Origin of the sequence: Prosthecobacter sp. (assembly GCF_020439865.1) — a bacterium.
In the GTDB taxonomy this organism is placed as follows: domain Bacteria; phylum Verrucomicrobiota; class Verrucomicrobiia; order Verrucomicrobiales; family Verrucomicrobiaceae; genus Prosthecobacter.
Window position 1 is genome coordinate 1 of the sequence record NZ_JAGRPF010000146.1, and the last position, 52100, is coordinate 52100.

The following is a 52100-nucleotide window of genomic DNA, read 5'->3' on the forward strand; positions in this document are numbered from 1 at the left end:
AAGGACATCAGCCCGATCCTCGACGATCCGAAGGCCAAGGTGCACGATTTTGCCTTCAGCGTGGCCGGCACGAGCAAAGGTCTCATGCTCCGTGACGACCGCTGGGTTTACATTCAATACGGCGAGGACGCGAAAGGCGGCATCGAGCTCTTCGACATGCACAAGGACCCAAAGCAGTACACCAATCTTGCCAACTCGCCCGAACACGCGCCAGTAGTGATCAAATGGAAGGAACGTCTCGCCGCGAAGCTCAAGGAAGTGCGTGCGAACGATTTGAATCCGTGATCTTGACCTTATGAAACCAACCATAGTCCTTCTCTTTCTCAGCCTCGCGCTATCTGCCTTTGCACAAACATCACCACAGACATCGATCTGCACGCCGGACACGCTGATTGTCTCGACACCGTTCAACGAGCCCGCGCCACCGACGCGCAAGGGTACGATCAACGGCTGGCAGGCGGGCATTGGCGAATGGAGTGTGAAGGACGGTGCGCTGCATGGCGATGAACTCGCTGAGAACAATCATCCTTCCTCCTGCACGTATCGTTTTGAGGCCGCCGACATCGTCATCACGGCGCAGTTCCGGCTCGGCACGGCGACGCAGATCGCCTTCGCGTGTCGCGACACGGTGCCGCCGAACAACCATCTCGGCCGCACCTTCATCAGCAAAGACGCCATCTGGGTGACGCGCATGTCGGGCATCTCGAAGACCACCAAATCGGAGAAGCTCGCCGAACTCAAGACACCCATCGATCCCGAGGCCTGGCATACGATCACGATCGAGATCTGCGGCGATCATTATCGCGCCAAAGTGGACGATCACGTCGTCGAAGCGCAGCACGAACGCTACAAGGACGCCAAGGGCATCGTTGCGCTCGTCAACAAAGGCCAGGGCGCGCAGTTCAAGAACGTCTCCATCTGGCACGCCAAGCCGAAGAAGTGAATCCAATCATCGCACGATGTCTCTTCCACTCGTCATTCAGGAGCGGATCGAACGGTCCTTCGGACTCTTTCGTGATCTCGTGGAGTGCATCGATCCGGACGCGTTGAGTTCCAAACTGCCCGGGCTGCCGTCGAACGCGGTCGGGCTGCAGTTGTGGTGTGTCGTGGGCGCCCGCGAAAGCTACGCACAGGCGATTAAGGCCGGGCAATGGGCGGGCTTCACCTGCTCGCTGGATGTCACCACGCAAAAGAACGCGGTCGCCGAGGCGCTGCGCCGTTCGGCGGAAGGCGTGCTCGCGGAACTCGGCGGCATGGATGCCTTCACGGACGTGCAACACCGGCTGGTCGTCGATCTCCTCGAGCACGAAGCGGCGCATCAGGGCCAGCTCATTCGCTATCTTTACGGCCTGCGGCTTCCCATTCCCGAAAGCTGGAAGGCACGTTTCGCTCTGGAGGACCATTCGCCGCGACTTGGCTGAAATCGCCGCGCTGTCTGCTCGTTACGTTGTTTCACCGACCTTGATCATGATACGCCTCGCTCTGCTCCTGCTCTCCGTCCTCGGCACCTCGCTCTTTGCCGCGAAGCCGAACATTCTATTCATCTACACGGACGATCATTCGTATCGCACGATGTCATGTTACGAAGGCGCGGAGTCGTGGGCGCGCACGCCGAACATGGACAAACTGGCATCACGTGGCGTGCGCTTCACGCATGCCTACATCGGCACGTGGTGCATGCCTTCGCGCGTGACGATGCTCACCGGCCATCATCAGTACGGCGCGAAGACGATGCGCATGGAAGGCCCGTATCCCGGCAGCGAGTATGATCCCGCGCAGTGCCCGTTCTGGCCGGCGGTCTTCCGCAAAAACGGCTACCACACGGCGCAGATCGGCAAATGGCACTCCGGCACGGATGCGGGCTTCGGTCGCGATTGGGATCATCAGATCGTGTGGAATCGTCCGAAGCATCCCGCGAACGCGCCGAACTACTACTACGACCAGCTGCTTTCCATCGACGGCGGCGAGCCCCACGTGGTGAAGGGCTACTCCACCGACAACTACACGCGCTGGGCCATCGATTACATCAAAGGCGAAAAGCGCGACACCACGAAGCCCTGGTATCTCTGGCTGTGCTACGGCGGCGTGCATGCGCCATATCAACCGGCGGAACGTCATCTCAACGACTACCCCGGCGCGACCGTCGCCACACCGGCGGACATTTATCCGCCGCGTCCCGGCAAGCCCGGTTACATGCAAAAGATCGCCGCCTGGGAAAAAGGGCCGACAGGCGAACCGGTGCTGAGCGACAAGGCGATCGGCAGCGAAGTCGGCGATGAGTTTGAGCGCGACCGCGGTCGCACGCTCTCGACATGGTCGCGTCAATATCATCAGGCCGTGCGCGCGCTGGATGAAGGCATCGGCCAGGTCCTCGCCGCGCTCGAAGAGTCCGGTCAGCTTCAGAACACGCTCGTCGTTCTCACCGCGGATCAAGGCTACGCCTGGGGCCAGCACGGCTTCCGCGCCAAGCTCGCACCCTACGATGCGAACATCCGCTCGCCGCTCATCATTTCCATGCCCGGCACGCTGCCAGAGGGCAAGGTCTGCCGCACGCCCGTCGGCGGCGCTGATCTGCCACCCACCTTCTTCAGCTTCGCCGGACTCGAGCTTCCGTGGAAGATGCACGGCCACGATCTCACGCCGCTGCTAAAAAATCCCGACACGAAATGGCCGCACACGACGATCATACCCTTCACCGCCGACAAATTCGGCGCCGACTGCGACGTGGTGCCCGCGCCGCCCGGCAATCATCACAAGACCGGCATCCCTTGGTATGTGATGCTCGCCAAAGGCCATCACAAATACATCCGCACGCTCGAAGCGAACGAACCCGAGGAGCTCTACGACTTGCAATCCGATCCTGACGAGCTCACGAACATTGCCGGACGACCTGAGAACGCGGAGCTGCTCCAAAAACTCCGCGCCGCCGCCGTCGCCGAACTCAAACGCACCGACGCAAAGATGGTGGATTCGTTGCCGCCGGTGAAGGAGTAACGGCGCTTGCCGGATCCGACACCTCATTTGCTGAGATGGCCGGATGACGGGCGTCGTTTGAAATCGCGCCCATGAAGTTCCTCGCCGCCATCGTCTCATCTGCCATCCTGCTGCATTCGTCATTCGCAGCGGAGTCGCGGCCGAACATCTTGTTCATCCTCACCGAGGATCAGGGTGCGCACATGAGCGCGCTGGGCACAGCGGGCATCCAAACACCTCACATAGATGCGCTGGCGAAGTCAGGCGTGCTGTTTCGTCAGGCGTATGTCGCATATCCGGTCTGCTCAGCTTCAAAGGCGGCCATCTACACGTCTCTGCACAATCACACCAACGGCCTGCTCAACAACACGGCGAACTACCACAAACCCGCCGACCAACTGACCGCCGCGGAGAAGAAGCGTTCGGTGTATGTCGAGAACCGCATCCACAGTGACACCCAAACGCTGGTCGAGCGACTCAAGAACGCCGGTTACTATCAAGGCGTGACGCACAAGCTGCACGTCGCCCCGGTGGAACGCTTTCCGTATGATGAGTTCATTCCACACAGCGACGGCAAGGCGGCTGCCGGCTTTTTCCAACGGGCGAAACAGACGGGAAAGCCGTGGCATCTGTTCTTCAACATCTCAGTCTCGCATCGGCCCTTTCCAAACAGCGACAAGGTCAAAATTCGCGTGAATCCCGCCGAGGTGAAGCTGCCCGCGTTCCTTCCTGACACGCCGGTCATTCGCCAGGACTGGGCGGAATACCTCGCCGCCATCGAAAAGGCGGATCAATACGTCGGCGAGGTGCTCGCCGCGCTGCGCGCATCCGGCGCGGAACCCAACACCATCGTCGTCTTCCTTGGCGATCACGGACCGTGCTATGCACATGGCAAGATGACGCTGCATGACCTCGGATTGCAGGTGCCGCTGGTCATTCGCATGCCGGGCGGATCGCAAGGCATCGTCAGCGACGCGCTTGCAAGCGAACTCGATCTCGCGCCAACCTTGCTCGATCTTATCGGACTCAAGCCGTTCGCCAAATCGCACGGCGTGAGTTTGCGGCCTATTCTCGAAGGAAATGCATACGCCAACCCTCGCGAATTCGTCTTCGCCGAAGTGTCAGACCGCGGGCCGTTGCCGAACGACGGCATGCAGGAGCGCTCGGTCCAAGATCGGCGTTGGAAGCTCATTTACCGCGAAAAGACCGAAACGAACTGGCGACAGGTGAACGCCGACTCCATCGAACCGAAGCCCTGGGGCAATCGCGCCTACAACGAGACCCTCCGCGTCAAAGACCAGTTCCCCGAGGCCTATCGCATCCTCGCCGAAATGCATCCGCAGGCGCTCAGTGGCCGCGTTCCCGCGCTCGAGTTCTACGATCTCCAGTCCGACCCCGACGAAATGCACAATCTCGCCAACGATCCCGCCCACCACGCTCAACGCGACCGCCTTTACGCTGCGCTGCTCAAGTGGACCCGCGACACGGCCGACACCTCCATCCACCCGCCCGCCAAGTTGCCTGATTGACCCGGCGCCGCCGTCGTGCCGGAGTCTGCCACATCCGACACAACCTTTGCTGAGATGTTCGGACAGCTTGGTTCGTTTACGCGCACCACCATGCGCCGCCTCTTCTTCGCCATCCTTTTCGTTCCGGCATTGTGTGCCGCCGCAGCGGCTGCTCAAAAGCCTAACATTCTCTACCTGCTGACCGATCAATGGCGCGGCATGGCCACCGGCTACGCGGGTGATCCGAACGTGAAGACGCCGAATCTGGACCGACTCGCGAAGGAGGGGGTGAACTTCAGCAATGCGGTTTCGGTTTGTCCCGTCTGCACGCCGCATCGTTCCGCTTTGATGACCGGGCGCTTTCCGACATCCACCGGCATGTTTTTGAACGATGCCTATCTTCCGTCGGAGGAACTGTGCATGGCGGAGATTCTCCAAGAAGCGGGCTACGATCGCGGATTCATCGGCAAGTGGCACATCGACGGCCACGGGCGCGAAAACTTCATTCCGGCGGAGCGCCGTCAGGGATTCGACTATTGGAAGGGAAACGAATGCACGCACACCTACAACCATTCGCCGTATTACAGCGGGAACGATCCCGAGAAGAAGTTCTGGGACGACTATGATGCCTTCGCGCAGACGAAGGATGCGCAGGGTTACATCAAGACGCAGGCTGGAAGCGGAAAACCCTTCGCGCTGGTGATCGCCTACGGACCGCCGCACTTCCCGCACGCAACCGCGCCGGATGAATACAAGAAGCTTTATCCGCCGGATCAGCTCAAGCTCGCGCCGAGCGTGCCGGAGTCGCAGCAGGCCGCAGCGCGCAAGGAGTTGCAGGGCTACTACGCGCACTGCACCGCGCTCGACCGTTGCATCGGCGATCTGCTTGCCACGTTGGATGAAACTGGAGCGACGGAGAACACCATCGTGGTCTTCTCCGCCGATCATGGTGAAACGATGGGCTCGCACGGCAATCGTCCGGCGCAGAAGCAGGTGCCGTGGGTGGAGGCTGCGTGTGTGCCGTTTCTGCTGCGCTATCCCGCAGCACAAGGTGCAAAGGGTGTCACCGTGAAAACACCGCTCACCACGCCGGACATTTTGCCGACGCTGCTCGGCCTCGCCGGAGTGCCGATCCCCGCCAGCATTGAAGGCGACGACTTGTCCGCCGCCGTGCGTGATCCCGCAAACGCCGGAGACCGTGCCGCCTTGTATGAAGGCATTTCGCCCTTCGCCAACCTCGGCCCCGAAGGCAAAGGCAACGACCGCAACTACCGCGCCATCCGCACCAGTCGCTACACCTACGTTCGCGATCTGAACGGCCCCTGGCTGCTCTACGATGACGAAACCGATCCCTTCCAGATGAACAATCTCGTCGGCAAACCCGAGGCCGCCGAACTGCAGAAGGATCTCGACGCCCGACTTCAGGCCGAGCTCAAAAAGCGCGGCGATGAGTTCCGAGAAGGCCAGTATTACATCGACCTCTGGGGCTACAATGCCCGTGCTGGCAGCAGCATTTCCTACCGCTTCAATGCCGAAGTGCAGTCGCCGAAGAAACGTGCGTCCGTAAAATAGAACAACCACTTCATGAAGATCATCGCCGTTCTTGCTTCCTCATTCATCGTTCTGGTTTCGTCATTCGCGGCGGACACGCGCCCCAACATCATCGTCATCTATACGGACGACCACGGCCACGCGGACCTCGGCATTCGCGGCATCGAAAAGGATCTCAAGACGCCGAATCTCGATGCGCTGGCGCGCAGCGGTGTGATCGCCAAACACGGTTACAGCAGCGCGCCGCAGTGCGTGCCGTCGCGAGGCGGACTGATGACCGGCAAGTTTCAGGGGCGCTTCAATCTCGACAACAACCAGTCCTCGCTCGACGGCTTCAACAAGGAGACGACCATCGCCACTCGACTGCAAAACGCGGGTTACGTGACGGCGCAGTTTGGCAAATGGCACCTCGGGCCGTTGCCGGAGATCACGCGACATGGCTTCCGGCATGTGTATGCGCAGCACGGGCAACAGAAGTTCTCCGCGAACATTACGGCCGATGGCAAAGACCGACCGATGGGCGATCTCGCGCCCGAGTATTATCATCTCGATGGCTGCTCGAAGGCCGCCGCATCCATCATCGAGCGCTACAAGGACGATCCGTTCTTCCTGTACATCGCGTTTCGTGCACCGCACACGCCGCTCGATGCACCGCAGAGCTACAAGGACCGCTTTCCCGGCGAGATGCCGGAACGCCGCCGCGCCGCGCTCGGCATGCTGGCGGCCGTTGATGAAGGCGTCGGACTCATTACGAGCACCTTGAAAAAACTCGGCCTTACCGAGAAGACGCTGATCTTTTTGATCGGCGACAACGGTGCGCCGTTGAAGATTCACAAGACAGACTCCCCGCTCAATGGCGATGCCGGCGGCTGGGACGGCAGCCTGAACACGCCGCTCAACGGCGAAAAAGGCATGCTCTCCGAAGGCGGCATGCATGTGCCGTTTCTCATCGCGTGGCCCGGCACCATTCCCAGCGGTCAGATCTACGAGCATCCCGTCAGCGCGCTCGATGTCGCCGCCACCGCAGCGGCTTTGGCTGATGTGAAGGTGAATCCCGGTGATCTCGACGGCGTGAATCTCATCCCACATCTCACCGGCGAAAACAAAGCTCCTCCGCATGACGCATTGATGTGGCGTTGGGTGGCGCAGAGTGCGATTCGCGAAGGTAAATGGAAACTCCTGCGTGGCGGCGACCGCGAATACCTCTACGACCTCGGCGCCGACATCGAGGAGAAACACAACCTCGCCTCACAGGAGCCTGAGATCGCCACGCGTCTCCGTTCGAAGCTCAAAGCCTGGGCCGATGAACTCAATCCGCCCGGCATGGCGCTTGGCCCCATGGCGCCCGTCTGGAACGATTACTTCGACTTCTACCTCGAAGGCAAACCCGCCCAGAAGCCCGTGGCCAAAACCGAGCCCGACACCAGCGCCACCCACGGCTGGATCGCCCGTAATGGCACGCTCACGATGAAGGGCGGAGTCTTTGTCCTGACACCCGAGAACGCAAAGAAGCCCGCCTTCATCACCCGCAGCCAGCTCAAGCTCGCCGGTCCCGTCACCGCAAAGATCACTCTCAAAACCACCGCAACAGGCGCGGGCGCCATCGCGTGGCGCATGAGCGATGACAAAGACTTCCTCCCCGCCAACCGCGTCACCTTTGACCTCAAAGCCACCGACGACTGGCAGACGCATGAAATCACCCTGCCCGCCAACGGTCGCGTCATTCACCTGCGTGTGCACGTGCCTCCGGGTCCCGCATCCATTCGTGAGATCGGTGTCAAGTCTGCCGACGGGAGGTTTGTTTCACTCCTGAAATAGAAGTCTATCGTCAAGCAACCGGCGTGTCCGCACGTAACAGAGAACACTTTCATTCCCAACCATGATCAAACACCTCATCACGCTCCTCAGTCTCGCGCTCACTTCACTCAGCGTTGCGGAAACTCCTGAAACGCTCAACGGCCTGCCGCTCATCTTCAGCGAGGACTTTGAAAAAGGCTTCGATCGCTGGAAAATCATGGACCCAGCGAGCTGGACGCATCGTGTCGTGGACGGGAATGCCGTGTTTGGCATCAACCAGCGCGAGAGCGCCTACAAGCCGCCGTATCGCAGCCCGTTTCACATCGCGCTGATCAAGGATGTCTCCGTGGCGGACTTCGTGCTCACCTTCCGTGTTCGCAGCACCAAGGACACTGGCAACCACCGCGACTGCTGCATCATCTTCAACCATCAGGACGCCGCCAACTTCTACTACGCCCACCTTGGTGCGAAACCCGATCCGAACAGCGGCCAGATCATGATCGTGAAAAACGCGCCGCGCACTCCGATCACCCAGAACACGAAGAACGTGCCATGGACGGATGACTGGCATCAGGTAAAGGTCGTGCGCGATACAACGAAGGGCAGCATCGAGGTCTATTTCGATGACATGACGACGCCCCAGCTCAGCGCCAACGACAAGACCTTTGGCAAAGGCCGCATCGGCATCGGTTCGTTCGACGACATGGACGATTTCGATGACGTGCGGCTGTATGGGAAGTGAACTCGAGCCGCAGCCATCCATGAGCCGCTTGAAACGCTTGCCATTTGTCATCGCCTGCTTGGCCCTATCCCTTCCGAAATTTGCATTAGCATGGGGCTCCGGGCACGATGATGTCATGCGTGCCGTCATTGAACGACTGCCGCCAGAAATTCGCAACAGCTTCACGCCCGAGATCGTGAAGACTGCCGTGCAGCATGCCAGTCACTATCCGGACAGCTTCGAGCCGTTTCTGACCGAAGACATCGGTGAAGCCGCGCTTGCACGTTTGGCCCGGGCGCGGCTCAAGGTCCGCTACGACCTGCATTCCGAACGCGGCGCAGCGATGTGTTTCATCATGCTCGTCGATGCCATGCGGGAGCAGCATCCCGGACGCACCGCACATTGGATCGCCACGCTGTCCCACGTGATCGCAGACATGGCGGCCTGCAATCACGATCCCCTCGTTCACACCGCGACCTATGGCTGGGCGGACTGGAAGCTGAAGCTGCCCGGCGGCACTGACTTCTCGAAGATCAGGTCGCTGCTCGATCTTTCTGGCTCCGCGCACGACACGGCGGGCGGCGCCGATTCGTTCAACGCGGCGATCGATAAGCAGTTGATCCACGACGATCAGCGCGACGCATCGAAGGCGCTTGCTGAGGTCATGCTCTATGGCCAGACAGGCGCCGCGTATTGCAGCCTGCGCGGCGTAGACATCCTCGAGGGAGCAACAGGCTGGGTGGACCGGCAGGATCTCGCAGCGAGGGAGCAACTTTGGCAAAGCATCGGCGAGCTCGGTGCGTGGGCCGTGGTGCGGACCTTGCGTGATGTCGAGGTCGCGGCACGATTCGCCAAGGCAGACGCGCAAATCGAACTGACGCCGGAAGTCGAAAGCGCGCATGTGGCAGAAGTTGAGAAGATCCTGCGTGATCGCCACATCGCGGACGAAGCTCTGTTTGCGCCCATCCTGCATGACCTGCAACCGGCTCAAGAACCCGCGACCGGCATCGTGCTCGAACCTTCCTGGGCGATGAACGGCGCGATGCTCGGCTTCTCGAGTCGTGTGCAATCCGTGGCGATCGCCCGCAGCTTGCAGCAGGCCGGGCAATCGTATGCCACCTTCGATGTGCGGCAGATCCTCGCCAGAGGACTGCCGTCGCCCGAGCGCGTGCCGCGGCTCATCATCGTCGCCACGTCCTTCCACGACTACCATTCGCTCAAGGCGGATGTGTTTGACCAACGAATCGCCGACTACCTCAAGCATGGCGGTCGTGTGCTCTGGATCATGGGAAACTCCCAGCCCGCACCCAAATCGTTCGCCGCATTCACGGAGGCGATGCAGCGCAAGGGTGCCAAAGACCGCCTGCCGGTGACCGATGAAGCGTTTCTCACGTCCAGCGCGGAAGTCGTCGGCAGCGGCCTGCCCGTGCTGAAAATCACGCATCCGGCGAAGACCAGCGCAGGCTGGCAGCAGCCCTTCTGTCCCTGGACCTTCGATCTGGCGAAGAGTCCGGATTTGAAGCCTCTGGTCACTCTCGACAGCGGTGATCAAACACTTACCGTCGGGGCCATCACAACGGACTCCAAGGCCGCCTGCGTTCCGATCTATGCGCTCACCCCCTACCTCTTTGAAAGCGGCGACACGATCGAGGTCGCGCACGAACCCGCCATGGACGCCGCTGCGTTCGATGTGCTCCGTGCGTTGTTGAAACAGCTGCAATAAGTCACTCGCCCACGCACCAGAGGTATTCCTGGCGTGAGTCGCCGAGCTTCGCGGAGCGGAGGTAGATGCGGTTGCCGCAGATCGCAGGCGTGGAGAAGGATTCGTCGCCGAGCTGGTTTTGAGAAAGCAGTGTGAACCTGGCCGGCGTGGCTTCGAAGACTGAGGTCACGCCTGCCTTGCTGGTGATGTAGATGCGGTTGTCGAGCATCACGGGCGACCCGTAGAACTCCTTGTCGATCTTCTCGGACCACAGCTCCTCGCCGGTGTCGGACTTCCAGCACACCGCCTTGCCGGAATCGCCAACACCGAAGACGTGACCGTTCTGCACCAGCAACGACGGCACATAGCTGCGTGTGTTGTTTTCCCAGGCGATCTTGCCGCTGCCATCGGCTTCCACAGCCATCGTGTGGTTCTTCGGATAACCGCCGCCGAGGAACACGCGGCTTCCATCGGTCACCGCGGTGACGACGGTCTCCTCGGTCGAGCCTTCGATCTCCCACAGTTTTTTTCCGGTGAGCGGATCGAAGCTGGAGACAAGATTGCAACCCGCCAGCACCGCCTGCGTCTTGCCAGCCGCATTCACGACGGCGGGTGTCGCGTAGTTCGCGATCGGCGGGCGATCCTGCTGCCAGAGGATCTCGCCGGTGAGCTTGTTCAGCCCGGAAAACTTGCCGCCGCCGCGATAATCCGCCGCCACGAGTACCACGTTCTCAAAGATCACCGGCGACGCGCCGTAGCCTTGATGCAGTTTGAAATCGCACACGCGCCGCTGCCAGAGCGGCTTGCCGGAGAGATCGAGCGCCGAGGTGAAGATGGCGCTGTCGTTCAGGAAGTTGACGTAAAGCCGTTCGCCATCACAGACGACGTCGCCTGAAGCCAGTGATGAATTGCGGTGGCCGCCGGTGACGAAATTCCCGCTGTTAACGACGGTCTCCCAGACCTGTTTCCCCGTCGCACGATCAAAGCACAGCACAATTTGCTCCTCCTTCGGCACATCCGCAGTGGCGAGGTAGATGCGATCACCGAAGACCGTCGGCGAGCCATGCCCGCGTCCGCGCACTTCGGCCTTCCACAGCACGTTCTCCGTCTCGCTCCACTTCACCGGCACCTTTTGCCCCGAGGCTGCATGACCATCCGCGGTGGGACCGCGCCACGCCGGCCAGTCATCGGCATTCAACGATGAGACGACCAAAAGAAGAGCGATGAGTGATGAAGACGGATTCATGCGACTCACCATAACGCGCATTCGAGGCCGAAGTGGTCGCCAGAAACACGATTCGATCACGTTTACGTTCGACCATGAATGCGCGCCTCCTGATCTCGCTCGTTGTCCCGGTCCTCGCACTTCAGCTCCGTGCTGCCGAAAGCTTCCTCGTCGAAAACGGCCAGCCGCGTGCGGAGATCGTCATTTCGGACCAGCCGACGCGCATGCAGCGGGTTGCGGCGCATGAGTTTCGGCAGCAGATCGAGAAGATCAGCGGCGCACGGCTGCCGATTGTGACGCAGCCTTCGGGCAAGGCGGTGAAGGTGTTCATCGGCGCGAGTGCGCAGTCGCCGGTGAAGGCGGAGGGGCTCAAGAACGGCGCGTATCGCATCGCGACGGGCGCGGACTGGATGGCATTGATTGGCGACGACAGCGAGTTCACACCGATGGAGCCGTTTGCGAAGAACAACGGCGACATCTCGCGTGCGCAGGCGGAGTGGGAGAAGATCATCGGCGCGCCGTATGGAATGCCAAGCGGTGGCTTGTACAAGAACCGTCTGCGCCTGCCCGGCGACACCGGAAAGCCGGACGGCACGATCACCGACAAGAAGGAGACGCTCGAAATCTGGGGTCTCGATGAGCGCGGCAGTTTCAATGCGGTGTGCGGCTACCTGCACAAGCTCGGCGCGCGCTGGTATCTGCCCGGTGAAATCGGCGAAGTGCTGCCGTCGATGAAAACGATTCCGCTGCCGAAGATCGATGAAACCGTGCAGCCGGACTTCGCACTGCGGCAGTTCAACTTCCGCTTCAGCACTTCCGGTCCGGAAACATCGATGTGGGTGATGCGACTTGGCACGCGCAATGACGAGCGTCTGCAGATCGCCCATGGCATGTCCACGATGACGAACCGTCAGGCGGTTTTCGATGCGCATCCGGACTGGTTCGCGATCTACGGTGGCAAGCCCGACTTCAAACCCGGCGACTCGAAGTGCCAGGTCTGCTACTCGAACGACGGGCTCTTCAAGGAAACGGTGCGCTGGGCGCGTGCGCTGCTGGACACCTACAAGTTTGAAACCGTCTCCATCATGCCGCCGGACGGCTACACCTCGATCTGCCAGTGTGAGAAGTGCAAGGGCAAGGACTCGCCCGAGCGCAACGAGCGCGGCCTGCTGAGCGATTATGTGTGGGACTTCGTCAATCGCGTGGCAAAGGAGATCGCGAAGTCGCATCCGCACGCGAAGGTGCTGAACTGCGCGTATGGCGTTTACACGCTGCCACCGCTGAAGATCGACAAGCTTGAGCCGAATGTGCAGGTCTGCATCGTCGGCGGACGACGTCCGATCAATCGCGGCGGCGTGAAAGGCGAGGGCGAATCCGCGCCGGACGCGCTGCGAGCCGCGTGGGCGAAGAAGACGGACAATCCGCTGCTCATCTTTGAAAACTACCCCTTCACCGATCGCGGCTGGTATCTGCCGAGCTACGCCGCGCATTCACTCGTGAACAGCGTGAACGCCACAAAGGGCATCTCGGCAGGCGAGGACATCTGGCTCAGCGTGCGGCAGGATTTCGCCACCCACGGCATCGGCTTCAATCACTTCCTCGTTTACTTCACCGCCCGCGCCTACTGGGGCGGCAAGGACGTGGATGCCGATGCGATGCTGCGCGAATACTGCCATCTTTTCTACGGGCCCGTGGAGCCGGAGATGCTCGCCTTCTTCAACTACTGCGAAGCGAACTGGGGCGCGATGGAAGATGACAAGTCGAAGGCGGATGAAGCGCTCGCGCTTTTCGAAAAAGCCAAGGCGAAAGCCGATGCTGCGAGCGTCTATGGCAAACGGATCGCCCTCATCGATGACTTCCTCAAAGGCCTGCGCATGAAGACCGAGCAGCTCGGGCAAAAGCGCGGTCCTGTGCCGGCAGTCCGGCTCGTCGGCGATGCGCATGACATCGTGATCGATGGCAAGTTCGACGACGAATACTGGCAGAAGTGCCCCGTAGCCGCGACGGGCAAGTTCCGCGAACTGCAGACCGGCGGCACGCCTGTTTTCGGCACGTCGTTCAAGGCCGGATGGCAGGGCAACAATCTCTACTTCGCGATTCGTTGCGACGAGCATCCCGGCGAGAAGCCAAACATCGCCTCCACGCGCAATGACGACCAGGCGATCTGGCACGGCGATGTCATCGAAATCGAACTCGCCACCGAAACGCACTCCTATTATCAGATCGCCGTCAGCCCCGCCGGTCACATCGTCGATCTCGACCGCGGCGCGTCGAAGGGCCAGTGGTTCGGCTGGAACTCGCGGGCCGAGGTCGCCACGCACATCGCCGACGATCACTGGACCGTCGAGATTCGCTTCCCCGTCACCGCCGATGAAAACGATCCGCTGAACCAGGTCATCGGCCGTCATCCCACGCAGAGCCTGCCGTGGCACATCAATCTCTGCCGCCAGCGCATTCGCGAGGACGGCCAGGAACTCAGCGCGCTCTCGCCCACCGGCACCAGCGGCTTCCATGAGCCAATGAAGTTCGCACACTTCTACGACGGCCGCTCGCATCAGTTCGAGGCCGATCCCACCGTCACCGACTTCGTCATCGGCTTCCGTCAGGCCGTGCAGAAGCGCAAAGCGGACGCCTTCCTCGCGCTCGCCGACATGGAGAAGATCACCGATCTGCAAAAAGCCACCGCAATGGAACAGGCCGCCTTCTATTCGCGCGACGCCGCCGATGCGATCATCGAGCGCATCCCCGTCGAAGCCGTGAAAAAATCCGCTCAGATGCAAAGCCTGCTCGCCAAGACGAAAGCGCCCGAGGTCATCGCGCAATTCGCCGGCGAGGACATCGCGAAATGGCCCTTCTGGCAGCGCGGCGCGGGCTATCACGCACGCGGTCGCGCTTACTTCATCACCAAGACAGGCGACAAGGCCGAATCCGATCTCCACGCCGCGCTCGAATGGACCAGCGAGCCCCGAGCCCGCGATGCGATCCTGCTCGCGCTCGGGCAGAACCGCGAACGCAACCTCAACGCCGACGACAAAGCGCTGGAAGCCTACCACGCCATCATCGAAGGCCGCTCACGCATCGGCGGCGCGGATGAATATGCGGCACTGCAGGGCATCGCGCGGGTTTTGACCAAGAAGGGCCGCTTCGACGAAGCGCTGGCCGCGCTGAACCGCGCAGACCCCGAAAAACTCCAAGGCGTGTGGCGCACGAACATTCTGAAGTCCATCGAAGAGGTGAACGCCGCTCGAAAGTAGTCGGACCAGTCTGACTTGTCCGACAAGTCCGACCCGTCAGACAGGCAGCGTTCTCTTGCACTCCGGATACCCCGAGCACCCCCAGAAGTCCTTCCCCGCCTGCGCACCCTGCTTGGCCGTGCGCCTATGCATGGGCTTTCCACACTCTGGGCACTCGGGCGCGTCTGCTTTCGCAGCCCGCGCCTTCACACGCGTCGCATGCAGGCGCTCGGTGAAGCCGCCATTCTCAGCGAAGTCACGTCCCTGACTTTGGATCTGGCGTTTCAGCAGATAAGCCGCCTGATTCACCGCGCAGAGCATGGCGTTCGCTGCCAGTTCGGGACTCGCCTTCTTCACAAAGTCCGCCAATCCCGCCAAACCGGTGAGCTGAATTTTGTCCTTTGCAGGAGAAAGACCGGGAGCCACGTCATGCTTCAAGCGCTCACGCATCGCCCGGCATTCGCGGGACTCTTTGGGCCACACGCGCAGCCCGTTTTGCACGAGGTAGCTCTTGTAGTCCTTCAGCAGTTCATCGTTGAGGCTCGCACGGGCCACGTTCGTCAGTTTCATCTCCGACTTGCGGGACGTGGCCGCCGCGCCGCTGCCCTCGCTGATGTTCCGCACACCGCTCCGCGCCGCCTGCACCATCTGGTCATGTGTCCGCGAGCGCTTGTCGATGAACCGGTCACAAAACACCACCGTGGCATCATAGACAGCTTCCGCGACCTTGTAGCTCCGCAGGTTCTCATAACCCCCGTGCGGCAGCAGCGGGCTGGAGTCATCAGGAATCATGCGTCCACGAAACCCCCATCCAATCGTCTGACAAGTCCGACTTGTCAGACCCGTCCGACCTGCACCGCAAAAACCACATGACCAACCGCACGCCCCATGGAACCCATGCCTCATGAAAGCCGTCCTTTCACTCCTCCTCTCCGCCGCCTCTCTCCTGGCCTCAGACGACGCCCCGCTCATCACTCGCATCCTCAAAGCGGCGGACAAGGACTACGACGGCAAGCTCACGCTCGCCGAATACCTGCCGCTCGATGTGCAGGCGAAGCATCATGGCGACGAGCACTTCAAATCCGGCGATGCGAATGCCGACGGATTCATCGACGCCTCCGAACTCGCCACGACGCTGCACAAGCAGACCTGGTTCGCCATCCTCTCCGAAGGCATCGAACCCTGCTTCGCCCGCCTCGACGCCAACCAGGACGGCAAACTCGACGCCGCCGAGTATCGCAAGATCTCCCGCATGGGCGCCCACGCCGAACAGCACTTCAAAGGCGCCGACACCGACAAGGATGGCTTTCTCAGCAAAGCGGAGTTCGCCGCTCATGCAGGGGCCAGGCTCAAGACGGTGGAGGCGGCGACTCCAAAGAGGAAAAACATCAAGGATTGAGGAATTCAGCCGAGCGCAACTGTCGCTGGCGATAGATGGAGGTCTTTCACACAATTCATTGGGCAAAAAGAGTGGACGAATTGAGTTCTGCCACAATCAAATGTCTTTAAGCAACACTCGACAAAAAATCATGCCGCTAGACAAGCTCCCCAACAAAACATACCCAGCACTCGGCCTTTCGTTAATTGACCGTGCTTTTAAGGAGGCACACGCGGAAAGATGCTGTCCCAACGATTTGGCTAAACTCAGAGAATACTTTGGCAATCACAATGATGTGAAGTGCATCTATTGCGCGGAGAAGACGGCCAAAAGATGGGACCATCTTTATCCCGTTTCAAAAGGCGGTGACACATCCCTCGGAAATCTAGTTCCTGCGTGTGACAGTTGCGACGATTCCAAGCAGGACAAAACGCTAGACGAGTGGTCGCAGAGCAATGCCAAATACCGGCCTTCGGCAACGCGACTTGTGGCGATCAAGGAATCGATTCGACAATACCGAATTAAGTTCCCATACGACGAACAAGATTTTCAGAGCAAAATGAATGACGACACCTCGAAGAAGTACAAGCGCCTCAGAGATGCTCTTGATATCGTCCGAAAAGTTTTAATTGAAGACGACATCATATCAAAATAGCTAGACGTCCGACATGGTGCTTAGCCCTTCTAGCATTGCCATTTTCAACCGATCATGCCTAGTTGTTGCATGATCTCGCGACGATTCTTTTTTCCGGCCATCCATCACGCACTAAGAATCAGCGAGACGTTCGCCCTGATTCTGGCCCTAGCCGTCGCCGCCATCACTGAAACGACAGCTGCATCTGCCACGCCTCCCAACATCATCATGCTGCTCGTGGATGACATGGGCTATGCGGATGTGGGTTGCATGGGCGCGAAGGACATCAAGACGCCGAACATCGACCGCATCGCGGCGGAGGGCGTGCGGATGACGGACTTCTACGCGAACGCGCCGGTGTGCTCGCCCACGCGCGCGGCCTTCATCACGGGACGCTGGCAGCAGCGCTGCGGGATCGAGTGGGCGATCGGCCTGACGTCGGAGGAGGAGAAGCGCGTGAACGGCGAGCTGGTGCCGGTGGCGGAACGGTTCACGATGGGCCTGATGCCGGAGGACACCTTCCTCGTGCCGCTTTTGAAGAAGCATGGCTACGGCACGGCCTGCTACGGCAAGTGGCATCTCGGATTCAAGCCGGAGCACAATCCCGTGAAGCACGGCTTCGACGAGTACTGGGGCATCATCGGCGGCCAGTGCGACTACTACCGCTACCACTACATCGACGGCATGAAGCAGCTCTATGAGAAGATGGAGATGACGACGGCGGAGGGTTACATCACCGACCTGATCAACCAGCGCACCGTCCGCTACATCCGCGAGGAGTCCACGCAGCCCTTCTTCATCTACGTGCCCTACAACGCGGTGCATCATCCCTACCAGGTGCCGGACGATCCGACGCAGTTCTACACGGCCGAGAACAAGAACGACGGCACGCGCGCCGGTTACGCGAAGATGCTGGAAAGCATCGACAAGGGCGTGGGCGACATCTTTGCCGCGCTGGAGGAGAAGGGCATTCTCGACAACACGCTGATCATCTTCACCAACGACAACGGCGGCGAGCGTTTCTCCGACAACCGGCCGCTCTTCAATCACAAGACGACGCTGTGGGAGGGCGGCATCCGCGTGCCCTGCCTGCTGCGCTGGCCGGACGGCGGACTGCCGAAAGGCGCGGTCTCGGCGCAGCCTGCGATCACGATGGATCTCGCGGCCACCATTCTCGCCGCCGCCGGCGTGCCGGTTCCGAAGACGATGGACGGCATCGACCTGCTTCCCTTGCTCCGCGGCAAGCAGCCGCCCGTCGAGCGCACGCTTTGCTGGCGCGTGGACCGCACACGCCGCAAGATGAAGGCCGTCCGCCACGGCGACTGGAAGTATGTGCAGGACGACATGGTCGAAATGCTCTTCAACCTCCGCGACGACATCGGCGAGCACCACGACCTCTACTACGAGCGCCTCGACAAGGTGAAGGAGCTCAAGGCGAAACTCGCCGAGTGGGAAGCCGACGTGGACAAGGTCCCGCCGCCGATCCGGATTCATTAGAGCGCGGACACTCCTGTCCGCCTCTTAATGACAGCAGGCAGAGCGATGAAATGGCGCCTGTGCGCGGTTCGTTCACACGCGCATGCTGCGAACGAAGTTGTGCTCAAGTTTCCGAATGTTGTCTCTGCTGCTGTTCGCGGGTGCGGTGCAGCTCGCTGCGGCGGACCGGCCCAACGTCCTGCTCATTCTCTCGGACGATCACAGCGTGCCGCATGCGGGCTGCTATGGCGATGCGAACTGCCGCCGCTTCAACATCACGCCGCATCTCGATGCGTTTGCGGCGGAGGGCCTGCGGTTCAATCGCGCCTACACCGCCGCGCCGCAGTGCGCGCCGTCGCGCATCTCGATCTTCACCGGTCGCACGCCGGTTTCGCTCGGGGTGACGCGTTTTGCGCAGCCGGCGAAACCGGACGTGCCATTCTTCACCGACGTGCTGCGCAGCAACGGCTACTGGGCGGGCATCGACGGCAGGCATCAGCATCTCGACGGCCGCGTCAACGACGCGCCGCACATCATGGAGACGCTGAAGGAGCTCGGCATGCGCAGCCTCGACACGCGCTTCGACCACTTCGTGCGTTCTGCGAGCACGAAGGGCGCGAACCTCGCGAAGGTGGGCGAGAAGGTGGCCGCGATTCTCGACGAGGTGCCTGCGGGCAAGCCGTTTTTCCTCTACTTCGGCTTCAACCAGCCGCATCGCAGCTGGGGCGAGGACCACGACGGCATCGACCCCGCACAACTCGTGCTGCCGCCCGACTGGCCGGATCTTCCCGAGGTGCGGCTCGATTACGCACGCTACCTCGCCGAAGTGCGTGATCTCGACAACGGCTTCGGATTGATCGACGCGATGCTGGAGAAACGCGGCATCAAGGACAACACGCTCGTCATTTTCATGGGCGACAACGGCGAGGCGCTGTTGCGCGGCAAAGGCACCGTCTTTGATCGAGGCACGCACGTCCCGCTGCTGATCCGCTGGCCCGCGAAGATCAAGCCGGGCACGACCTGCGACGCGCTGATCAGCGGCATCGATCTCGCGCCGACGATCTTGGAGGCCGCTGGCCTCCACCCGGCCGAAGGCATGAGCGGCGTGAGCTTTCTGCCCGCACTGCTCGGCCAACCCTTTCGGGGACGCGCGCACGTCATGGCCGAGCGCGGCTGGCACTTCGGCCCCATCACGCGCACCGACGGCTTCGATCTCTCGCGCAGCATCATGACGAAGCGCTACCACTACATCTACAATGCGATCCCCGACCGAAGCTACACGCCCGTGGACATGCCCGGCGGCGAGGCGTGGACGGCGGTGCAGACCGCGCATGAAGCCGGCAAGCTCTCCAAACTGCACGACCGCCTCTACTTCCAGAACCCTCGCCCGATCGTCGAACTCTACGACCTCGAAAACGATCCCTTCGAGCTCCACAACCTCGCCGGCGAATCGCCGCTGCGCGAAACCGAGGACCAGCTCCGCATCGAGATGGAAAAATGGATGATTCGCGACGGCGACTTCGTTCCCCTGCCCTCGCACGTCCTCCAAAAGCACCGATGATCCGCCCTGCCCTCCTTCTTTCGCTCACTCTTCTCTCCTTGGCCCGAGGAGCGGACTGGCCCATCACAACAGACGCCGCGCCGCCGAAGTGGAGCGTGGCCTTGGATCAAAACATCGCGTGGAAGATCACGCTGCCCGAGACCGGGCAAAACACGCCGCTCGTGCATGGCGGCAAAGTGTTCTTCTCGACGATGAAGGAGGTCGATGCGGACGCGACGCTCGGCAGCGACATCGTCGCGTGGTGCTGCGATGCGGCGAATGGCAAGGTGCTGTGGCAGCGCGAGATCGCAGGCCAGTATCCACAGCGTTTGTCCGGCTGCTTCAGCGACAGCACCTCGCCACCGGCGGTGTGCGACGGCGAGCGAGTCGTGTTCATCAACGCATCCGGAACGATCGCATGCTTCGATCTCAACGGCGTACCGCTGTGGTCGAAAAAGATCCTGAGCGTGGGCCGCACGCTGCCGCTTGTGCATGACGGCAAATTTGTCTTCACGCGTCAGATTTATCCGCCGGAGCCGGATGGCAACTTTGGGCATCAGTATGCAAATTCGCCCGTGGAGATGTGGACACAGCTTCAGGCGCTCGACCTCAAAACCGGCGAAGTCGCGTGGACGACGAAATGCGGCATCAACATGGGCTGTGCGGTGCTGCCGCAGAAACTCAAGGATGGTCGCGATGTGGCCGTGTTCGGACGCGGCGGCGGCCACGGACCACCAGAGAAGCCGGACGGCGTCTCGATGGTCGATCTGCGTGACGGCAGCACGCTGTGGTCGCTCGAGCTGAAGGACTTCATGGCGACGATGAGTTTCAGCGTGCGCCATGATGAGGTGCACATCTTCCACAAAGGCGAGCATCTATCGATCGATGCCCTGAGCGGCCAGATTGTGCGACGCTGCTCCATCTTGAAGGATGTGCCGGTGCGGAAATGGAACGACGGCCATCGCATCACGACAACCGAGACGATTCCCGAAACCTCGACGCGCATGATCACGCAGACTTCGAATCTGCTCGTCGGTCCGTATCACTACTTCCGCAGCTACACGCGCCCCTATCTCGGTCGTGTGCAGGTCGAAACCGGTGCCGTCGAGTATCTGGAGCTACCGCTGCAACTGTCGCGAGTCGAAGGCAAGGCAGATGAGTTGCGCTGGTTCGTGGAGCCGAAAGGAAAGAAGGAACCGCAGCTCAAGGATCAGGCCATCGCCAAGAATGAGGTGAAGAACTCGCGCGGATTCGTGGTGATGGGCGACAAACGCTCCGTCGGCAACGGCTGGGGCCACATCGCCGCGCCCACGCCCTCGGTCGCCGGACCGAACCTGTATGTGCCCGTGATGAACGGCACCGTTTACGTCATCGACTGGAACGCCCCGAAGCTCGACGAGTCCGCCGTCGTCGCCATCAACGACCTCGGCCCCGCCGGCAAGTCCTACACGCGCGCGAGCCTCTTCTCCGACGGCGGTCGCATCTTCGCGCACACGATTCGCGAGCTGATTTGCATCGGGAAGTAAGGGACCTCTCAGCCATACGAATTGACGGAACGACGAAACACCGGACGGCGGTGCTTCGTTGCCAGCGCCACCATGAAGCCTTCTGCCGTTCTGCTGCTCGTTCTCCTGTCAGTCACCGTTCCTGCGCACGCCGCGCCACCGAACATCGTGCTCATCTTTGCCGATGACCTCGGCTGGAAGGACGTGGGCTATCAGGGCAGCGACTTCATGGAAACGCCGAACCTCGATCGCTTCGCGAAGGAGGGCATGGTCTTCACCAACGGCTACGCCGCCGCAGGCAACTGCGCTCCAAGCCGCGCCTGCCTGCTCTCCGGCACCTACACGCCACGTCATCACGTGTATGCTGTCGGCAGCACGGACCGTGGTGCCAAAAAATCCCAGCGCCTCGTCCCGATCCCGAACAAGAGCGGTCTTGCGGTCGATAACATCACCTTTGCCGATGCGCTGAAGGCGGCCGGCTACACCACCGGCATTTTTGGCAAATGGCACCTCGATGGCAGGGACGGCGCGGAGCCTGGAGAACAGGGCTTCGATGTCGTGAGTGAATCCTACCATGGCTGGAAGGGCGACGGCGCCGGGAAGACCAACGTAAATCCGAAGGGCATCTACTCGCTCACGCAGGCCGCGGGCGAGTTCATGGAAAAGAACAAGGACAAGCCCTTCCTCGTTTACCTGCCACACTACGCCATCCACACCGGACTGCAGGCACGCGAGGAAACGCTGGCGCGTTTCAAAGCCAAGGCGCCCGGCAAACAGCACAGCGATGCGCTTTACGCCGCCTGCACTTACGATCTCGACGACGGCGTGGGACGGTTGCTCGCGAAGATCAAGGAACTCGGCCTCGAGGAGAACACGCTTGTCGTGTTCACCAGCGACAACGGCGGCACGCAGCAGTCGTCACAGGAACCACTGCGCGGCAACAAGGGCAGCTACTTCGAAGGCGGCGTGCGCGAGCCTTTCATCGTTCGCTGGCCCGGCGTGGTAAAGCCCGGCAGCAAGTGCGACGTGCCGGTGATCAATGTGGATCTCTTCCCCACCTTCCTCGCTGCCGCCGGCGCCACGGTGGACAAGCAGCTCGACGGTGAAAGCCTCATTCCTCTGCTCAAACAGGAAGGACCGCTCAAGCGCGAGGCAATCTTCTGGCATTTCCCCGGCTACCTCGACAATCCGGTCATTCGTGGCCGCGAACTCGACGTGCGCACCGGTTTCCGCACCCGTCCCGTCAGCGTCATCCGCAAAGGCGACTGGAAGCTGCATCTCTACCTCGAAGAATGGCAGCTCGACGGCGGTCGCGACAAGCTGGCCACCAACAACGCCGCCGAACTCTACCACATGAGCGAGGACATCGGCGAGCGCACCAACCTCGCGACGACGAATCCCGAAAAACGCGATGAACTTCTCAACGACCTCCTGGCCTGGCACAAGTCCGTGGGCGCTCTGCTCCCGACGAAACCGAATCCCAGCTACGATCCCGCTGCCAAAGCCGGCAAAGGAAAAGGCAAGGGGAAGAAAAAGGCGGAGTGATGCTCAACCACGCCATGAAGACACGCTTCATTCTCGTCTCGTCATTTCTCATTTCAGCTTTGTCATTCGCTGCGGAGCAGCGCCCGAACGTCCTCTTGATCATGGCTGACGACCTCCGCGACTTTGGCGGAGCATTCACCCGGCAAGTCGTCAAGACGCCCAACCTCGACCGGCTCCGCGCGCGCGGCACGACCTTTGAGCGTGCCTACGTGCAGTATCCGGTGTGCAATCCAAGCCGCAGCTCCATGATGACCGGCCTGCGGGCCGAGCAGACCGGCGTCGTCGGAAACGATACTCGTTTGCGTGAGCGCATGCCCGACGTGGTCACGATGCCACAGCTTTGCAAAGAAGGCGGCTGGCAGTCGCATGCGTTTGGGAAGCTCTTCCATCTGGGTGGAGGACGGAATACGCAGCTTCGCGAGCGATGGATGGACGCCGGACGTTCCTGGCACACAGCGCAGGCTTATGAAGCCACGGAAACCGGCCGGAAAATGATCACAGGTCGCAACGTGACCGGAGGCGCTCTGAAGTGGTGCTCCTGGGGCGCGGCGGATGGTAATGATGAAGATCAGCCTGATGGCCAGATCGCCGCCGCCACGGTGGCGATGATCGAAAAGCTCGGCTCAACGCCTTGGTTCATCGGCTGCGGATTCATGAAGCCGCACGATCCCTTCATCGCACCCAAGAAGTATTTCGATCTCTACCCGTCTGCATCCTTGAAGCCCTGGCACGATCCCGCCGGAATGGATGCCGTGCGCCCGGAATCCGTGGGCTTTGGCGAATACGGCAGGGCCTTCGGCAAGTTCACCGATCAGGAATGGCTCGAGCTTTTCCGCGCCTACTGCGCCTGCACGACGTTCATGGACGCGCAGCTCGGACGCGTGCTCGACGTTCTTGATCAAAACAATCTCTGGGACAAGACGCTCGTCATCTTCGTCGGTGATCACGGCTACCACACCGGCGAGCGCCAGTGGTGGAACAAGAACACGCTCTTTGAGCGCTCCTGCCACGCGCCGTTCATCATCGCCGCGCCCGGCATGAAAGGCGGACAGACCAGCCGGTCGCTGGTCGAGTTCGTCGATCTCTATCCCACCGTGGCCGACTTCTGCGGCCTGAAAATGCCGCACGCGCCCGCCGGCGTGAGTCTGCGACCTGTTCTGCAAGACCACGCCGCGAGTGTGAAGGACGCCGCCTTCACGCTCGTCACCCGCATGCCGCCGCTTCACGCGCAAAGCGTGCGCACCGACCGCTGGCGCCTCACACGCTGGTCGGATGGCGTCACGGAACTCTTCGATCACGATGCCGACCCTGAAGAGCTCCACGAAGTGTCGGCTCAACACACGGATGTGGTGACCCGGCTCTCAGCAAAGCTCGACACCCTTCCTCCCTTCAAACCCTGAAGCGTCTCATCCTTTTCGTTTCGTCATTTGTCATTTAGGCTTCGTCATGTCCGCGTTTTCCGACCCCTTCAAAGAAGCCCGCGCCTCCAGCGGAGTCATGCAGTGCCCGTTTCACGGCGAAAATATCACCATGGTCCTGCGCCATGAGGATGTGCGGAAAGCGGCGAAGGACTGGGAGACCTTCAGTTCGGATGTGCCCTTCCGCGTGCCCATTCCATCGGAGGAAGATGTGCGCAGCATGCGCCAGCTTCCCATCGAGACCAATCCGCCCGAACACACCGACTACCGCGCCATCGCCGAGCCTTTCTTCCAGCGGGCGAAGGATCCGGAGATGATCGCGAAGGTCGAGACGCTGCTCGATGCGATGCTCACCGAGGCCTTGAGCCGTGACAGCATCGAGATCGTGAACGACTTCGCGCTGCCGATCCAATCGCGCGCACTGACCTACCTGCTCAACACGTCCGAATCCGAAGCGGACACCTGGATCGGCTGGGGCATCCACGTTTTCAAAGTCACCGGCGGCGAATTCAAGAAAGGCACCGTGCTGGAGGACTATCTCACGGCGAAGTTCGACGAGGTCGAGGCGAATCCCGGTGACGATTTCTTCAGCGCCTTGGTAAGTGCCGACTATCGCGGACGGAAGCTCTCACGTGAGGAGCGCATGGGCTTTGCCAACCTCGCCTTCGCCGGCGGTCGTGACACGATCATTCACACGATCTCCTGCGCGCTCGGGCATCTCGCCGAACATCCCGAGGCGCTCGAATTCCTCCGTGCCGACCCAAAGCGCATCACGCTTGCCAGCGAGGAGTTTTTCCGCGTCTTCATGCCGCTCACGCACATCGGCCGCGTCTGCCCGCAGGACACAAACGTGAATGGTGTCACGGTGAAATCCGGTGACCGCATCTCGCTGTGCTGGTCGTCGGCCAACTTCGACGAATCCGCCTTTCCCCAGCCCGACGAATTCCGTCTCGACCGCAAACCGAATCCGCACCTGAGCTTCGGCTTCGGCACGCACCTCTGCCTCGGCGCGCCACATGCCCGCCTGATTCTGCGCACGCTGCTGAAGCTCTGCTGCGACCGCGTGAAGCGCATCACCATCGTCAAAGCCGAAGAGCGTGTCGAACATGAGGCGAAGTTTGACCGCACACTCGGTTATGACTCGCTGGTGGTGAAGATCGAGGCGCTCTGACGGCAATCTGTCCACGATCTTATCCCCGGGGCTTCCGTCTCATTTTATCTTTTTCATTTGCATAGTTAACCTTTTGGTTAACTATTTCGCCACGTATGAAACTGCTTACTCTCATCTCCTCGATCGTCGTTCTCTCCAGCCTCACCTCATGCCAGTCCGGCAAGCCCAACCCTTGCGCAGACATGCCGCCCTACAAAGGCTCGGCGGCCTTTGAACAAATGAAATCGCTTGTCGGCAAATGGTCGGCCAACTCGCCGATGATGGGCAAGGTAAACACCGAGTTTCGCGTCATCGCGGGCGGCTCGGTGGTCGAGGAGACATTCGAAAGAGGCACTCCGATGGAGATGCTCAGCGTCTACCACGATGTGAACGGCAGGCTGATGATGACCCACTACTGCATGCTGCGCAATCAGCCGAGGATGCAGCTGACAAAGAGCACGGCGAACTCGTTGACCTTTGATTTCGTTCCCACGCCCGGGTTGAACGCTGCGAAGGAAATGCACATGCACGGAGCCACCTACACCTTCATCGATGCGAATCACCTTCAGATGGAAGGTGTGTCCTGGAAAGACGGCAAGCCGGCGCCTTGCGGTCCGCCTTTGATCTTCACCCGCAAGTAATCGCCATGCCACGCGCCCCGAAACCCGACCTCAACGATGCCTTCTTCGCGTTGTCCGATCCAACGCGCCGGAGCATCCTGGAGCAGCTCGGTGCGCGCGAGGCGGGTGTGACGGAGATCGCGGAGCCCCACGACATGTCGCTGCCTGCCATCTCAAAGCACCTGCGCGTGCTCGAACAGGCCGGCCTGCTGACGCGGCGCGTCGAAGGCCGTCAGCATTTCCTGCGCGTGAACCCCGATCCTTTGCAGCAGGCGAAGCAGTGGATTGAACGCCAGCGCGTGTTCTGGGAGGGCAGCTTCGACAAGCTTGCCGAGCATCTCGAACGCATGACCGCAGAATCTCCGCCCTCCACCCCCAAATCCTCCAAATCCCGCAAGCCATGAGTTCCAACCCCACCACTGCCGTTCTCGAAATCGTACGCACCTTCAATGCTCCGCGTCAGCTCGTCTTTGATGCGTTCAAAACCTTCGAAGTCATGAAAACCTGGATGGGGCCGGACACCTGCAAGGTCCAGAGCGGCAGCCTCGATTTCAAAGTCGGCGGCGAGTATCGCTTCAACATGCAGACCGAGATGGGAGAGATGAGCGTGAGCGGTCACTATGTCGAAATCACGCCGCCGGAGAAGATTGCCTTCACCTGGCGCTGGCTCGACGACGAAGACTGGGAACCGGTCCAGTCGCTGGTGGTCTTCGAATTCAAAGATCTGGGCGACAAGACCGAGCTTCGCCTGGTGCACACCGGCTTCCCCACTCTCGAGAGCCGCGACAACCACGAACGTGGCTGGAGCGGAAGCCTCGAGAAGTTGTCAGCGCGCTGCTAGCACGACTCCAACTCTGCGACATCCGACACAGGATTTGCTGAGAAGTCCTGAGAGTGCGCTGCGTTTACGCGCACCCAGCATGAGATTCCTCGCCCTCCTTCTCCTCTCATCGTTCCTCTTTCCTGCGTCATCCTTTTCGGCGCAGCCGAACGTCGTCTTCATTCTCGCGGACGACCTCGGCTGGGCGGACACCACGCTCTACGGCCACACGAAGTTCTACAAGACACCGAACGTCGAGCGGTTGGCGAAGCGCGGCATGACATTCATGCGGGCGTATTCGGCCAGCCCGTTGTGCTCACCCACGCGCTCGGCCATTCTCACCGGATTGAGTCCCGCACGAACGGGTATCACCACGCCGAACTGCCACATGCCGCAGGTCATCCTCGAAGCGAAGACAGGAACGAAGGCGCCGCCCGATCAGAAGGCGATCCAGCCCATCCCACCGACGCGGTTGAAACCCGAATACCGCACGCTGGCGGAGACGCTGAAGGATGCGGGCTACGCCACCGGCCACTTCGGCAAATGGCATCTCGGGCCGGAGCCTTATTCGCCATTGCAGCAGGGATTCGATGTCGATGTGCCGCATCATCCAGGCCCCGGACCGGCGGGCAGTTACGTCGCGCCGTGGAAGTTTGCGGACTTTGATCATGATCCGGACATCCCGGACGAACACATCGAGGATCACATGGCGAAGGAGGCCGTCGCCTTCATGGAGAAGCACAAGGACGAACCTTTCTTCCTCAACTACTGGATGTTCAGCGTACATGCGCCCTTTGATGCGAAAAAGGCGCTCATCGAGAAGTATCGCAAAGTCATGGACCCAACGGATCTGCAACGCAGCCCGACCTACGCCTCGATGATTGAGAGCATGGACGACGCCATCGGCACGCTGCTCGACACGCTCGACCGCCTCAAGATCGCCGACAACACGATCATCATCTTCACCTCCGACAACGGCGGCAACATGTACAACGAAGTCGATGGCACCACGCCGACCAGCAACCGGCCTCTGCGCGGCGGCAAGGCCACCATGTTCGAAGGCGGCGTGCGCATGCCCTGCATCGTTGCCTGGCCCGGTATCACCGCCGCCGGAACGCGCAGCGACGCACTGGTGCAGAGCGAGGACTTTTATCCCACACTACTCGAAGCGCTGTCGCTGAAGCCCGCCGAGGGCCAACGCTTTGACGGTAGCAGCATCCTTTCTGCGCTGAAAGGCGACACGCTCGCGGGCAAGGCCATTTTCCAATACTTCCCGCACAATCCCTCCGTGCCCGACTGGCTCCCGCCGGCCGTCTCCGTGCATCGCGACGACTGGAAGCTCATCCGCATCTTCCACGGCGGCGAGAAAGGCGCGCATCGTTACCTGCTCTTCAACCTTCGCGACGACCTCGGTGAGAAAAACAATCTCGCGGAGAAGAAACCCGAACTCGTGGCTGAACTCGACGCGCTGATCGACAAATTCCTCACCGACACCCATGCCGTGGTTCCCGTGTCGAATCCCGCCTTTGATCCAGCCAAGCATCACCCCGAACTCGAAGGCAAGGCGAAGCTCAAAGCGGAAGGAAAGGCCAAAGCGCCCGCGAAAGGTGCAGCAAAGGCCAAGGACGACGGTGATCCCGCGTTGCAAGGCTGGAAAGCACGCGATTGCAAAGCGGTGGTCAAAGATGGCATCGTGACGATCACCAACATCGGCAGCGAATGCTTCCTCGGTTTCTCAGCCGGCAAACACAATGGACCCACGACGGTGAAATTCCGCATCAAGGCCAAGGCTGGCGCCTCGCACTTCGACTGGCTCGCAAACAGCACCGAAGCCCAGACGCGGCGCGTTCCATTCACGCTCAAAGGGGGCGACTGGGAGGAAGTCGCCCTCGAACTTCCCGCCACCGGACCGCTCGGTATCGTGCGCCTTTATCTGCCCATGCAGGAGCAGCCCGTGGAAATCGACTGGATCGAACTTGCTTCAAAAAACGGCGGCAAACCGACGCGAACGGGGTTTTGATGGTGGCACCATGCGCCGCCTGATCATCGCTCCCCTTCTCTGCCTCCTCTCGCAATGCGCTCCCCGGCCGGGCAGCACGCCCGGCAGTCTGCCGCCTCATTCGTGGGGCATGCCGCAGATCATCAACGTCTCCGCCTACGATCCGAAGGAAAAGCAACGAGCCGGCGTCGGCTTCTCGGAGCACAACGTCTCCGCGCTGCGGGCAAATGGAGCCAGCGGGCTCATTGCACGTGCCGGCAAAGGTGGAAACCTGGATGAGAAATGCGCGAGCTTCCTCGCCTCGGCGGATCGTGCTGGAATGCTGCCGGGTGTTTATTATCGCGTGCAAAAGCACGTCGATGCGGTGGCGCAGGCGGACCAGCTCGTGAATCGTGTTCACGCGTTGAAGCGAAGCCGTTCGTGGAATGCGCCGTCATTGCTGATCTGCGGCGACTTCGACGGCAACCTGCCGCCTTCATCGATTCTGCGTTTCATGGATCGTGTCGAATCCCGCACCGGCATCGTGCCTGTCGCGTATCTCGAAAACAGCACGCAGCTCAAGCAGACGCTCAGCGGCGCAGACGCCGCCACCAAAGCGAAGCTTCGCCGCATGCCCTACTGGCTCGCGCTTTATGCCCACGACTGCGGCGCGGGCCCCGTCTATCCCGCGCCGGGCAATCCCCACGGATTGATCCATCAATACCAGGTCTGGTCCGACTGGACGATGTGGCAATACGGCGGCGTCGACTGGCAGCGCGGACGTTCGATGCCGAAGGTCTATCATCACGGCCTGCATCGCTTCCCGCTCTACTTCGGCAATCTCGACCGGCCCACCGAGCGAAATGTCTTCAACGGCTCGCATGCCGAGCTTCAGACTTTTTGGCAACGTCACGGCCTGCCGCTGCGTTAGTGCTCACCGCATCGTTGCGGCCACCTGCTTCAGGGCCTCCACCAATGCTCGCGTGGAGGCTGATACACGACCTTTCTGCCATAGCACGATGAAGTCCCAACGGGCATTTTCATCACTGATCGGGACAAAAGTGACGCCTGGATGCGACGTTTGGGCGAAGTAGCCGGGCAGCAAGGTCACGGCGGACTCGGAGACGACTTGGGACAGCACATTCGTGATGCCATCGACCGTCACGGCGAAGCGCGGTTTAAAGCCCGCTAGTTTGCACAGCGCGATCATCCAGCGATTCCGCCCCGGAACTTGATCCTCATCGACAGCGATGAAGTCGCGGCCCTTCAGATCCTTGAGCGCTAACTTTTTCCGCAAGGCAAATGCGTCTCCATCCGAAACGGCCACGCACACACCAATTGAGCAAAGCTTCGCGCTATGAAATTCACGCGCGGCAACCACGCCCTCCTGGCCGATGAGGGCCACATCGAGCTCACCCGCTCTCAGTCCGCCGATTTGCTCGCGCGGCGACATGTCGTGCAGCTTGAGTTTCAAATCGGGCTGTGACTTCCGCAGGTGAACCAATGCGGGCGTTAGCATCGATTGCGCGGCGGAGATGAGGTAGCCCACCCGCAGCTCGGAGCGCTCGCCCCGTGCCTGGCGGCGCAGGTCGGCGATGGCAGCGTCATAATTTCCAACGAGTGGAAGCATGGTCTTCACCAGCGCATGGCCGAGGCCCGTGGGCTTGACGCCGCTGGTCTCGCGCTCCAGTAGCTTGCCGCCGATCTCGCTTTCGAGCGCCTGCATCTGGCGGCTCAACGCGGGTTGCGTGATGCGCAGCCGCACCGCTGCGCGGTTCACGCTGCCTTCTTCGATCACGGTGAGCAATGCGCGGATGCGGTCGATCATGCGCCGAGGCTATGCGCATCCGGCATATCCGCAACGACGAAGCGGCATTACCCGGCTTCGGTTGCCGGGCAGAAGATGGTTTCGCATGAAAGCACCAAACCTCACCCAGCATCCTCCCCGCAGTCCGCGCGTCCGCCTTGGCGGCTACACCATCCTGCCGCGTCTGCTTGACAAAGCCCGCGCCACGCTCGCCAGCACAAACGGCGAGTACATCTACAACAACCCCAACGACGGTCACTTCTTCCGCTTCACCGGTATCACTCCCGAAGCGCTGCTGGAGCAGGTGAAAACCGGCGCGGGCGACTGGGACCTGCTGCTCTGGGTCAATGAGCACGTACCGCTGAAACGCACCGCGCTGGAGATTCAGCAATGGTCCGGCTGGACGGAAACTGTCGCCTTCAACGATGTCGATATGCGCGAGTGGTTCACCGGGCAGATCAAGCGCCTCAACCCCGCCCGCGAAGATCTGCGCGGCACTTTTGACTACCTCGATCTCGACGACTACGTCAGCTTCGGCGGTGTGGCGTAAACACACTCTTCACTCCAAATCGCCATGGCCGACCGATTCATGCACACCGTCCTCACGCCCGCTGTCCTCGCGGCGGAGCGTCACTACTACGGGCGCTCCTATCCAGCCTTCGATGCCGCACCCGAGCGCGATGTGTTGACCGCTGCTGAGGCGGAGTTCATCGCGCAGCGTGACTCGTTCTACATGGCGACCGTCACGGAAAGCGGCTGGCCCTATCTGCAGCATCGCGGTGGGGCGAAAGGCCTCCTCCGCGTCACGGGGCCCAACGAACTCATGTTCGCCGATCATGTAGGAAATCGTCAGATGATCAGCGTCGGCAGCCTTGCGGCGAATGATCGTGTGAACCTCTTCCTCATGGACTACCCGGCGCGCGAGCGTTTGAAAATCCTGGGCCACGCCAAAGTGCTCGATGCACGCGAGCATCCTGATCTTGTCGGCAAGATCGCCCCGCCCGGCGGTCACGCAGCCAAGGTGGAGCGCATTTTTGTGATCGACGTTTTGTCCTACGACTGGAATTGTCCCAAGTTCATCACACCACGCTTCACCGCCGCCGAAATCGAAACCGCCGCCGCACCTCTCAGAGCACGCATTGCCGAACTTGAAGCCCAACTCAAACTCCAATCATCATGACCCCACGCCCGCCGCTCCCTCCGTTCACCGAAGAAACTGCGAAACAAAAAGTCCAGATGGCCGAGGACGCCTGGAACAGCCGCGATCCTGAGCGCGTCTCGCTCGCCTACACGCCCGACACCGAATGGCGGAATCGCGACGAGTTTCTCAACGGTCGCGAAGAAGTGAAGGCCTTCCTCACCCGCAAATGGGCCAAGGAGACGGACTATCGCCTCAAAAAGACGCTGTGGGCCTTCACCGGCAACCGCATCGCCGTGCGCTTCGAATACGAGTGGCATGATGAGTCAGGCCAGTGGTGGCGCAGTCACGGCAACGAGAACTGGGAGTTCGACGAAAACGGCTATATGGCAAAGCGCTTCGCGAGCATCAACGACCAGCCAATCCGCGAGGAAGATCGCAAGTTCCGCTGGGAACGTCCTGCCTAAATCATTTCAGCAGCGCTCGCTGCGAAGGTGTGAGGAAGCCAAGCGCCATCTCAGGATCGACACGAATCCACGCGTTAACCTTCGTGGCCTGTGCGCCGCTCAGGTGCAGCTTCTCCACAGCCGTGCCGCAGACCTGTTTCTTCTGATCACTGGCTGGAGCTGTTCGATAACCTGAAATCGTGCCGACGTTCAATCGCGAGGCCTTTGCCTGCTCCATGTCAGTCGCAGGCACATGCACCGCGTTCGCACACTCCACCTTTTCTGCGGCGGCAATGAGTTTCGGCAGCGTGATGACATCCGGGTCGTAACGCACCAGCGTCACTTCGCGTCCTTCCATGAATCCAGCTTCGGTCGTGACCACGCCGTCGATCTGCCCGAGCGCCATCTCACCGGTCCAGAAGCAGTACATCGAGAACACGGCCTGCTTGAGCCGATTCGAGTGTTCCGCGGCCAGCAGACTCAAATGCGCGGGCACCGGACGTTTCGCCTTCGTCAGCGTCGTGATCATGCGTTCGGCGATGCCGCCAACGTCCCAAACTTGATCACGTCGCGGGATGATGTCCTTGGCGTTCGCATCGAGAAAGCGGACCACTTGGAAATTCCAGGCCGGTTCGCCGAAACGTTGCAGAACCTCGGCGTCTTTGCCGGGCTTGTTGTTATGGATTAGCAGCGGGGTGAACTCGTTCTCAATCGCCTCGACGATCAACGGATTCGACATCACTTCACGCCCGAACTGCTGGCAGCCGGCACAGCCGGGAATCTCCTGAAACAGCACGAGCAAAGGCTTCCCTGTTTTCGCACTGGAAACCAGCGCTGCATCCAGATCGCGGCTCCAGGCGACTTTCCCCGCCTCCACGGGCGGCGAGGCCGCCTCGGCGTGGCAGGATGCAGGAAGAAGCATGGCGGCAAGAGACAGCAGCAACTGTTTCATGGCTATATGAGAAGAGAGTCACTCGTTTATTCCGGCCATGCGTTTCGCCCTTTCTCTGCTCATCCTTTCGTCCTTTGTCCATGCCGAAACGATCCCGCTCTGGCCGGACAAGCCTCCGCAGTTTCTCGCGAATGCGCCCGCCGAGGTTAAAGAAGAACGCGGCAACATTCGCAATGTCACGGTGCCGTCGATCACGCTGTTTCTACCTCCGGCAGACAAACGCACCGGCATGGCGATCATCGTGTGTGCCGGGGGAGGATACGGGTCACTCGACTGGAAGACGCATGTCAAATACGCCGCGGAAGTCTTCAATGCAAAGGGCGTTGCCATCATTGGATTGAAGTATCGCCTGCGCCCGCCGCACAAGCTCGACAACGCGGGCATCCAGGCGCTCACGTTGTTGGATGCGAAGCGCGCTGTTCGGCTCGTCCGGCATCGCGCGAGCGAATGGGGCATCAAACCGAAGCAGATCGGTATCGCGGGCTATTCTGCGGGCGGCAATCTGGCGATGAACCTTGCGGCCAACTTCGACGCAGGTGATCCGAAGTCCGAGGATCCCATCGAACGCGAGAGCAGCCGACCGGATTTCGCAGTCGGGCTCGCCACGTGGCACTGGCGGCAGAAGGAATCGCCGTTTGTGTTCAAGAAGGACACGCCGCCCGTGTATCTCGTGCACGCTACGAACGACGGCATCAACGGCGGTGCGCCGATTGAGATGCCTAAAGCCATCAAGGCCGACCTCGAAAAGCTCGGCGTGCCCGTGCGCATGGACATTTTCAACGAAGGCTCCCACGGCGTCGGGAATCTCATTCCGCAACGCGTCGCCCACGGGTTCCCGCCCGCGAAGTGGCCGGAACTGCTGCTGGAGTGGCTTCCGGGCGTTCTGCCGAAGCAATGACGTGCAGGTTTTGACGACAACCGTCGTTCTCAGGGCCGCCATGCGCTCTTTCACCGCCTACCTCGTTTCGTCATTCCTCATTTTGGTTTCGTCATTGGCTGCGAAGCAGCCGAACATCATCCTGATGATGGCGGATGACATGGGCTTCTCGTGCATCAGCCCGTATGGTGGCGAGATTCACACGCCGAACCTGCAGAAACTCGCAGACGAGGGGCTGCGCTTCACGCAGTTCTACAACAACGCCAAGTGCACCACCACGCGCGCGTCGCTCCTCTCCGGCATGTATCCGCGCAACAGCGGCAACGCGATCCCACAGAACATCGCCACGGTGGGCGAGCAGATGCGCGCGGCAGGCTATCGCACCGCGCTGTGCGGGAAGTGGCATCTCGGCAGCAAGGCGCCGCAGCGGCCCTTCGATCGCGGATTCGACGAATACTACGGCCTCATGGACGGCTGCTGCAATTTCTTCAACCCCGCGCAGCCAGATCCACCGGCCAAGGGCAACAAGGTGCGCGTCTTTGGGCAGAATGACGAGCTGATCACGCAGTTTCCGCCCGGCTACTACACCACCGACGCGTTCACCGATCACGCGATCAAGACGATCAAGCGCTTCACCACCGAATCGAAGCCGTTTTTCCTGCATCTCGCGTTCACCTGCCCGCATTATCCGCTGCATGCGCCTGCGGAGGACATCGCGAAGTATCGCGGCAAATACAAGGCGGGCTGGGAGGCGATGCGTGAGGCACGTTACGCACGGCAGAAGGCGATGGGCCTGTGGGACACGATGCCTGCGCTCTCCGGCACCGATTCCAAAGCCTACAAGTGGGAAGGCTCGAATCAGGACTGGGAGGACCTGCGCATGGCCACCTATGCGGCGATGGTCGATCGCATGGATCAAAACATTGGCCGCCTGCTGAAGGCGCTCGATGAACTCGGCATCGCCGACAATACGATCATCATGTTCCTTTCAGACAACGGCGGCTGCACCGAGGAGCCCGGCGGGCGCGATGCCACGCAGGAGCCCGGCATCGCGAGCACTTACACTGCCGTCGGTCCTTCGTGGGGCTGGGCGCAGAACACGCCGTTTCGTCGCTACAAGAGCTGGGTGAACGAAGGCGGCATCAGCACGCCGCTCATCGTACGCTGGCCGGCCCAGGTGAAGGCGGGCACGAAGACCAATCAGGTCGGCCACATCATCGACATCGTGCCGACATGCCTCGAAGTCGCTGGTGCCAAACCGCTCGCCGAAAGCCACGGCGAAAAGACCACACCGCTCGAAGGCAGCAGCCTGCTTTCTGTTTTCCGTGGTGAAACACGCACCCCGCCCGACGAACTGTGCTGGGAATGGAGCGGCAACTGCGCCGTGCGTCATGGGAAGTGGAAACTCGTGTGGGATACCGCCGCGAAGCCGGTGAAGTGGGAGCTTTACGACCTCGAAGCCGACCGCACCGAGATGCACGACCTCGCGGCTGAGAAACCCGAACTCGTGAAGGAACTCACCGACGCCTACACGAAGTGGGCCAAGGCCACCGGCCGTAAACTGCCCGGCGCGACGAAGGGCAAGAAGAAGGCCGAGAACGAGTGAAGTCAGCGGCAAGCCGAACGTTTGAGACGAATCCCATGAAACTTCTTCGCCCCTTTGCCCTCCTGCTTGTCTGTGCGCTCTTCGCCGTCATCCGCCCCGTTCTTGGCGGAGAGCTGACGCTCACGGAAACAGACGATCAAATCCGCATCACCCTGCGTGGCAAGCCCGTGCTGGAATACATCAAGACCGAAAAGCCTGTCCCCGCAGGCATCGAGCCTTACTACCGACGGAGCGGATACATCCATCCGGTTTACACTCCCACCGGGCAGGAGATCACTGGGGACTTTCCCGCCGATCATGCCCATCAGCACGCGCTCTACTTTGCGTGGACGAAGGCCAAGTTCGACGGGAAGGAAGTGGATTTCTGGAATCAGGCAAAAGACCTCGGCAGGGTTGAGTTCCGCGAGGTGGTGAACCTGAAGCGGGACGAGCGGCAGGTCTCGTTCAGTGTGAAACATGCATTCACCGTGGGCACGGGCGACAAGCGCGTTGATGCGCTCCATGAAATCTGGACCGTCACTGTCTATCAAACCCCGGAGGATCATTTCTTGTTCGACATCGAGAGCGTCCAGGAATGCGCCTCATCCAAGCCGCTGAACCTGCCGCAGTATCATTACGGCGGCATGGCGTTCCGGGGGAATTATCAATGGTTGAAGGAGAAGGACGATCACAGCATTCATCCAGGCGACCTGCAGATTGTGACGAGCGAGGGCAAAGATCGATGGGAAGGCAATGAAACCCGGCCGAATTGGGTCGCCTTCTCGGGCAAAATCGACGGACAGGAGGTGTCGGCCGCAGTTTTCTGCAGCCCGAAAAACTTCCGTGCACCGCAGCCTGTGCGCATCCATCCCAACAAGCCTTACTTCTGCTTCGCTCCCATGATCGAAGGCCCGTTCACGATCTCGCCCGGCGAGAAATACACGTCGCGATACCGCTACTTGGTGACCTCCCATCGACTCAATGCGGACAGTATCGAGGCGTTCTGGAAGGAATACTCCGCGTCACCATAGTTTGTCCATTCGCGTCACCGCCTCGTCGAACGGCCAGCGAAGCTCGCGCACCGCTCGCCGCTCGCCTGAAAAGGCTCAATGCCAGGACAGCACGCTTCCGGAGCATTTTAAACACGGCAAAGGCAAGGAAGACGGATGCTCGACACGTTCTGTTATTCTCCATGATTCGCCGCGCTTTTCTTTGCCTCGTCTTTGCCATCACCGCAGCATCAGCCGCTGATCCGGCGCGTGTGTTGATCATCGTTGGCCCCAGCAAGCATCCGCCGGGCTCGCATGAAGTCGCCGCGGGAGGACGCGTGATGCAGCATTGCGTCGAACACATGACGAACGTGCCCGGTGTGAAAGCGGACGTGGTTTATGAGTGGCCTGAGAAGGCGCTACGCGATGCGGCGCGCACCGTCGTGTTCATCGGTGACACGTTTCCGGCGAACCGCCTGCCGAATCCGCAGCAGAACCTCGCCGATCTCGATGCGATGATGAAACGCGGCTGCGGCATCGTGTGCGTGCATTATGCGACGGGCCTGCTCGGCGAAGACGTGACTATCGAGGGTGATCATCCGCTGCTGCGCTGGATGGGCGGCTATTTCGCCAACCGTTCATGCAAGCATCACGAGTCCTTCGCGAAGATTTTCCCCGCCGCCACGATCACGCCTGCCGCGCCGCAGCATCCGGTATCGCGCGGCTGGAAGGAGTTCACGCTGCATGACGAGCCTTACACGAACAACTACTTCGGTCGCGGCAACATCATGGCGCCCAATGTCACCACGCTGGCCACTTCGATGCTGCCGCCGGACAAGCCGAAGCGCGAGACCGTGGCATGGTGTGTCGAACGCGATGATGGCGGGCGCGGATTCGGCATCGTGATGCCGCACTTCTACAAAAACTGGCGCAACGACGATCTGCGTCGCTTTATCCTCAACGCCATCGTCTGGACTGCAAAACTCGACGTTCCTGCTGACGGTGTGCAGACGACGCTTCCCGATCTCGCCGAGTTCAAACCGGAGGCCGTCGAATACGTCCCGCCACCACCGAAGCAGAAACCAGCTCCAACCAAGTGATCATGAAATCGACTCTCCTCATCCTTTCGTCATTTCTCGTTCTGGTTTCGTCGCTGGCTGCGAAGCAGCCGAACATCGTTCTCATTCTCGCGGACGATCTCGGTTACGGCGACCTCAGTTGCTACGGACATCCCAAGTTCAAAACACCGCACATCGATCAAATGGCGGCGGAGGGGGCGAAGCTGACGCAGTTCAACTGTCCGGCACCGTTCTGTGCGCCGACACGCGCGTCGCTGATGACAGGACGTTATCCGTTTCGCTGCGGCATGACTTCAAACCCGGCACCGGACGGCGGGCCTGCAGCAGACGCGCTGCATCTGCCGGATGGCGAGGTCACGCTGGCGCAGGTGTTGAAGTCGGCGGGTTATGCGACGGGCATGATCGGCAAATGGCATCTCGGCCATCACGCGGGGTATCTGCCCACGGATCGCGGTTTCGATGAGTACTTCGGCATTCCGTATTCGAACGACATGCGTCCGGTGCAGGTGCTGGAGGGGACGAAGGTGGCGGAGTATCCCGTGGTGCAGGCGACGCTGACGCAGCGTTATGCGAAGCGGGCGGTCGAATTCATCGAGCGCAACGCGAAACAGCCGTTCTTCCTCTACTTCGCCGAAGCGATGCCGCACAAGCCGCTCGCGGCCTCCGAGGAGAACTACAAGAAGAGCGGCGCGGGTCTGTATGGCGACGTGATGATGGAACTCGATGCGAGCGTGGGACGCGTGCTCGACGCGATCAAAGCAAACGGCCTCGATGACAACACGCTGGTGATTTTCAGCAGCGACAACGGCCCGTGGTTCGGCGGCAGCACGGCCGGACTGCGCGGCATGAAGGCGGCGCAGTGGGAAGGCGGTTATCGCGTGCCGATGATCGCCCGCTGGCCCGGCAAAATCCCCGCTGGCCACGTGAGCGGCGAGATCGCGATCATGATGGACCTCTTTGCCACGATCCTGAACGTCACCGGCACGAAGATGCCCGACGATCGCGTGCTCGACGGTCGCAACATCATGCCGCAGTTCACCAGCGATGCGAAATCGCCGCACGACTACATCTTCGGCCATCAAAACGCACGCCTGGCGAACATCCGCGACGCACGCTGGAAGCTGCATGTGCTGCCGGCAGGCGGCATGAAGTTCAAGGCCGGACCCGACGGACGCTGGCCGGATCCGCGCGCGCCGGACGGCGTCACCATCATCGCGCCGTTCGAGCAGTACAACCTCGACGCATTCCCCGGCCTGAGCAGCGGCGATGAACCCGCGAAGATGCAGCTCTTTGACCTGCAAAACGATCCGGGCGAGCAGCATGATGTGGCCGCGCAGCATCCCGAAGAAGTGAGACGCCTGCTGGCTGCGTATGAATCGATGAACAAGGACGTGCCGGTCGTTCCCGACATGAAGCGCGTGCCCAAAAAGTAATCGATCATGAAATCCATCCTCCTCGGCGCATTCGCGCTCTTCGCGGCCAGCAGCATGGCCGGTGCCGCGCCGGTGCGCGCCGGTGCGGCCACCAGCAACATCACGCCGGACATGGGCGTGGTGCTCGACGGCACGATCATGAAAATCGGCCCCGCGAAACACGTGCATGACGAGTTGCACGCGCGATGCCTGGTGCTGGACGATGGGACGACGCGGATCGCCTTTGCGGTGTGCGATGTGACCATGATGGCGCCGGAGATCGTCGCGGAGGCGAAGGCGCTGCTGAAGAAGTCGCTCGATCTGCCGCCGGAAAACATCCTGATTTCCGCCACGCACACGCACAGCGCTCCGCGGGCGCTGAACATCGGCTTTGGTCCGGCGAACGAAGCCTATCATCACTTCCTCGCGCGGCGCATCGCTGAAGGCATCCAGCGCGCGGCATTTCTGCTCGCACCGGCGAAGATCGGCTGGGGCGGCGTGAACAAGCCGGAGTTCGTGTTCAACCGTCGCTGGTTCGTGAAGACGGACAGCAAGCGCGCGAATCCCTTCGGCCGCATCGGCGAGCGCGTGCAGTTTGGACCGTCCCTCGCGGATGCGGAGAAGCCATCCGGCCCGGTGGATCCCGAACTGTTCGTCCTCTCCGTGCAGCATGCGGACGGGCGCCCGCTCTGCGTGCTGGCGAACTACGGCCTGCACTATATCGGCGGTGTGCCCACGGGACATGTGAGCGCGGACTACTTCGGCGTGTTTGCGGACTGCATTCAGGAGAAGCTCCACGCCGACCGTCAGGATCCGCCGTTTGTCGGCATCATGTCGAATGGAACGAGCGGCGATGTGAACGGCGTGAACCTCAAGGACCCCAACAAACGCAAGGCGGGCTATGCGCGCATGCATGAGGTGGCGGACGATCTCGCCAGCGCAGCGGTGGAAGTGATCGGACGCATCGAGCACCGCAGCGATGTGGAACTCGGCGCAAAGCTGACACAGCTTCCGCTGCACGTGCGCAAACCGGGCGCGGATCAGGTGGCGTGGGCGCAGTCGTTGCTCGGCACCGAGGAGGCCAAAAAGACGAACCCGTCGCGTCCGATCATCTACGCGCGGGAGACGATGGGGCTGTCCGAGTATCCGGACACGCTTCCCATCACGCTGCAGGCGCTGCGCATCGGCGATCTCACCATTGCCTCGGCACCCTGCGAGGTGTTTGCCGTCACCGGCCTCGCCATCAAGAAGGAGAGCATGGCTAAGGCGACATTCACGATCGAACTGGCAAACGGCTACGGCGGTTATCTGCCCACGCCGGAGCAGCACGAATACGGTGGCTACGAGACCTGGCCCGCGCGTTCCAGCTTTCTCGAAGTCGAAGCGGAGCCGAAGATCCGCGCGACGCTGGTGGAGCTGATCCGCGAGGTGAATGGGAAGTGAGCGGCACCTTCGATGAAAGAGGACCGGGTGCCTTTCGTCCTTAATCCTCGTGTTCCAGCCCGCCGCTCCCAACCTCCTCGCGTCCATCGTCGCCTGCTTGAGCCTCGCGATTGCCGCGACTCATGCCACCGACGGAGTTTACAACGCCCAGGGCGAGATGAGCGGCGAAGTCACGGACACCAGCGCACTGCTGCAATCGCGCCTCACGGCGATCCCAGGACCGCAACTCGACGCGCAGGGCGATGTGCCGGGCGCGCCAGGCGTGGCGTTGTTTGAGTGGAGCGAATCAGCCGACTTCGCCGGATCAAAGAAGAGCGACAAGCTGAAGGCGGAGCCGGAGCATGATTTCATCGTGCGGACGCAAGTCACCGGATTGAAGCCGGACACGACCTACCATTACCGGCTCGTTTTTGGCGAAGATGGTACTTCAAAGACCGGACCCACGCGCAGCTTCAAAACACTGCCGGGTGCGACTTCGACCGCAACAGTTCATTTCTGCATGGGCAGTTGCATGAACTACCACAAGTTCATGAACGGCAAGGCGGGCAAGGCCGACGGACCGATCACGGCGACCGAGGAGGACAAGAAGCTCGGCTTTCCGTCCTTCGCGGCTATGGCGGAGTTGAAGCCGGACTTTTTCATCGGCACCGGCGACATCGTTTACTACGACAACATTCTCAATGGTCCGGCGACAACGCTGCCGGAGCTGCGCGCCTGCTGGCATGAGGAGTTCCGTTTTCCGCGACTGATCTCGCTCTTTGCCAGCACACCGGGCTACTGGTCGAAGGACGATCACGACTTTCGTTTCGATGATTCCGATCTCGGCGGCAGCAAACTGCCCACGCCCAGCACCGGCATCGAGATCTTCCGCGAGCAGATGCCCATTCATCCGGCGGGCGACCGCACCACGCCCACCTACCGGACGCACCGGCTGAACAAGCATGTGCAGCTCTGGTTCACCGAAGGACGCGACTACCGCAGCCCGAACAAGTCCGAGGACGGTCCGCAAAAAACGCTGTGGGGCGCGGAGCAGAAGGCCTGGCTGGAGCGCACGCTGAAGGCGAGCGACGCAGCGTGGAAGATCATCATTTCGCCGACGCCGATGGTCGGACCGGACGACGCGCGGAAGATCGACAACCACACGAATCTCGGCGGCTTCAGGCATGAGGCGAACGAGTTCTTCCAGTGGCTGAACGACAACAACATTCACAACCTGTTTGTCTTCTGCGGCGACCGGCACTGGCAGTTTCACAGCATGCATCCTTCCGGCGTGGAGGAGTTCGCCTGCGGTGCGTTGAACGATGAAAACTCGCGCGTGGGCGTGGCGCCCGGATCGAAGAAAAGCACGGACCCCGAAGCCCTGATCAAGCAGCCTTACACTTATCCCGAACCCACCGGCGGCTTCCTGCACGTAAGCTCGCAGGAGAACGGCGGGCTCGTCATCGAATTCCGGGATGACCACGGAACGATCCTGCACACTGTCACCAAAACACCGAAGCCCTGAACCAACCACATCCATGAAACTCGCTTTCGCCTTCCTCGCCCTGCTGTCACTGGGCACGCATGTCCTCGCCGATCTCGCCGGCAGCAAGCCCAACATCATTCTCATCATGACCGACGACCAGGGCTACGGCCAGATGGCGTGTCATGGTCATCCGTGGCTGAAGACGCCGAACCTTGACGCGCTGCATGACAAAAGCCTGCGCTTCACACGCTTCCTCGTCAGCCCCACGTGCTCACCGACCCGCAGTGCGATCATGACGGGCCGGCATCCGATGAAGAACGGCATCACGCACACGATCCTGGAGCGCGAACGCATGACGCTCGATGCGACCATCCTGCCGCAGGTGCTCAAAACGGCAGGCTACACCTCCGCGATCTTCGGCAAATGGCATCTCGGCGACGAAGAACCCTACCAGCCGCACAAACGCGGCTTCGACGAGGCTTTCATCCACGGCGCGGGCGGCATCGGCCAGGCTTATCCGTGTTCCTGTGCAGACGCACCGGGCAACAAGTACATGGACCCGGTCATTCGTCACAACGGCAGCTTTGTGAAGACGCACGGCTTCTGCACGGATGTCTTCTTCACCGCCGCGCTCGGCTGGATCAAGCAGCAGAAGGACAGCGGCAAGCCGTTCTTCACTTACCTCGCCACGAACGCACCGCACGGTCCGTTCATCGCGCCGGAGAAAAATGCGAAGCGCTTCACCGATCTCGGCTTCGGCAAGAATGAGGCTGGATTCTACGGCATGGTCGAGAACATCGACGAGAACATGGGCCGCCTCGCGGAGAAGTTGAAGGAGTGGGATCTCTACAAGAACACGATCATCATCTTCATGTCCGACAACGGCACCACAGGCGGTGTCTCAGGCGTGGCTGGGAAGGACATCGCACCCGGCTATCCGTTCTTCAATGGCGACCAGGTCGGACTCAAAGGCTCCACCGATGAAGGCGGCGTGCGCGTGCCTTTCTTCGTGCGCTGGGACGGCCACATCACACCCGGACGCGACATCGACAACATCGCAGCACACATCGACATCCTGCCAACGCTCGCCGGACTCGCGAACGCCGAGATTCCGAAGAACCAGGTCGAAGGCCGCAGCCTGCTGCCGCTCATCGAAAACAAGGCGGACAAGTGGGAAGACCGATTCCTCTACACGCACGTCGCCCGCTGGTCCACCGGCGAAGAGCCGAACAAATACGAGTTCCTGAACTACGGCGTGCGCAACCAGCGCTTCCGCTACGTCGGTCCGCGCGGCGGCGGCAATCCGAAGAAGAACAAGAAGGCCGGCCTGCAACAGCCCGCGGCCAACGCGAAGGGCGCGCTCTACGACCTCGAGGCCGATCCGTATCAGAAGACCAACGTTATCGGCGACTACCCGGAAGTGGCCGATAAGATGAACGCCGCCTACGAGGCCTTCTGGAAGGAAACACGTCCGATGATGGTCAACGAGACCGCACCAATGTCACCCACACAGCCGTTCCATGTGCTGTATGAAAAGCAGCTCAAGGAAGGCGGCATTCCGGATTGGAAAGCACCGGAGCTTTGATTGGTGCCATTTCGTCTGGCTTTCGAAAGGAAGCACCGTGCCTGCATGCCATCGTCTGATTTCACCCCGAACCACCTTATGAAAACCGCCGCCACATCCCTCCTCGTCGTGCTCGGTCTCACGCTCGCATCCATCGCAGCGGACAAGCCGAACGTCATCATCGTGATCACGGATGACCAGGGCTACGGCGATCTTTCCTGCCACGGCAATCCGCGCCTCAAGACGCCGAATCTCGACGCGCTGCACAAGGAATCGGTGCGGCTCACGGACTACCACGTCTCGCCTACCTGCGCACCGACGCGTTCGGCGTTGATGACCGGTCATTTCTCCAATCGCACCGGCGTATGGCACACGATCAACGGGCGCTCGATCCTGCGACAGAACGAAGTGACCATGGCGCGTGTCTTCAAAGACGGCGGCTACGGCACGATGATGGTCGGCAAATGGCATCTCGGTGACAACTATCCGTCGCGTCCCGAGGACAAGGGCTTCGACGAAGTCTATCGCCATGGCGGTGGCGGCGTGGGCCAGACGCCCGACTACTGGGACAACGCCTACTTCGACGGCTCCTACAACCACAACGGCAAGGCCGAGCCTGCGAAAGGCTTCTGCACGGACGTGTTCTTCGATCACGCCATGGGCTTCATGAAGGATCAGGCCGCGAAGAAGTCGCCCTTCTTCGTCTATCTTTGCACGAATGCTCCGCACGGTCCGAATCACAGTCCGGAAAAGTTTGCCGATCCTTATGCCGATCTCGGCACCGCGACGGCGCATTTCTTCGGCATGATCGCCAACGTTGACGAGAACATGGGCCGCCTCTCCGCCTTTCTCAAAGAATCGGGCCTCGAAGAAAACACAATCCTCATCTTCACCACGGACAACGGCACCGCCGGTGGCGCGAAAGTCTTCAACGCAGACATGCGTGCGGCCAAAGGCAGCGAATACGACGGCGGCCATCGCGTGCCGTTTTTCATCCGCTGGCCTGCCGGCGGTTTCACCGGCGGACGCGATGTGGACCGCCTCACCGCGCACGTGGACATCCTGCCCACCTTCATCGACTTGCTCCAACTGCCCGCGCCTGCAGGCGTGAAGTTTGACGGCACCAGCATTGTGCCGCTGCTGAAAGGAAAGGCCGAAGGATGGCCCGACCGCGTGCTTGTGACCGATTCGCAGCGCATTCACACGCCGGTCAAATGGCGCAAATCCTCCGTCATGACCGACCGCTGGCGTTTGATCAACGGCAAGGAACTGTTCGACATCGAATCTGATCCCGGACAGAAGACCGACCGCGCCAAGGACTATCCCGAGATCGTCGAACGTCTGCGCAAGGACTACGAAACGTGGTGGAGCAGCATGGAGCCGAGCTTCAGCGACGACTGCGAGATCACGCTCGGCAACGACGCCGACAATCCGGCCACGCTCACCGCGCACGACTGGCTGCTGCCGGACGAAAAGATGTCGCCGTGGAATCATTCCGCGATCCGCGCCGAGAAAGGCGAATCGCAGGGTAAGTGGGCCGTGAACGTCGAGCAAGCCGGCCGCTACCGCATCGAACTCCGCCGCTGGCCCGTGGAGGCCAACAAACCCATCGCCGCCAATCTGCCGCCCGGCGCCGACGTGCCCGGAGTCAAAGCCTACCGCACCACGCCCGGCAAAGGTTTCCTTGCCACCAAAGCCTCGCTCGAAATCGCCGGTCAAAAAGCCGAATCCAAGATCACCGATCCCCAGGCCATCGGCGTCAGCTTCGAACTCGATCTTCCCTCCGGCGTCACCACGCTAAGCGGCACCTTCACCGCCGCCGACGGCACACAGCTCGGCGCCTACTATGCGGTGGTGAAGCGGCTTTGAATCGGCTCATAGTGACGTGACATCATTGAAGGCTGTCGCAGTGCTCCCCGAACGCAGCCATGCACGCTACGGTGTCGACGGCAAGAGGAGTTGCTTCCCCCGCGCATCACCGCCCAAGGGAAACAGGCAAGGCAAAAACTTGGAATGCTCTAAACCGACCTTATTCCGCCGGCGGCAGCTGCACCTGCGGCAACGGAGCCACGATGTTTACCGGCCAGGGCACAAATTTTTCGATGATGCCAGTGCCGAGTTCTTTGCCAGTCTCGTACGCGCGGCGGAACATCTCGAGCTTGGCATCGATGTTGTCCACGTGATGCAACGCGATCGCCTCCGGTGTCTTGGGCAGCACAGGCGACCCAAACTCATGCGTGCCGTGATGCGCGGCAATCAGATGCAGCAGATGCAGCCGAACCGTTTCAGACGCAGGCTCGAGCGTGATCCAGTCCGCAGCCTCGGGAAGTTCCAGCAGATCCCGCCAGAGCTTGTTCACCAGTTCTAATCCGAGCGGAATGTGACCGAGCATCTCGGCGGTGAGATTGTAGGGCATGGTGAAACCGGATTCGGCGTACACGTTTTCCCAGAGCTTGCCACAGTCATGAAACAAGACGCCGGCAATCATCAGATCGCGGTTCAAATGGGGATACACGCCCGCCACGGCCACCGCACAGCGCATCATCTGCGCCACATGCTCCACGAGGCCTCCGCGCCGCGCATGATGATTCCGCCGCGCGGCTCCCGTGCGGCGAAAACGCTCGCCATAACGTTCCAGAAGCAGCAGGCACAGCTTCAGCAGCCGAGGATCGCGAATCGAATCAACGAACGCCTCTATCTCGGCGAAGTCGGCTTTTTGTCTGGCTGCGAGATCAGGATCTCCCAGCAGCAGCGTCATGGTTTCCTCCTCTGACAGAGAGCGCATCTGCACCTGACGCGGTTCCAGGCCGTATTTGCCATCCACCCACTGACCGGCGAGCTGAATGAAAGCGTTTCGCGCGAGTTTGGCCGCGTCATGGAACAGCGGATTGTTGTCAAACACACGCCAGACCAACGAATCCCCCGCATCGACCAGCTTCACTTCGAAAAACGGGCTGCCGGAGCTCGTTGTCTTCTCGATGCGTGATTCGACCTGCAGATGCAGCCGGTACGGCTGCGCCGCTTGATTCGCGACCTGCCGCAGTTGTGTGATCGTGATCAGGTCGAGGTCGTTGGAGATAGCATCTTCCATGTCGCCAGCTTGGCCGTGAAGCACACCCAGCGTCAAGAGCGAACCGGCTCGGCGATCTCCCGCCACGGCCCCTGCTTGAGCACGATGTCCGGCACCAGCGACTGCCACTGGGGATCGCGGGCATGCACCATTTTTCGGACTTCGGCACTGGTATGAAACAGGAACTCCTGCGCGACGGGAGCGTCGATGGCGCGCACGCTGTGAGTGGCGGTCATGTAGCGCAGCAGATGCTTCTGCTCGCGGGTGACGCGGGCATCCTGAGCACCGAGAATGCTGCCGCTCATCGGATCACCCATGGGATAGACATACAGTCGCACCTGGTTTTTGAAAAGGCGACCGAAGGCTTCGAGCAGACCGCCTTCGAGATCGGTGCACCAGCGCTCATTGAAAAGTTCTTCAAACAGGGGCAGCCCGAGCACGATGCCGATGGGCTGCTGTGTGTGGCGCGCCAGGAAGCTGCTCACACGATGGAATTCAGGATAGCGTGAGATCAGCACGTTCTTCCCCAGCGCCTGCAGAACGTCTGCACGGGCTAGGAACTCGCTGTCAGGAACTTCGGAACCACCGGCAAGGAGGTTGTGCATGGTGATCTCGAGAAGCTCGATGTTGTTCTGCGCAGCCTCGCCGAAGTCCGCCTGAAACGCCGCCTGCCCACGCTCGATCATGTCGAGATTGAGCTTGGTGATCGGATCAAAACTGCCGCGCTTGAGCAGAACAGGTTTTTTGTAGAGCACATCGGACGCCTGCCAGATCTCGCCATCTGCTCCGAACAACGCGGCGTCCGCCAGTCCCAGACGCACCAGCTTGAGGGCAACCAGACGATCCTGGAATTCGGAGGCGGCAAACGCCGGCCCGCTGAAATCAACCATGTCGATCTCGACGCGTTTGCGACTGAGGTCGTCCAACAGGCTCTGCAGCAGGATCGTCGGGTCATCGCGCAGGTTGAACGTGGCATAGAGCAGATTCACGCCAAGGATGCCAAGCGCGTCCGCCTGACGTGCGTGGGTGTCCTCCAGAAGACGCACGTGCATCTGAATGTCACTGCTGGGGCCACCGGGCTCCGTTTGAAAACGCAGACCGATCCAGCCATGACATTCTTCATTGGTATCACGGTAGGATCTCGCACGCACCGTGTCAGCAAGGGTGAAGAAGGTGGTCGTCGCCCCGCGCTGGGCACTGAGCCGCTGAAGCAGCATGGGATACTCATGGCCGAGCATGGCGCACATGCGCTGGCGGGAGACGTAGCGCGTGGCCTTGCCATAGATCTCGTCACTCACGATCATGTCGTAGGCGGACATGGTCTTGGCCACCGTACCGGATGCGCTGCCTGCGCGAAAGAACCAGTTGGCAATTTCCTGGCCGGCGCCGATCTCTGCAAAGGTGCCGTAAATGTCGCGGGAGAGATTGAGCCTGAGGGCTTTTTCGAGAGTTCCGGGGCGTGCGCTGGCAGAGTTCATGGGGTGTTTTATGATGCGCACGCGCGGGGGCGATGCACGAAGCATTTGAAGGCGGTTCCGGCACCATCGGGATCGGTCAAATGGGCCGGAGCTTTCTGAGCTTGCAGGAACTCGGCCAAAGTTTGTCCGGAAACCTGCTCGACGCCCAGTTCCGAGAGCCAAGCAACATAATCGGTGAAATTGATGTCCGCGGTGATGTCCTGACGCCCCGGATTAGCATAAACATCGGCGCCAACGAGCCTCTGATGCAGCAGGTAGGCTCTCAACGTGCCCTGCGGCCGACGATGGTAGAGCTGAGGAAGTGCATCGCCGTAGTCGATCGTGAGCATGGCGCCTTTCTTCCAACGTGGCGTCCAGCCTGCGAGCCATTCACGTATGCTGGGATGAAGTTCGCAACGCTGGCCGTCGGTGAACGTGGAGTAGCGCAAGGCACTGAAGTGCGATGCCTCCAGATTGAGCGGATGCAGCGACTCCGGCACCCAAACTTCGAGCCAGCGCTGCTCCGCGAGGTTCCACTGCACAAGCGTGGCGGGGAAGGCATCGAGCAACTCGTTATGATAGATGAAAGCGCCGCCCCGAGCGCTTTCGAGAGCGGAAATTAGAGTCTCGTGCCAGACGACTCGGTCTCCGAATTTCCTTTTCTGCTCCTCACGAAGCACTGGGGAAGCCTCGACGATATGGAAAACGAACCGGTAACGTGCCCACCATCCGAGCGATTTGCGAACGGTCCGCATGAGCGATCCGTCACCTGCGCCGACTTCGATGATATGACGGACACCGGGCTGTCGTCGGGACTCAGCCTTCAACCAAGCCGCAAGGGCCTTACCGAGGGCCGGGGAAAGCGTGGCGAAGGTGCTGAAGTCTCCACGCGCTCCAACCGTGCGAATGTGCCGGGTGTAATAGCCGCGTTCGGGGTCGAACAATGCGCGAGCCATGAATGCCGAAAACGGCTCAGAAGCTGCGGATGATTTCATCGGCAATGATTTCGAGCCCTTCGCGCACGATGTGCTGCGGTTGCGAGTATGTAAGGCGCAAACATTCGTGCGGGTGACGCCAGTCCTGATCGAGACCGTAGGAGAAGTAATGGCCGGGGATGACGAGCACCTTGCGCTCTTTCAGCCGGCGGTAGAGCTCTTTCGCGGGAATGGGGAGACCGTTGATCCAAAGCCAGAGGAAGAACGCACCCTCCTGCGCATGTAGCGCCCACGGAACACGATCGCCAAGAGCAGACGCGAGAACGGATTTGGCAAAATCGGAGCGTTCGCGGTAGAAGGGGCGGATGATCTCGGGTCCGAGCCTGACGAGCGTGTCGTCTTGGAGCAGCGGCTGCAGAATCGCCTGACCGAGATTGCCGTTCGCGAGCGAGACGATGGCGTTCATGTTCGACAAAGCCTTCACGATCTGCGGATCGGCGACGATCATGGCGGTGCGAACACCGGGCAGCCCCACCTTGCTCATGCTGACGCTGAAGATCATCCCTGGCTGCCATTTGGGCTGGAAGCCGTTGTGGATGACGCCCGGAAAGGGATGACCGTAGGCGTTGTCGATGATCAATGGAATCCCATGCGCTTCGCTGAGCGCATGCAGGCTGTCGAATTCATTCTGGGTGAGGACGTTGCCCGTAGGATTCGTCGGGCAAGAGACACACATCGCAGCGATGTCCGGAGTGATGCGAAGGCGGTCGAAATCGACGTGGTATTTGATCTCATGTGGCGCGGTCTCGACAATACGTGGCAGGCATGCGGAGAACTGACCTTCAGCGAGCGCCTGGTTGGCGTAGCCGATGTACTCAGGCAACAACGGGAACAGAATGCGGCGCCTGGTGGCGCCGGTCTGTCCTGCGAGGAGATTGAAGAGCAGGAAGAAGGCACTCTGAGAGCTGGGCATCACCGCGATGTTGTCCTGTGTCACTTCCCAACCGCACCCGCGCTTCAAGAAGGCGGCAAAGGTTTCGCGGAAGAGCGGATTGCCACCAGGCGGATCGTAGTTCAGCAACGCTCGGTCGATACTGCCGTCATCTAGCAGAGCCTGCATGCGCCGGCGCCAGAGCTCCTGCACTTCAGGGATCGCCGCGGGCTGCCCGCCTCCGAGCATGCGCATGTCCGGATGCGTGGTGAGCGCAGCACCGCAGTCGTCCATGAGTTCCTGGATTCCGCTGGGGCCCGCGAGGCGCTGGCCGATGTCTGAGAAGTGGGCTTGCATCAGGAGGCGACCGAAGTTTGCACCCATTCACGGATATCGAAACCTGGCGCGATTTTTTCAATCTGCCATCGACCGTCGGCATTCAGCCGGAAACTGCCGACCCAGCGCTGGTGCCACTCCTCAGGAGCGATCATGCTGAGCTGACGCCTTCCCCCAACCTCGTAGAGATGATAGATCTCACCGCAAACAGGCTCGAAGCCAAAATGACTTTCATAGATGAGCTTGTTCCAGTTGAACGCGTCGATGACCTCCATGTAGCGCTCCTGGATTTCGACCATTTCCTGCTGCAGCACCCGTTCAACACGGGAGGCACCCCGTGCTTTGAAACTGGTGAGGTCCTGCGGAATGATTTTGGCGGCCAGGCGTGAAACGGGATACGGCAGATAGCTTCCGCGCGGCTCTGGGGCCTGCAAAGCTGCGTCGATCGGGTCTAAAGCGGGGGCCATGACGGCCGTAGGATCGGCTCAGAGGAAGGGTGATGCAACGGTGCTTTGATTTGAAAATCAATCCTTGGAGCGTACGATATGGCATGAAGATATTCTCAAACCTGCAGATGAGCGCACTGCTCTGCAGCCTTCTGCTTGCCTCCTGCGCGTCGTCCACGATGGACAGCACTCCAACCGTGGCAGAGTTGAATGCCTATGAAAAGGTGGTCCGGGCCAGGTACCAGCCATCATACGATGATCTGGCAAGGAAGCGTGAGAGCGGAGCCCTTAGCAAAGCCGAGTACGATGAGGAAAAGAGCCGGATCGATTCCAAGGTCGCTCAGGATGTCAATGATGCGGCTTGGAACAAACACTTCCTCGCGGAGTCTGAACGCAAAGCAGACGGTGTTCCCACGCCGGACAATCCCATTGCCTTAAGTTCAGGACAGGCGGGAGGAAGCATGGGATCGTTTTACCGTCCCTCGAATCAAAGCTTCGGAATGGCGGCTGGCATCGGAGGAACTGCCGGCATTGGCAGCATGAACGCCGCCCGTGAACAAGTCGGCAAAGGACAGGGGACTCGTAATGATGCGATGTCGGCCGGTGGAACCTATCTGTCCCAGCCTCCTCCCGGTTCGATCTACGACTCCAACGTCACCCGGTAGTGGAGAATGCATTCGCATGAAAAAGCCCTGTGAGGAATTATCCCCACAGGGCTTTTGATGACGGATTGCTCCGCCACACTGACCTCATAAGGAGGTCAATGCGTTACTTCTTCTTCTTGGCGGCGGCCTTCTTGGCGGCTTTCTTGGCTGGAGCCTTCTTAGCGGCTTTCTTCACAGCTTTCTTTGCAGCCTTCTTGACGGCCTTTTTTGCAGCTTTCTTAGCCATAGTGTTTGTCCTCTGTTTGTTGTTGGTTGCTTTGTTGTTTTGTTTTGCCGCAGCAGCCGGCTTTGCAGCCTTGCCACTACGGACATTTTTTCCCGCGCCAGCCTGAGCGGCTGAACGCTTCTCTTCGATCGCTGCCTGCGCGGCGGCGAGGCGGGCGACTGGAACTCGGAAAGGACTGCAACTCACATAGGTGAGGCCCACACGATGGCAGAATTTAACGCTGTCTGGATCACCCCCGTGTTCACCGCAGATGCCGAGCTTGATGTCCGGCTTCGTCTTGCGGCCTTTCTCAATGGCGATCTTGACGAGTTGTCCGACGCCGGACTGATCCAGCGTGGCGAAAGGATTTTTCTTGAAGATTTCGTTCTCGGTATACGGCATCAGGAAGCTGCCCATGTCATCGCGGCTGATGCCGAGAGCGGTCTGAGTGAGGTCGTTGGTGCCGAAGCTGAAGAACTGCGCCGTCTCGGCGATTTCATCAGCCGTGAGTGCTCCACGCGGCA

Annotated in this window: 45 protein-coding genes and 1 pseudogene; 36 read left to right on the forward strand and 10 right to left on the reverse strand. The window is 60.7% G+C overall.

Annotated features, from left to right (window positions below; genetic code table 11):
* From KDL09_RS17730 to KDL09_RS17770, 9 genes and pseudogenes are all read left to right on the forward strand, one after another.
* Positions 1-285, forward strand: a pseudogene (locus KDL09_RS17730) (sulfatase/phosphatase domain-containing protein); the annotation flags it as partial.
* Positions 286-295: 10 nt separating this feature from the next.
* On the forward strand, positions 296-943 hold the full coding sequence (locus KDL09_RS17735) for a family 16 glycoside hydrolase (RefSeq protein ID WP_294388104.1): 648 nt from the start codon (positions 296-298) through the stop codon (positions 941-943).
* Positions 944-959: 16 nt separating this feature from the next.
* A complete protein-coding gene (locus KDL09_RS17740; protein ID WP_294388105.1) occupies positions 960-1421 on the forward strand; it encodes a hypothetical protein in 462 nt (153 codons plus the stop codon).
* A gap of 46 nt (positions 1422-1467) precedes the next feature.
* Positions 1468-2994, forward strand: a complete 1527-nt coding sequence (locus KDL09_RS17745) for a sulfatase-like hydrolase/transferase (protein ID WP_294388108.1) — start codon at positions 1468-1470, stop codon at positions 2992-2994.
* A 71-nt stretch (positions 2995-3065) separates the two neighbouring features.
* The gene (locus KDL09_RS17750) at positions 3066-4502 is read left to right on the forward strand and encodes a sulfatase (RefSeq protein WP_294388109.1); all 1437 of its coding nucleotides are present in this window, start codon (positions 3066-3068) and stop codon (positions 4500-4502) included.
* A gap of 90 nt (positions 4503-4592) precedes the next feature.
* Positions 4593-6053, forward strand: a complete 1461-nt coding sequence (locus tag KDL09_RS17755) for a sulfatase (RefSeq protein WP_294388112.1) — start codon at positions 4593-4595, stop codon at positions 6051-6053.
* Positions 6054-6065: 12 nt separating this feature from the next.
* Positions 6066-7850, forward strand: coding sequence for a sulfatase-like hydrolase/transferase (locus KDL09_RS17760; RefSeq protein WP_294388115.1), 1785 nt, complete (start codon positions 6066-6068; stop codon positions 7848-7850).
* A gap of 61 nt (positions 7851-7911) precedes the next feature.
* Entirely contained in the window at positions 7912-8571 is a 660-nt protein-coding gene (locus KDL09_RS17765; RefSeq protein ID WP_294388117.1) for a hypothetical protein, read from the forward strand.
* Positions 8572-8686: 115 nt separating this feature from the next.
* Positions 8687-10273: a hypothetical protein gene (locus KDL09_RS17770; RefSeq protein ID WP_294388119.1), complete on the forward strand. Its 1587-nt coding sequence runs from the start codon at positions 8687-8689 to the stop codon at positions 10271-10273.
* A 1-nt stretch (position 10274) separates the two neighbouring features.
* On the opposite strand, the gene KDL09_RS17775 is transcribed toward KDL09_RS17770, so the two are convergent.
* Positions 10275-11498: a PQQ-binding-like beta-propeller repeat protein gene (locus KDL09_RS17775; protein ID WP_294388121.1), complete on the reverse strand. Its 1224-nt coding sequence runs from the start codon at positions 11496-11498 to the stop codon at positions 10275-10277.
* Between the two features lie 74 nt (positions 11499-11572).
* On the opposite strand from KDL09_RS17775, the gene KDL09_RS17780 reads away from it, so the two are divergent.
* Positions 11573-14731 carry a DUF4838 domain-containing protein gene (locus KDL09_RS17780; RefSeq protein ID WP_294388122.1) on the forward strand — a complete coding sequence of 1053 codons (3159 nt, stop codon included), beginning with the start codon at positions 11573-11575 and terminating at the stop codon, positions 14729-14731.
* 36 nt (positions 14732-14767) lie between these two features.
* Here KDL09_RS17780 and KDL09_RS17785 read toward each other — a convergent pair whose 3' ends face one another.
* Positions 14768-15502, reverse strand: a complete 735-nt coding sequence (locus KDL09_RS17785; RefSeq protein WP_294388125.1) for a four helix bundle suffix domain-containing protein — start codon at positions 15500-15502, stop codon at positions 14768-14770.
* 112 nt (positions 15503-15614) lie between these two features.
* On the opposite strand from KDL09_RS17785, the gene KDL09_RS17790 reads away from it, so the two are divergent.
* From KDL09_RS17790 to KDL09_RS17850, 13 genes are all read left to right on the forward strand, one after another.
* Entirely contained in the window at positions 15615-16109 is a 495-nt protein-coding gene (locus tag KDL09_RS17790; protein ID WP_294388128.1) for a hypothetical protein, read from the forward strand.
* Between the two features lie 130 nt (positions 16110-16239).
* Positions 16240-16743 carry an HNH endonuclease gene (locus KDL09_RS17795; RefSeq protein ID WP_294388129.1) on the forward strand — a complete coding sequence of 168 codons (504 nt, stop codon included), beginning with the start codon at positions 16240-16242 and terminating at the stop codon, positions 16741-16743.
* A gap of 69 nt (positions 16744-16812) precedes the next feature.
* Entirely contained in the window at positions 16813-18219 is a 1407-nt protein-coding gene (locus KDL09_RS17800; RefSeq protein WP_294388133.1) for a sulfatase-like hydrolase/transferase, read from the forward strand.
* 115 nt (positions 18220-18334) lie between these two features.
* The gene (locus tag KDL09_RS17805; protein ID WP_294388135.1) at positions 18335-19759 is read left to right on the forward strand and encodes a sulfatase; all 1425 of its coding nucleotides are present in this window, start codon (positions 18335-18337) and stop codon (positions 19757-19759) included.
* Positions 19756-21264: a PQQ-binding-like beta-propeller repeat protein gene (locus KDL09_RS17810; protein WP_294388137.1), complete on the forward strand. Its 1509-nt coding sequence runs from the start codon at positions 19756-19758 to the stop codon at positions 21262-21264. Before KDL09_RS17805 ends, KDL09_RS17810 begins: the two co-directional genes overlap by 4 nt.
* 72 nt (positions 21265-21336) lie before the next feature.
* The gene (locus tag KDL09_RS17815) at positions 21337-22788 is read left to right on the forward strand and encodes a sulfatase (protein ID WP_294388140.1); all 1452 of its coding nucleotides are present in this window, start codon (positions 21337-21339) and stop codon (positions 22786-22788) included.
* A gap of 14 nt (positions 22789-22802) precedes the next feature.
* The gene (locus tag KDL09_RS17820) at positions 22803-24188 is read left to right on the forward strand and encodes a sulfatase (RefSeq protein ID WP_294388142.1); all 1386 of its coding nucleotides are present in this window, start codon (positions 22803-22805) and stop codon (positions 24186-24188) included.
* Positions 24189-24234: 46 nt separating this feature from the next.
* Positions 24235-25377 carry a cytochrome P450 gene (locus tag KDL09_RS17825; protein ID WP_294388144.1) on the forward strand — a complete coding sequence of 381 codons (1143 nt, stop codon included), beginning with the start codon at positions 24235-24237 and terminating at the stop codon, positions 25375-25377.
* 95 nt (positions 25378-25472) lie between these two features.
* A complete protein-coding gene (locus KDL09_RS17830) occupies positions 25473-25997 on the forward strand; it encodes a hypothetical protein (RefSeq protein ID WP_294388146.1) in 525 nt (174 codons plus the stop codon).
* A gap of 5 nt (positions 25998-26002) precedes the next feature.
* Positions 26003-26380, forward strand: a complete 378-nt coding sequence (locus KDL09_RS17835) for a metalloregulator ArsR/SmtB family transcription factor (RefSeq protein ID WP_294388149.1) — start codon at positions 26003-26005, stop codon at positions 26378-26380.
* Complete coding sequence (locus KDL09_RS17840; RefSeq protein ID WP_294388152.1) at positions 26377-26817, forward strand: SRPBCC domain-containing protein; 441 nt, start codon at positions 26377-26379, stop codon at positions 26815-26817. The genes KDL09_RS17835 and KDL09_RS17840 overlap by 4 nt, the downstream gene beginning before the upstream one ends.
* A 79-nt stretch (positions 26818-26896) precedes the next feature.
* The gene (locus KDL09_RS17845; protein WP_294388155.1) at positions 26897-28816 is read left to right on the forward strand and encodes a sulfatase; all 1920 of its coding nucleotides are present in this window, start codon (positions 26897-26899) and stop codon (positions 28814-28816) included.
* Between the two features lie 10 nt (positions 28817-28826).
* Positions 28827-29705: a GH25 family lysozyme gene (locus tag KDL09_RS17850; protein WP_294388158.1), complete on the forward strand. Its 879-nt coding sequence runs from the start codon at positions 28827-28829 to the stop codon at positions 29703-29705.
* A gap of 3 nt (positions 29706-29708) precedes the next feature.
* On the opposite strand, the gene KDL09_RS17855 is transcribed toward KDL09_RS17850, so the two are convergent.
* Complete coding sequence (locus KDL09_RS17855) at positions 29709-30602, reverse strand: LysR family transcriptional regulator (protein ID WP_294388162.1); 894 nt, start codon at positions 30600-30602, stop codon at positions 29709-29711.
* Positions 30603-30687: 85 nt separating this feature from the next.
* Between KDL09_RS17855 and KDL09_RS17860 the strand changes: the two genes are divergently transcribed.
* Genes KDL09_RS17860 through KDL09_RS17870 form a run of 3 tightly spaced genes read left to right on the forward strand, consistent with a single transcriptional unit; the run spans position 30688 to position 32186 of the window.
* The gene (locus tag KDL09_RS17860; protein WP_294388166.1) at positions 30688-31131 is read left to right on the forward strand and encodes a DUF5069 domain-containing protein; all 444 of its coding nucleotides are present in this window, start codon (positions 30688-30690) and stop codon (positions 31129-31131) included.
* Between the two features lie 24 nt (positions 31132-31155).
* The gene (locus tag KDL09_RS17865; protein ID WP_294388168.1) at positions 31156-31761 is read left to right on the forward strand and encodes a pyridoxamine 5'-phosphate oxidase family protein; all 606 of its coding nucleotides are present in this window, start codon (positions 31156-31158) and stop codon (positions 31759-31761) included.
* Positions 31758-32186 carry a nuclear transport factor 2 family protein gene (locus KDL09_RS17870; protein ID WP_294388170.1) on the forward strand — a complete coding sequence of 143 codons (429 nt, stop codon included), beginning with the start codon at positions 31758-31760 and terminating at the stop codon, positions 32184-32186. The genes KDL09_RS17865 and KDL09_RS17870 overlap by 4 nt, the downstream gene beginning before the upstream one ends.
* Before the next feature lies 1 nt (position 32187).
* Here KDL09_RS17870 and KDL09_RS17875 read toward each other — a convergent pair whose 3' ends face one another.
* A complete protein-coding gene (locus KDL09_RS17875) occupies positions 32188-33117 on the reverse strand; it encodes a VPGUxxT family thioredoxin-like (seleno)protein, type 2 (protein WP_294388173.1) in 930 nt (309 codons plus the stop codon).
* Between the two features lie 37 nt (positions 33118-33154).
* Between KDL09_RS17875 and KDL09_RS17880 the strand changes: the two genes are divergently transcribed.
* From KDL09_RS17880 to KDL09_RS17920, 9 genes are all read left to right on the forward strand, one after another.
* Positions 33155-34015 carry an alpha/beta hydrolase gene (locus tag KDL09_RS17880; RefSeq protein ID WP_294388175.1) on the forward strand — a complete coding sequence of 287 codons (861 nt, stop codon included), beginning with the start codon at positions 33155-33157 and terminating at the stop codon, positions 34013-34015.
* Positions 34016-34055: 40 nt separating this feature from the next.
* On the forward strand, positions 34056-35600 hold the full coding sequence (locus tag KDL09_RS17885) for an arylsulfatase (RefSeq protein WP_294388178.1): 1545 nt from the start codon (positions 34056-34058) through the stop codon (positions 35598-35600).
* A 35-nt stretch (positions 35601-35635) separates the two neighbouring features.
* Positions 35636-36610 carry a PmoA family protein gene (locus KDL09_RS17890; protein WP_294388181.1) on the forward strand — a complete coding sequence of 325 codons (975 nt, stop codon included), beginning with the start codon at positions 35636-35638 and terminating at the stop codon, positions 36608-36610.
* 161 nt (positions 36611-36771) lie between these two features.
* Positions 36772-37668: a ThuA domain-containing protein gene (locus KDL09_RS17895; RefSeq protein WP_294388183.1), complete on the forward strand. Its 897-nt coding sequence runs from the start codon at positions 36772-36774 to the stop codon at positions 37666-37668.
* Between the two features lie 2 nt (positions 37669-37670).
* Complete coding sequence (locus tag KDL09_RS17900) at positions 37671-39080, forward strand: sulfatase (RefSeq protein WP_294388187.1); 1410 nt, start codon at positions 37671-37673, stop codon at positions 39078-39080.
* Between the two features lie 6 nt (positions 39081-39086).
* A complete protein-coding gene (locus KDL09_RS17905; RefSeq protein WP_294388190.1) occupies positions 39087-40502 on the forward strand; it encodes a neutral/alkaline non-lysosomal ceramidase N-terminal domain-containing protein in 1416 nt (471 codons plus the stop codon).
* A 49-nt stretch (positions 40503-40551) separates the two neighbouring features.
* On the forward strand, positions 40552-42006 hold the full coding sequence (locus KDL09_RS17910) for an alkaline phosphatase D family protein (protein WP_294388194.1): 1455 nt from the start codon (positions 40552-40554) through the stop codon (positions 42004-42006).
* A gap of 13 nt (positions 42007-42019) precedes the next feature.
* Positions 42020-43552, forward strand: a complete 1533-nt coding sequence (locus KDL09_RS17915) for an arylsulfatase (protein ID WP_294388196.1) — start codon at positions 42020-42022, stop codon at positions 43550-43552.
* Between the two features lie 78 nt (positions 43553-43630).
* Positions 43631-45400, forward strand: a complete 1770-nt coding sequence (locus tag KDL09_RS17920) for an arylsulfatase (protein ID WP_294388198.1) — start codon at positions 43631-43633, stop codon at positions 45398-45400.
* 160 nt (positions 45401-45560) lie between these two features.
* On the opposite strand, the gene KDL09_RS17925 is transcribed toward KDL09_RS17920, so the two are convergent.
* Genes KDL09_RS17925 through KDL09_RS17945 form a run of 5 tightly spaced genes read right to left on the reverse strand, consistent with a single transcriptional unit; the run spans position 45561 to position 50727 of the window.
* Positions 45561-46622, reverse strand: a complete 1062-nt coding sequence (locus tag KDL09_RS17925) for an HD domain-containing protein (RefSeq protein ID WP_294388202.1) — start codon at positions 46620-46622, stop codon at positions 45561-45563.
* Positions 46623-46654: 32 nt separating this feature from the next.
* Positions 46655-48079 carry a TonB-dependent receptor gene (locus KDL09_RS17930; RefSeq protein ID WP_294388204.1) on the reverse strand — a complete coding sequence of 475 codons (1425 nt, stop codon included), beginning with the start codon at positions 48077-48079 and terminating at the stop codon, positions 46655-46657.
* Positions 48080-48087: 8 nt separating this feature from the next.
* Positions 48088-49014 carry an SAM-dependent methyltransferase gene (locus KDL09_RS17935; protein ID WP_294388206.1) on the reverse strand — a complete coding sequence of 309 codons (927 nt, stop codon included), beginning with the start codon at positions 49012-49014 and terminating at the stop codon, positions 48088-48090.
* Positions 49015-49030: 16 nt separating this feature from the next.
* Positions 49031-50281, reverse strand: coding sequence for a valine--pyruvate transaminase (locus KDL09_RS17940; protein ID WP_294388207.1), 1251 nt, complete (start codon positions 50279-50281; stop codon positions 49031-49033).
* Positions 50281-50727: a DUF2452 domain-containing protein gene (locus tag KDL09_RS17945; RefSeq protein ID WP_294388209.1), complete on the reverse strand. Its 447-nt coding sequence runs from the start codon at positions 50725-50727 to the stop codon at positions 50281-50283. Before KDL09_RS17945 ends, KDL09_RS17940 begins: the two co-directional genes overlap by 1 nt.
* Positions 50728-50810: 83 nt before the next feature.
* On the opposite strand from KDL09_RS17945, the gene KDL09_RS17950 reads away from it, so the two are divergent.
* On the forward strand, positions 50811-51371 hold the full coding sequence (locus KDL09_RS17950) for a hypothetical protein (RefSeq protein ID WP_294388211.1): 561 nt from the start codon (positions 50811-50813) through the stop codon (positions 51369-51371).
* Between the two features lie 103 nt (positions 51372-51474).
* Here KDL09_RS17950 and KDL09_RS17955 read toward each other — a convergent pair.
* On the reverse strand, positions 51475-52100 hold a 626-nt coding region (locus KDL09_RS17955), incomplete at its 5' end, for a putative PEP-binding protein (RefSeq protein ID WP_345781096.1).

Coding starts and splice junctions, on each gene's coding strand:
- KDL09_RS17800 (WP_294388133.1), top strand. CDS start 16,813: ATGATCTCGCGACGATTCTTTTTTCCGGCCATCCATCACGCACTAAGA.
- KDL09_RS17815 (WP_294388140.1), top strand. CDS start 21,337: ATGAAGCCTTCTGCCGTTCTGCTGCTCGTTCTCCTGTCAGTCACCGTT.
- KDL09_RS17850 (WP_294388158.1), top strand. CDS start 28,827: ATGCGCCGCCTGATCATCGCTCCCCTTCTCTGCCTCCTCTCGCAATGC.
- KDL09_RS17750 (WP_294388109.1), top strand. CDS start 3,066: ATGAAGTTCCTCGCCGCCATCGTCTCATCTGCCATCCTGCTGCATTCG.
- KDL09_RS17760 (WP_294388115.1), top strand. CDS start 6,066: ATGAAGATCATCGCCGTTCTTGCTTCCTCATTCATCGTTCTGGTTTCG.
- KDL09_RS17950 (WP_294388211.1), top strand. CDS start 50,811: ATGAAGATATTCTCAAACCTGCAGATGAGCGCACTGCTCTGCAGCCTT.
- KDL09_RS17785 (WP_294388125.1), bottom strand. CDS start 15,502: ATGATTCCTGATGACTCCAGCCCGCTGCTGCCGCACGGGGGTTATGAG.
- KDL09_RS17825 (WP_294388144.1), top strand. CDS start 24,235: ATGTCCGCGTTTTCCGACCCCTTCAAAGAAGCCCGCGCCTCCAGCGGA.
- KDL09_RS17860 (WP_294388166.1), top strand. CDS start 30,688: ATGAAAGCACCAAACCTCACCCAGCATCCTCCCCGCAGTCCGCGCGTC.
- KDL09_RS17745 (WP_294388108.1), top strand. CDS start 1,468: ATGATACGCCTCGCTCTGCTCCTGCTCTCCGTCCTCGGCACCTCGCTC.
- KDL09_RS17830 (WP_294388146.1), top strand. CDS start 25,473: ATGAAACTGCTTACTCTCATCTCCTCGATCGTCGTTCTCTCCAGCCTC.
- KDL09_RS17880 (WP_294388175.1), top strand. CDS start 33,155: ATGCGTTTCGCCCTTTCTCTGCTCATCCTTTCGTCCTTTGTCCATGCC.
- KDL09_RS17835 (WP_294388149.1), top strand. CDS start 26,003: ATGCCACGCGCCCCGAAACCCGACCTCAACGATGCCTTCTTCGCGTTG.
- KDL09_RS17925 (WP_294388202.1), bottom strand. CDS start 46,622: ATGGAAGATGCTATCTCCAACGACCTCGACCTGATCACGATCACACAA.
- KDL09_RS17795 (WP_294388129.1), top strand. CDS start 16,240: ATGCCGCTAGACAAGCTCCCCAACAAAACATACCCAGCACTCGGCCTT.
- KDL09_RS17905 (WP_294388190.1), top strand. CDS start 39,087: ATGAAATCCATCCTCCTCGGCGCATTCGCGCTCTTCGCGGCCAGCAGC.
- KDL09_RS17780 (WP_294388122.1), top strand. CDS start 11,573: ATGAATGCGCGCCTCCTGATCTCGCTCGTTGTCCCGGTCCTCGCACTT.
- KDL09_RS17810 (WP_294388137.1), top strand. CDS start 19,756: ATGATCCGCCCTGCCCTCCTTCTTTCGCTCACTCTTCTCTCCTTGGCC.
- KDL09_RS17790 (WP_294388128.1), top strand. CDS start 15,615: ATGAAAGCCGTCCTTTCACTCCTCCTCTCCGCCGCCTCTCTCCTGGCC.
- KDL09_RS17895 (WP_294388183.1), top strand. CDS start 36,772: ATGATTCGCCGCGCTTTTCTTTGCCTCGTCTTTGCCATCACCGCAGCA.
- KDL09_RS17875 (WP_294388173.1), bottom strand. CDS start 33,117: ATGAAACAGTTGCTGCTGTCTCTTGCCGCCATGCTTCTTCCTGCATCC.
- KDL09_RS17940 (WP_294388207.1), bottom strand. CDS start 50,281: ATGCAAGCCCACTTCTCAGACATCGGCCAGCGCCTCGCGGGCCCCAGC.
- KDL09_RS17920 (WP_294388198.1), top strand. CDS start 43,631: ATGAAAACCGCCGCCACATCCCTCCTCGTCGTGCTCGGTCTCACGCTC.
- KDL09_RS17865 (WP_294388168.1), top strand. CDS start 31,156: ATGGCCGACCGATTCATGCACACCGTCCTCACGCCCGCTGTCCTCGCG.
- KDL09_RS17855 (WP_294388162.1), bottom strand. CDS start 30,602: ATGATCGACCGCATCCGCGCATTGCTCACCGTGATCGAAGAAGGCAGC.
- KDL09_RS17820 (WP_294388142.1), top strand. CDS start 22,803: ATGAAGACACGCTTCATTCTCGTCTCGTCATTTCTCATTTCAGCTTTG.
- KDL09_RS17915 (WP_294388196.1), top strand. CDS start 42,020: ATGAAACTCGCTTTCGCCTTCCTCGCCCTGCTGTCACTGGGCACGCAT.
- KDL09_RS17775 (WP_294388121.1), bottom strand. CDS start 11,498: ATGAATCCGTCTTCATCACTCATCGCTCTTCTTTTGGTCGTCTCATCG.
- KDL09_RS17735 (WP_294388104.1), top strand. CDS start 296: ATGAAACCAACCATAGTCCTTCTCTTTCTCAGCCTCGCGCTATCTGCC.
- KDL09_RS17885 (WP_294388178.1), top strand. CDS start 34,056: ATGCGCTCTTTCACCGCCTACCTCGTTTCGTCATTCCTCATTTTGGTT.
- KDL09_RS17765 (WP_294388117.1), top strand. CDS start 7,912: ATGATCAAACACCTCATCACGCTCCTCAGTCTCGCGCTCACTTCACTC.
- KDL09_RS17945 (WP_294388209.1), bottom strand. CDS start 50,727: ATGGCCCCCGCTTTAGACCCGATCGACGCAGCTTTGCAGGCCCCAGAG.
- KDL09_RS17755 (WP_294388112.1), top strand. CDS start 4,593: ATGCGCCGCCTCTTCTTCGCCATCCTTTTCGTTCCGGCATTGTGTGCC.
- KDL09_RS17845 (WP_294388155.1), top strand. CDS start 26,897: ATGAGATTCCTCGCCCTCCTTCTCCTCTCATCGTTCCTCTTTCCTGCG.
- KDL09_RS17840 (WP_294388152.1), top strand. CDS start 26,377: ATGAGTTCCAACCCCACCACTGCCGTTCTCGAAATCGTACGCACCTTC.
- KDL09_RS17935 (WP_294388206.1), bottom strand. CDS start 49,014: ATGGCTCGCGCATTGTTCGACCCCGAACGCGGCTATTACACCCGGCAC.
- KDL09_RS17740 (WP_294388105.1), top strand. CDS start 960: ATGTCTCTTCCACTCGTCATTCAGGAGCGGATCGAACGGTCCTTCGGA.
- KDL09_RS17870 (WP_294388170.1), top strand. CDS start 31,758: ATGACCCCACGCCCGCCGCTCCCTCCGTTCACCGAAGAAACTGCGAAA.
- KDL09_RS17805 (WP_294388135.1), top strand. CDS start 18,335: ATGTTGTCTCTGCTGCTGTTCGCGGGTGCGGTGCAGCTCGCTGCGGCG.
- KDL09_RS17890 (WP_294388181.1), top strand. CDS start 35,636: ATGAAACTTCTTCGCCCCTTTGCCCTCCTGCTTGTCTGTGCGCTCTTC.
- KDL09_RS17900 (WP_294388187.1), top strand. CDS start 37,671: ATGAAATCGACTCTCCTCATCCTTTCGTCATTTCTCGTTCTGGTTTCG.
- KDL09_RS17770 (WP_294388119.1), top strand. CDS start 8,687: ATGCGTGCCGTCATTGAACGACTGCCGCCAGAAATTCGCAACAGCTTC.
- KDL09_RS17930 (WP_294388204.1), bottom strand. CDS start 48,079: ATGAACTCTGCCAGCGCACGCCCCGGAACTCTCGAAAAAGCCCTCAGG.